We start from the raw sequence: 57,671 nt of genomic DNA, 5'->3' as shown, positions 1-57,671 counted from the left end.
ATCGAGGCGTCACTGGCCCAGGCGGCCAGTCGGCTGGAACTGGCCACCAGCTCCGCCGGCATTGGCGTGTGGGGCTGGAACCCGCGCACCGACACGCTCTGGATCGACCAGCAGATGGGGCGTTTGTTCCAGATCGAGACCGTGGGCTTCAGTGGCCGCTTCCAGGAGCTGGCCGACCGCGTTCACCCCGAAGACCGGGCCCGTGTGGAGATGGATTTCGAGACCGCCCTGCGCGAGGGCATCGACATCCGCACTGAGTTCCGGGTCCGCCTGCCCCAGGGTGAAGAACGCTACATGCGCTGTGCCGCCTCCGCCGTGATGGGCCCGGATGGCCGGGTGGACCACATGATCGGGGTCGACTTCGACATCACCAGCTTGCGCGTCGCCGAGCTCAGCATGCGCCAGGCCAAGGAGGCCGCCGAGGCGGCCAACCGCTCCAAGAGCGAGTTCCTGGCCAACATGAGCCACGAGATCCGCACACCGATGAACGCGGTGTTGGGCATGTCGCACCTGCTGCTGCAAACCCCGCTGGACCGCAAGCAGACCGACTACGTCAACAAGATCCAGCACTCGGGCCAGCACCTGCTGGGCATCATCAACGACATCCTGGACTTCTCCAAGGTGGAGGCGGGCAAGCTCGATGTGGAGCACATCGAGATGGACCTCGAGAAGGTGCTCGAGAACGTGGCCAACCTGGTGGGCGAGAAGGCCCAGGCCAAGGAGCTGGAGCTGCTGTTCGACGTGGCCCCCGACGTGCCCACGCACCTGGTGGGCGACCCGCTGCGGCTGGGCCAGATCCTGATCAACTACGCCAACAACGCGGTCAAGTTCACCGAACGGGGCGAGGTGACGATCGAGGTGCGCAAAGAGCGCGAGAGTGACAACGAGGTGGTGCTGCGCCTGGGGGTGCGCGACACCGGCATCGGGCTGAGCCCGGAGCAGATGGAGCGGTTGTTCGAGAGCTTCCAGCAGGCGGACTCGTCGACCACCCGCAAGTACGGCGGCACGGGGCTGGGGCTGGCGATCAGCAAGCGGCTGGCGGCGCTGATGGGCGGCGAGGTGGGGGTGCAGAGCGAGCTGGGTCAGGGCTCGACCTTCTGGTTCACCGCCACCTTGGGCAAATCCTTGCAGACCCAGGCCCCACGGCCCCAGATTCCCGACCTGCGCGGCACCAAAATGCTGGTGGTGGACGACAACGCGCGGGCGCGCGAAATCCTCGGTCAGCTGTTGGCGCAACTGACCTTCGATGTCGATTTCGTCGACAGCGCCAGCCAGGCCCTCCATGTGCTGCAACAAGCCGAGGCGGCCCAGCAGCCCTATGACCTGGTGTTCCTGGACTGGCGCATGCCCGACACCACGGGCATCGAACTGTCGCAGCGCATCGGCCAACTGGCGCTGCAACGCCTGCCCAAGCGGCTGCTGGTGGCCGGCCACGGCGGGCGCGAGGACACCCGCAGCAGCGCCCGCGAGGCCGGCATCGACGGCCTGATCATCAAGCCCTTCAACCCCTCGGCGCTGTTTGACGCGGTGATCGAGGTGCTGGGCAAGAGCCCCGGCCCGCGCCGCTCGGGCCAGGGCAAGAGTGCCTTCTGGAGCGGTGGCTCGGGCCTGCAGGACCTGACCCAGGTGCGCGGTGCCCGCGTGCTGCTGGTCGAGGACAACGACCTCAACCAGGAGGTGGCCGCCGGCATCCTGCGCCTGTCGGGCCTGCTGGTGGACATCGCGGGCAACGGCCAGATCGCGCTCGACAAGGTGCGCCAGCAAGACTACGACCTGGTGCTGATGGACATGCAGATGCCGGTCATGGATGGCATCACCGCCACCCAGGAGATCCGCAAGCTCGACGACTACGCCCACCTGCCCATCGTTGCCATGACGGCCAACGCCCGCGACACCGACCGCGAGCGCTGCCTGTCCGCGGGCATGGTGGACTTTGTGGCCAAGCCGATCGAGCCTGAAGAATTGGGCCGGGTGCTGCTGCGCTGGATCCCGGCCAAAGCGGCCGAGCCGGTGGCCGAGTCGCCCAGCCAGGAAGACCCGGCGCAGATCCTCAGCCGCTCGGTGCTGCAGATCCCGGGCCTCGACGTGGCCCAAGGCCTGCGCCGTGTGATGGGCAGCATTCCGCTGTACCTGTCGCTGTTGCGCAAGTTCATCACCGGGCAACGCGAGGTGCCCGACCAGATCCTGCAGGCGCTGGCCGAGCCCGACTGGGTGCGCGCCGAGATGCTGGTGCACACCTTGAAGGGCGTCGCTGGCAACATCGGTGCCACCGATTTGCACCAACTGGCGACCCAGCTCAATGACCTGGTCAATGAGCAAAGCGACGCCAACGCCGCCCTGGTGCTGGCGGGCCAGCTCAAACAGGGCTTGGCGGTGGTGGTGGCCGGTATCGAGTCCCAGTTGTCGCCCACGCCCGCCGCGGCTGCGCCGACCGCCGCGGACCCCGCCGAGTCGCAGCAGGCCCGCGAGGTCAGCGCCCGCCTGGCGGTGCTGCTGTCCGACGACGATCCCGACGCGGGCGACTGGCTGGAGCAGCACGCCGCCTTGCTCAAACGCCACCTCGGCCCGAACTACCGGGCCGTGGAGTCCGGCATTCGGGGCTTTGATTTCCCAGCGGCTTTGGCCGCTTTGCGGCAAAGTGCCTGAATGGCCACAACGTTGTATTCACCGACCGCCCGCCGAGCCCCCAGCGTGACCGCCCGCCACGCTGCGCCGGCCTGCGCGGCCTCCTTCCGATTCAGGTAGCCCCATGCAAGCCCCCGCCATACCCCACGATGAAGTCAGCCGAATGGCTGCCTTGCAGATCAGCGGCCTGCTCGACACGCCGCCCGAAGAGCGCTTCGATCGACTCACGCGGCTGACCTGCCGGGCACTGGGGGCCCAGATTGCGCTGGTGTCCCTGGTGGACAGCGAGCGCCAGTGGTTCAAGTCCTGCCAGGGCCTCGATGCCCAGGAGACCCCGCGCGAGCTGTCCTTTTGCGGCCACGCGATCCTGCAGGCAGAGATCTTTGAAGTGCCTGATGCGCTGCTGGACCCGCGTTTTGCCGACAACCCGCTGGTCACCGGCCCGCCGCATGTGCGGTTCTACGCCGGCGCGCCGTTGCGCAGCTCCGACGGCTACCGCCTGGGCACGCTGTGCGTGATCGGCGATCAGCCACGCCAGCTCAGTGACGAGGAGCGCCAAACCCTCAAAGACCTGGCCGCTTGCGTCGAACAGGAGATCGGTCAGCACAAGCTGCAAGAGAAAACCCTGGCGCTGCAGCAGGCGCGTCACCTCGGTGAGGTGCTGGTCGACACCCAGGCGCTGTTCATCCGCGATGCCGACCGGCCCCAGGTGTTCGAGAACCTGCTCAGCGAGCTGTTGGCCCTGACCGGCAGTGACGTGGGCTTTCTGGGCGAAGTGTTCCACCTGGGAGACGACTTTCCGAGCCTGCAGATTCAGGCGATCCACTCGCTGGATGCGCATTCCGCCACCCGCCTGCCGGGCGAGTTGGCTGATGAGGACGAGGACCGCAGCGACGACCTCAAGAGCCTGCAGCGGGTTTTTGCCAGTGTGCTCGAGTCGGGCACGCCGGTGCTGCGCGACAGCCATGGCGACAACCAGGGCGCCTTCGATCTGGTCTGGGGCGAGACCCAGCTCAGTGCCTTCTTGGCGGTGCCGATCCACCATGGGGGCGAACTGGTGGCCCTGCTCGGGGTGGGCAAACTGCGCGGCACCTACGCCCCGGGTTTGACGGACTTTCTGCGCCCCCTGCTGGTGACCATCGGCCAGCTGATCGAGGCGGCCCGCATCCAGGCCGAAAACACCCGCATCCAGCGCGAGCTGACCCGCCTGTCGCGCGTGGCCAGCGAGACCACCAACGCGGTGATCATCACCAACGCGCGTGGCGAAATCGACTGGGTCAACGACGGCTTCACCCGCATCTCGGGTTACCGGCTGGAGGAGGTGCGCGGCCTGCGCCCCGGGCATTTTCTGCAAGGCCCCGACACCGATCCGGCCACGGTGGCGCACATCAAGCGTTCGCTGCGTGCCGGGCAGGGCTTCCGTGTCGACCTGCTGAACTACGGCAAGAGCGGCGCCCCGTACTGGGTGGACATCAGCTGCAACGACCTGCGCGACGGCGACGGCGTGCTGCAGGGCTTCATGGCCATCGAGACCGACATCACCGAGAGCAAGCGCGACGAGCAGGCACTGCGCCAGGCGCGCACCGAGGCCGAGGCGGCCAACCGCTCCAAGAGCGAGTTCTTGGCCAACATGAGCCACGAGATCCGCACACCGATGAACGCGGTGCTGGGCATGTCGCACCTGCTGCTGCAAACCCCGCTGGACCGCAAGCAGACCGACTACGTCAACAAGATCCAGCACTCGGGCCAGCACCTGCTGGGCATCATCAACGACATCCTGGACTTCTCCAAGGTGGAGGCGGGCAAGCTCGATGTGGAGCACATCGAGATGGACCTCGAGAAGGTGCTCGAGAACGTGGCCAACCTGGTGGGCGAGAAGGCCCAGGCCAAGGAGCTGGAGCTGCTGTTCGACGTGGCCCCCGACGTGCCCACGCACCTGGTGGGCGACCCGCTGCGGCTGGGCCAGATCCTGATCAACTACGCCAACAACGCGGTCAAGTTCACCGAACGGGGTGAGGTGACGATCGAGGTGCGCAAAGAGCGCGAGAGCGACAACGAGGTGGTGTTGCGGCTGGGGGTGCGCGACACCGGCATCGGGCTGAGCCCGGAGCAGATGGAGCGGTTGTTCGAGAGCTTCCAGCAGGCGGACTCGTCGACCACCCGCAAGTACGGCGGCACGGGGCTGGGGCTGGCGATCAGCAAGCGGCTGGCGGCGCTGATGGGCGGCGAGGTGGGGGTGCAGAGCGAGCTGGGTCAGGGCTCGACCTTCTGGTTCACTGCCACCTTGGGCAAGAGTTCACTGCAGCGTGTGCCGCCGCGGCCCGAGCCCGACCTGCGCGGCAAGCGCATGCTGGTGGTGGACGACAACGCGCGGGCCCGCGAGATCCTGGGCCAGTTGCTGACCCACCTGACCTTCCGGGTCAGCTTTGCCGAAGGGGGGGACCAGGCCATCGAGATGATCCAGGCCGCCGACGACGCGCAGCAGCCCTTTGAAGTGGTGTTCCTCGACTGGAAGATGCCTGGCCTCAGTGGCCTCGCAGTGGCCGACCAACTGCGCCGCCGCGTCCTGCAACGCACGCCGCGCACCGTGCTGGTGGCGGCCGACAACAGCGATGCCGTGCGCATGGAGGCCTTCGCCGCGGGCATCGACAACCTGGTGGTCAAGCCGGTCAACCCCTCGCTGCTGTTTGACAGCGTGATGCAGGTGCTGGGTGGTCGCATGCTGCGCAAGTCGGCCGTCACGCTGGCCGAGGCCCCGGGCCAGAGCCTGGGGGCCGTGGCCCCGGCCACCGCCGATGTGCTGCGCGGTGCCCGCGTGCTGCTGGTCGAAGACAACGAGATCAACCAGGAAGTGGCTGCCGGCATGCTGACGCTGTCCGGACTGCTGGTGGATGTGGCCGAAAACGGCCAGGTGGCGCTCGACAAGATCCGTGAGCGCGACTACGACCTGGTGCTGATGGACATGCAGATGCCGGTCATGGACGGGGTGACGTGCACGCGGGCGATCCGCCAGATCGACGAGTTGCAGCACATCCCCATCGTTGCCATGACGGCCAATGCGCGCCAGTCGGACCGCGATCTGTGTCTGGAGGCCGGCATGGTGGACTTTGTCACCAAGCCCATCGAGCCCGAGGAACTGTGGCGCGCCTTGCTGCGCTGGGTGCCGGCGCGCCGGGCCAGCCGCGCGGCCCAGAGCGCCTTGGGGGGCCTGGGGGCGGCGGCCGCTGCGGGCCTCAGTGGTGCCGAGGCCAGTGCCAGCCTGGGCGGCGCCGTGATCCAGATTCCGGGGCTGGACGTGGGCCAGGGCCTGCGGCGAGCGATTGGCAACATCCCCCTGTACCTGTCGCTGCTGCGCAAGTTCGTGGCCGGGCAGCGCCATGTGGTGGGTGAGATCCAGTCCGCCCTCCAGGCGCAGGACTGGGGCACGGCCGAGTTGCTGGCCCACACGCTCAAGAGCGTGGCGGGCAACATCGGTGCCCACAGCCTGCAGTACGCGGCGGCTGACCTGGAAGACGTGTTGCACGCCCCCGAGCGCCGCCCCGAGGTGCCCGCGATGCTGCCGCGGGTGGACGCCCAGTTGCAGGCCCTGGTGGCCAGCATCGAACAGCAGTTGTCACCCGGTGCGGCGCCGGCCGCTCCGGCGCCTGCCGCGAAGGAGGCCGCACCCGCCACAGCCGCCGTCAAGGTGGTGGAAGCCGCCACCGACAAGCCCCTGGTGCTGGTCGTGGACGACACGCCTGAAAACCTGTCGCTGATGAGTGCCGTGCTCAAGGACCGCTACAAGGTCAAGGTCGCCAGCAAGGGCGAACGCGCCTTGCAGATTGCCACCACCAGCCCGGCGCCGGACATCATCCTGCTCGACGTGATGATGCCCGAGATGGATGGCTACGAAGTCTGTCGCCGCCTCAAGGCCGACCCGCGCAGCGCCCACATCCCGGTGCTGTTCCTGACCGCCAAGACCGATTCGGACTCCGAGGCCACGGGCTTCCAGGTCGGTGGTGTGGACTACATCGGCAAGCCGATCAGCCCGCCGGTTGTGCTGGCCCGGGTGGCCGCTCAGTTGCAGCTCAAGCGCATGGCGGATTTCCTGCGTGACAAGAACGAGTTCTTGGAGCAGGCCGTGTCCGAGCGCACCCGCGAGCTATCGGCGATCCAGGACGTGACCATCCTGGCCATGTCCTCGATGGCCGAAACCCGCGACAACGAGACTGGTAACCACATCCTGCGCACCCAGCGCTACGTGCAGTGCCTGGCGCAAAAGCTCCAGGCCCTGCCGCAGTTCGCCAACGTGCTGACCGATGCCTACATCCACCTGCTGTACAAGTCCGCCCCGCTGCACGACATCGGCAAGGTGGGCATCCCGGACCACATCCTGCTCAAGCCGGGCAAGCTGACGCCGGAAGAGTTCGAGATCATGAAGACCCACACCACGCTGGGTTACCTGGCCATCGACCGGGCCGAGAAATCGCTGGGAATGAACCTGCCTTTCTTGGCCCCGGCCAAGGAGATCGCGCTCTACCACCAGGAGAAGTGGGACGGCTCTGGCTACCCCGAAGGCCTGGTCGGCGAGGCCATCCCGCTGTCGGCCCGCCTGATGGCGGTGGCCGATGTGTACGACGCGCTGATCAGCCGCCGCGTCTACAAGGGCGCCATGAGCCACGACGAGGCCATGGCCATCCTGCGCCAGGGCCGCGGCACGCACTTCGACCCGGTGGTGTTCGACGCCTTCCTGGAGGTCGAGGACGAGTTCCGCCGCATCGCGATCAACTTGTCCGACCCAGACCACTGAACCCCGAGGCCGCCCCTGCGCCCCGAGCTTTTGGGGCCGCCGTGCGGGCGCCGGCCCGACGGACTGTTCGGGGTGGCTCGGGAGGTGGGGAGGCGGGTGGTGCTGGGCGCTTGGGGCGCACCGACGCCGTGGGCGCAGGCGCCGGACAGCGCCTGCCCAGGGCCCGATGACCCGCGCCCCCGGGCCCCATGGTGGGGCCCCGGCGGGGCTGGGGTGAGGCGCGGCCTCAGCCTGGGTGGCGGCGCACGCGGTTCAAGGCCAGGCGCGCGATCTGGGGGGCGGCGGCACTGGTGCCCACCAGCCGCACTGTGGACCCCGCGCGGGTGCCCGCGGCACGCAGGCCATGGAGGACCGGGTTTTCGTCGGACGGGGCCAGGGTGTGGGGGGCCTTCACGATCAGCGGGGAGCGGCTGGCCCGCAGTCGGTCGGGGTCGTCGACCGGCGCGGAGTAGGGCGCCCAGCGCTCGGCGTCGCTGGCCTGGAGCCGGGTGCCACCCACGCTGATCACGCGCGCCCCGGTGGCAATGCTGTTGAAGGTGCCACTGCGCCGCAGCCACGGTCGGGCCTGGAACGGGCGCGTGTCCAGCGTTTTTTCCACGTCGTAGTCCGGGTCTTCGAGGCGCGACTGGGTCGGCCCGCCGCGCCGGCCCAGCAGCACGTCATCGCGCTCGACGTAGGCGTCGAAGGTGAAGGCGGCGTCACCCCGGTTGTGCAGGCTCAGCGTCCACAAGCCCGCCGGGCTGGTGGCCACCCCGGGCTGCAGCGAAAAGCACGGTGCCAGCGCCAGCAGGGCACAGCAGTCCGGTTCGCCGCGCGCGTTGCGCTGCGGAAAGCTCAGCATCGCCAGGGCCTGCCCGCTGGCGTTGCGCCACACACCGGCGTCGCCGACCCGCAGCGGCGGCAGGCTCCCCAGGCCGGGCACCTGCAGGGTCAACTCGAGGTGGGGCGCGGCCGCGGCGGGCAACCACAATTCCAGGAAGTTCTGCGTGGGGTCGCCCGGCACGCAACGCCAGCCCAGCGACAAGGTCTGGCCCGGCAGCACCGGGGCGTTGCCGTGGGTGCGGCCCTGGTAGGCGTTGCTGGTGGGCAGCACCAGGGTCAGGGTGCCCGGCCAAAGGGCCACCAGCTGGTCCATGGCGCGTTCCAGCAGGCTGCTGCCGTCGTGCGGACCGGCCAGCGTGCCCCAGCTCAGGTTGACCACCACCTCGGCCTCGGCGTCGCAGCAGGACAGGATGTACATCAGCCCGTCGAGCAGGTGCACCCGCATCGATCCGCCCGAGGTGTCCTGCACGGTGGCGTGGTCCAGCTGCACGGCCACGATGGGGCAGCGGCTGGCTTCGTCATCGGCCAGGCGCCAGCTCGGGGGCGCCAGGGGCTCCCAGGTCTGGCGCTCGTTGAGGCCGGCCACGCTGGCGCTCACGGTGCGCGGGCCCGCCGCGATGTCCAGCACATGGGTGCCGTGGTTGACCCGTTTGTCCATCGCCAGGCCCATGCCGAACTGGCGGTAGACCTGGGCCTCGTCGTCTTGCCCGTGCTGCACGCTGGCTTGCACGGCGGCGTTGATCTCTTCGGCGGTGATCTCGCTGCCATAGTGCAGGCCCGGCGGGGGCGCCTGCTGCGGCAGCGGGTCCTGGCACCAGAAATACGCCACGCGCGTGCCGCCGCCCTGGGCCGCGGGGGCCCTGAAGCGCGGGTGCGCAAAGGCCAGGCCACCGTCGATCACGCCCAGCACCTTGCCACTGAGGCCGGGCGCGCTGTCCGGGCCGCTGGCGCAAGGCGGGCGTTTGGCCACGCGCGCAGCACCGTCGGGCGTGCCCCGCGCCATCGACAGCTCGTAGCGGCGCAGCAGCGGCGCCAGGTCACCCTGGCTGCGGGCAAAAAACGCGGGGCTGGCCTCGGCGGTGCAGTAGCGCAAGGCCGCTTGCAGCGGGCCGGTGGGGCGGGTGTAGAGGTCGGGAATGCGCAGGCATTCACCGGCCGCGGCCTGCAACTGCAAGGGGCTGCAGTCGGGGGCCAGCTCGATCAGCAGGCTCAGCCGTTGCGGGCCTGCGTGGCCAGGGGAGCGGCGTTGCGTGGACAGGCCCACGGTTTCGGCCCAGATCAGGTACGGGTCAGCACCTTCGCGTTGGGCACGGTCGTTCCAGTCAAGGCCCGTGAAGCGGCCACGCGGCAGCGCGGACCACTGCAGTGACGACGGGTCCGGGGGAGGGGTGACGGGCTTCATGGTTCAGGCCCATTCCGCCAGTGCCAGTTGCCACTGGCTGCTGAGCCAGCCCGAGGTGGCCAGCGGCGTGCTGGCCGCGTGGTAGCGGTAGTACGGCGGCGCGTCATCGCCTTGCAGGGGCAGGCGGGGGTCAAAGTCGGCTTCGGGGGGGTAGGCCGGGCCGTCGAAGTGGCGACCATGGAAGGGCGATTGGGCCACGCTGCGGGCCACCACGAACTCGGCCAGGCTGGTGCCCAGCAGGCGACCCGCGGCCGAGTCCACCGGGTAGTGCAGGCCGGCCACCGTGCGGTTCACGGCCACACGAGCGGCCAGCCGGTTCAGCTGCTCGGCGGCGCGCGGGTGGCCGGGTCGCAGGTGCGTCAGCAAGGCGGCCATCAGGTGGGTCTCGGTCGAGTGCCCACTGGGCCAGCTGGCGTGGGCCGGGGTCGGCACCATGGGCTGGATCTGCGCCGACAGTTGCACCGGGCGGGGCACGTCGAAGCCCAACTTGAAGCGCATTTCGACCAACTGGGCCAGCGACAAGGCGGCGCTCAGCCATTCAAGGGTGCGTTTGTGTTTGTCCGGGCTCAGGCCCACGATGGTGGCGACATAGTCGAGCGCGCCCTGGGCCTGGGACAGGATCTCGCCACCGCGGTCGTCGCGCAGCTCGGCGTAGTTGGCCACCAGGTCCAGCTGGCCCCGGAAGGTCTCGGCCGAGGGGCGGGTGAGGCGCACGACCTCGACGGGCGCCGCACCCGGCGCATGGAACACCAGCGCGATGTGCTGGGCATGGTGCTCAAACGCCAGGCCCGAGAGCATCTCGAAGGTCACGGTGGCCACGCGCGCGGGGGGCAGGCTGCGCGTCAAGGCGTGGGCCCCGTCCACCGGCGGCAGGGTGGGGGGCGCGTCGAGCGGCACATAGCTGCCCACCAGCGCGGCCCGGCTGTTGGTCAGCGAGGCCGACAACAACTCGGTGGGCACCCCGGGCTGGCCTGAAAACCCACCCGAGAACCCGCCGGAAAAGCCCCCTGAGAAGCCGCCCGAAAACCCACCTGAAAACCCGCCCGAGAAACCCCCGGAAAATCCCCCTGAAAAACCTCCAGACATGGCATCCACTCCTTGTAGTTAAGTGATCGACTTGCACTCAATTCGGTGTTGATCCTTCGGGCGGTCTGGGCGCTCAGGTGTCGGGGACACCTAAAGCGCGCAGGGCGGCGATGCAGCGCTGGCGGGTCACGCTTTGCCCGCTGCCCATCGCCATGTACCTCTGGATCGTGAGCCCGGGCTGCTCCTGCAGCAGCCGGGCCAGGGTTTTCTGTCCTTCTTCGGCGTGCCCCAACTCGACTTGGGCGGTCAGCAGCACGCGGTAGGCCGGCGCATGGTGGGCATTGGCCCGGATCGACCGGCGGGCGTAATCGATCGCGCCCTGGTGTTCGTGGTTGGCCAGCAGGGCCGACGCGGTGATCAGGTCGTAGTAGTACTTGATCGGGTCGAGTGGCGACAGCGCCTCGGCGTATAAGGCCTCGGACACCGACTCGGGGGCCGAGCCCCACATGGTCGACAGCACGCTCTTGAACAGCCAGGCCAGCGACTCGTTGGGGTTGGCCTTGACGGCCGCGTCCAGGCGCTGCTCGGCCAGGCCGAACTCGCCCAGCAACTGGGTGTAGATGTGGCCCTCCACCGACAGGGTGAGGGCGTTTTCGGGGTCGAGGTCGAGCGCGCGCTGGGTCTGGCTGAGGGCAATCTTGACCTCGCGCTGCGGGTCGGTGCTGAGGCCGCGCACGATGTTCAGCACATGCCACTTGGCGAGCCAGGCGCGCAGCGTGGCCACGCGCCCATGGCGCTCGATCAGCACCGACAAGATCTCGCGGCTGCGTTGAAAGTCGGCCAGTGAGCTGCGGTGCATGAGGCCGATGCCCCCCACCATCAGGGCGTTGCTGTCCAGCCGGGGCAGGGGCTGCGACAGGGTCTTGCTGACCTCGGTGTTGACGATCTGGCGGTTCACCAGCTGGCTCAGGCGACCGATCAGCTGGCTGTCGGCCTGCAGCAGGTCCAGCGTGGGTTCGCTGAGGCGTTCGGCCCAGATCACCTGGTTCTGCCGGGTGTCGACCAGCTCGGCCATCAGCAGCGTGGTCTCGCCCATCACCGCGTAGCTGCCCGACAGCAAGTAGTTGGCCCCGAGGTGGGCGTCGGCGATCTCACGGCCGTTCTGGCGCTCGCGCAGGCCCTGGGTCGACATGCGCGAAATGACCCGCACGTCCGGGTGGCGAGACAGGCTGGCAATCACGCCATCGGCGATCAGCTCGCCAATCACCCATTCCTCGGCCACTGCGCTGCGCGAGCGGAACGGCACCACCGCGACGGTGGGGCGCAGCGATTGCTGCTCCTCGCTCACATCGCGCAGCACCGGGTTGATGCCCACGGGCCCGAGGCGGAAGGCACGCACCGGCGTGTCGACGTGCTTGAGGTAGCACTCGCCCAGGTCGGTCAGCTCGGCATCGAGGCCGGAGGTCAGCAGGTCGCGCACGCTGATGCTGGCCACCGTCTCGCCCGGGCCGGCCAGGCCGCACAGGCGCGCCGCCAGGTTGACCCCGTGGCCGTAGATGTCGGCCCGGTCCTGGTAGACCGGGGCGGCGTTCAAGCCCACTCGCAGCGCCAGCGGGCTGCGACCCGGCTCGCCGTCCGCCGTGCCCGGGGTGCCTGACGCCTGCATTTGGGCGTGCAGTTGCAAGGCCACCGACGCCGCGTGCTGGGCCTGGTCGAACTCGGCCATCAGGCCATCGCCCAGGCTCTTGACGACGCGGCCTCCACCGGCTTCGATCAGGCGACGCGCCTCCAGCGTGAAGGCGTGCCAACGCAGCACGGTGTGGTGTTCGTCCTCCTGCATCAGGCGCACCGACTCGACCAGATCGACCACCAGGATGACCTTCAGCGCGCTGGGCAGCAGCAGGCCGTCGGGGCCAGAGGCTGGGTCGTGGTCGATGAAATGCAGGAGACTCAAGTGGGCGCTCGCGGTTTCAGGGGCTGGGCAGGGGCGGTGGGGTGAAACGGCAATGGGAGACGGTTCAGTGTAGCAACTGTAACTTTACTGGGTCACGGTCGATGCCGGCGCATGTCGGCCTCATGACCGACCCTCGCCAGAGGGGACTTGGCCGGGCCCGATCAGGGCCTGGCAGAGCTGCGGCCGGGCAAAGTGAAAGCCTTGCGCATAGGTGCAGCCGAGGCTGCGCAGCAGGTCGGCGGTGGCGGCGTCTTCGATGCCTTCAGCCACCGTGCTCAAACCCAGCAGATCGGACAAGGCCAGCGCGGACTTGACGATCTGCACACTGCGCTCGCCGTTGGGCAGGCGCTCGACAAAACTGCGGTCGATCTTGAGGCACGAGAACGGCAGCGTTTGCAGGTAGTCCAGTCCCGCGTAGCCGGTGCCAAAGTCGTCCAGCGCGACGCCCACGCCCATGTTGCGCAGGCCCTGCACCACATGGGTGACCACTTCCACGCTGCTGATGATGATGGTCTCGGTGAGCTCGATGTGCAGCTCCTCGGGCGCCATCTGGTGGGCCTCCAGGCAGGCCTGGATGCGCTGCACCACGCCGGGGGCGCACAGCTCGGGCGCCGACAGGTTTACACTCATGAACGGGATGTGGCCCGTGCCCGCCTGGCACAGCGGTCGCAGCTGGGCCCAGTCGGCCACGGCCTGGCGCAGCACGAACTCGCCCACGCGGTGGATCAGGCCGGTTTTCTCGGCCAGCGGGATGAATTCGTCGGGGCTGATCAGCCCCAGCACCGGGTGGCGCCAGCGCACCAGGGCCTCAAAGCCGGCCACCGCGTGGTCGCTGAGCAACACGATGGCCTGGTAATGCACCTCCAACTGCCCCAGGCGGATGCCGTCCGACAGGCTCTGGGCCAGCGACAGGGTGCGCACCGCGGCGTTGTGCAGTTGCTCGCTGGGGTCGAGTTCGGACAAAGCATCCTGGCCTTGGGGGATCAGGCCCAGCAGCGGCGGGCCATCGGTGCGGGCGCTGCGCACCCGGCCCAGCAGCAGCTTGACCAGGTACTGCACCACCGGGTCGGCCTGGCGCAGCAGGCCCTCGACATGGCCGCGTTCGATGCGGATCAGGCTGGTGGGCACCAGGGTGCGCACGGTGGCCGAGCGGGGCAGGCCGTCGAGCAGGGCGATTTCGCCAAACATGGCGCCAGTGGCCAGCACATCGACGCGGCGTTGGTCACCTTCGGGGCCCAGCAGGATTTCGACACAGCCTTGGTCAATGACATAAGCCGCCTCTCCAGCCTCACCGGCGCGAAAGACAATTGCATTGGCGGCATAGGTTTCCCGCTGGAAACCCGTGGAGACATCAACCATCGTGTGATCCCTTAGCTGCGGGCAGCATAGCAGGATGTTTCAAGGCGTAACAGTCGTGATCCAATCAGCGTGTGCCCTTGATCAGACACTGACCCGGCGCGGTCACGACCTGCTGTCACCACCGACTGCCACCCGCTGCGTCCACCAGCCGCGTCCTGCCACCGCGCTCACGGCCCCGGGCTTGCGGGGGCCTTCTCCGGGCCGTGGGCCTGGGGGGGCTGCAGAAAGTCGCGCGCCTCGGCCTGGGTCGAGGCCCAGGGGCCTGGGGGCACGACCTGGGGCGCGGGCGGGTCACCCCGGTAGTGCGGCGACATGATCTGCACCCCCATTTCGTTGAACACGTCCTGGATGTGGGCGTACAACTGGCTCATGGCCTCGATGCGGCGCTGGGGCGCCGCCTGGTTGCTCTGGCCACACAGCAGGTAGTCCACGTAGTAGTCGGACAAGCCCGTCTGCACCACATAGGGCGGCGGGCTGCTGGCCACGCCCTCGGCCCGGCGTGCGGCCTCGATCAGCATCGCGTGCACTTGGCGCCACGGCGTGGCATAACCGATCGTGACGCTGGCGTGCAGGACAAAGCGCCCATGGGCCACCAGGCGCGAATAGTTGCAGATCGGCTGGCTGAACACCACGCTGTTGGGCAGGCAGACTTCCTCGCCCATGCCGGTGTGCACGCGGGTGGTGAACAGGCTCAAGCCCACCACGGTGCCTTCGGTTTGTCCCAGTTTCACGTACTCGCCCACCCGCAGCGAGCGTGAATACAACAGCGACAGCCCCGACAGGGCCTGGCCGACCAGGCCCGAGGCGCCCAGCGACAGCATCAGGCCGGCCAGCACGGTCAGGCCCTTAAAGGCCTCACTGCCCGAGCCCGGCAGGTAGGGGTAGGCCATGGCCAGCGCGAACAGGCAGATCAGCAGGTTGCCGATGCGTCGGGTCGGCACGGCGATCTCGGCGTCCACCGCGCCCAGGCTGAGTTCGCCTTGCTCAACCCGCTCCATCACGGCCGAGAACAGCTGGACCGCCAGCCGGGCCAGCCAAGCGATCAACAGCGCAATCAACAAATTGGGCAAGGCGTCCACCACGGCCGAGGCAAACTGGCTGAACAGGCCCAGCAGCCGCTCGCTGCTGCGTTCCCCCCAGGCCCGGGTGTAGGCGAACTGGCGCAACACAAAGGTGACCCAGGTGTCCAGCACCAGGAGCGCCAACGCCAGCGCCAGTGCCCGGCTCAGCCACTGCACCGCGGTCTGGGTGTGGGTCAGGTATTCGCGCATGAACAGGGCCAGCGAGCTGTGCACCGCGGTGTGGCTCAGGGCCTCGTGCCATTGGCGGGTCCAGCGTCGGCGCAGCACCAGCAACAGATAGAGCAACCCCAGACTCACCGCGCTGGCCAGCACGCTGTACAGGCTGGCCAGCGCTAGGGCCCGCGGGTCACGCGCTTCGCGGTACTCGTCGACCGCCTGCTGCAGGCGCGCCTGCACTTCGCGCGCTGCCACGTCCAGGTGGCGCGTGGGCCGCCCGCCGCCCAGGTCGGCCGGCAGAACCCACAGCACGGCTTGGCCATTGACGTCAAAGCGCAGTTGCTCTTTGACCGCCTGGTAGGTCACCGACACGGGGCCGCCGGTGGCCAGCGCTTCGATCAGGGCCTCGTGGGCCAGTGCGGCGCGGTCCGCGGGCGTCTCGGTGGCTGTGTAAGCCCGGAAGGTGACGATGGTGCGGTGGTTCAACCGCAAGGTGGCGCCAGCGGTGCCGGTGGTGACCGCGCTGACGGCGCTGGTGGTGTTGCCCGGGGGCAGGGCTTGGACCGGGGTGGCGGGCGGCGCCGCCGCCTGGGTGGCGGACGGTGGGGTGGCCTGGGCGGCGGGCAGCTTGGCCGACTCGGCCAAGCCCCACATCCCCACCAGACCCAGGCACAGTGCCAGTTGGCTCAGATGGGCCGGGCGGAAAAGGAGGAACAGACCCAACAAATGGTCAAGCCAGGGGGCCCGCGCGTGGCTGCCCGGTCTGGCTTGGGCCCGCGCCCGCTCGCCAGGGCTGGGGCCTGCCGACAGCGCGATGGGGGCATTGATTGGGTGGCGTCCGGGGGCGCAAAGGGTCAGCTTCATCGGTGCCAATGCCTTGGGAGGCCGTCATGGGGGCCCCGATGATAGGTTCAGCCCAGGCCGATGGACGCCCGCTCGGGGGGCCGAATTTGTAAGGGCTCCGAACCAATTGATGCGGGGTGTTGGCCAGGCCGTCCGGGGCGCCAGACGAGCGGGTTGTCCGCCCGCCGGGCCCGTGGGTGGGGGACTGTCGCAGTCGCAGTCGCATTCGCCGTGGCGGTCGCGGTGGCGGTGGCGATGACTTGGGCGCGGGGCCCGCGCGGCGGCTGTGCGCCAGGGGGATGAAGGCGCTGGGCGGGGGCCCGCGCTTCGGACGGCCCCAAGGGCGTGGCGAGTGGCGCCGCCCCCGCCCTTGGGGGCGCCGGCGGGGCCCGGGCCCACTGGGGGCCAGCGCTCGCGTTGAGCGCCTGGGTAACGCGCCTGAAAGCGCCTGAAAGCGCCTGGGTCGGGGCCTCAGCCCGCGAGGGCCAGGCGACCGGGGCTTGTCGGCCCTGACAGGTGGGCCGAGCGGCCGGTGCCCCGGGCCGTTTCGACCTGGAAAAAGGCCACCGACTCCACCAGGGCATGGGCCTGCCGGTTCAGGCTGCTGGCGGCGGCGGCCATTTGTTCGACCAGGGCGGCGTTCTGCTGCGTGGCGTCGTCGACCTGGCCCACGGCTTGACCGATCTGCCCGATGCCGTGCGCCTGTTCGCGGCTGGCCGAGCTGATCTCGCCGATCAGGTCGGCCACGCTCTTGACCTCGCCGAGGATCTCCGACATCGCCGAGCCCGCGGTGTTGACCAGTTCGGCACCGGCTTCGACCTTCTCCACACTGGTGGAGATCAGGGTCTTGATCTCCTTGGCGGCTTGCGCGCTGCGCTGGGCCAAGGTGCGCACCTCCCCGGCAACCACTGCAAAGCCCCGCCCTTGCTCACCCGCGCGGGCGGCCTCCACGGCCGCATTCAAGGCCAGGATGTTGGTCTGGAAGGCGATGCCATCGATCACGCTGATGATGTCGGCAATCTTGCGCGAGTTGGCGGTGATGTCCTCCATGGTGTCCACGACCTGGCCCACCACCGCACCACCGCGCTCGGCGGCGGTTTTGGCCGTGGCTGCCAGATCGCTGGCCTGCACGGCGGTGTCGGAGTTTTGCTTCACCGACGCGGTCATGCGGCCCATGGACGACGTGCATTGCTGCAGGTCGGCCGCTTGTCGTTCGGTGCGTTGAGACAAATCGGTGTTGCCGGCGGCGATCTCGCGCGCTCCGTTCTCGATGGACAGCGCCGATTCACGCACGCGGGTCACGATGCCAGCGAGCCCTGCCTGCATTTCACCGAGCGAGGCCAGCACGCTGTTGGCCGGGGCGGTGGCGCTGCCCGCCACCGGCCCCAGATGACCTGAGGCCACCTGTTTGGCGGCCGCGCGCAGGACCAACGGGTCGGCCCCCAGCGAGCGCATCAGGCTGCGGTTGATCAAGGTGGCCAGCCCGATCGCGGCCAGCACCGCGCCCAGCGAGCTCAGCAGCAACACCAGGCGTTTGCTGCGAAAGCGCTCGGCCGACTGCTTGATCTCCTGAGCACCGGCGCTGGCAATCATCCTCGAGTACTCGGTGGTGGTGGCGATGAGTTGCTTCAGCAGGGGCTGGCATTCCTCGTTCATTTTGGTGATCGCCTCCTCTTTGCGTCCGGCCAGGGCCTTGGCAACGATGTCCATCGCCACTGGTCCGTACCGGGCCTCGAGTTTCTCGAGCTTGTCGAGGATTTCGCGCTCTTCCGCTGTCACGCCCTGGGTGTTGGCGACCGCGGTCTTGAGCTTGGCCAGGCTGCCTTGCACCCGCTCGTGCGCCGCCCTCACAGCCTCGTTTTCGGCCCGCACGTCCTCGGGTCCTGTCAGCACAATCAGGTTGCGCGCTGCAATGGCGCGGGCGCTCGCCGCGGCCCGCACGTCGCGGGCCAGGCCACCCCGGCTGAACTCATCGGTGACAAAGTTGTCGAAATCGCGCTGAGACTCCGCCAGACTGCTCAAGGACAGGGCTGAAACGGCCAGCAGGATGGCCACCAGCACCGAGAACGACAGCGTGAGCTTGCGCGAGAGCGAGAGTTGTTGAAACGCCATGAGGTTCATATTCAGCATTTGATGGCCGCATTTTAGCGATGAAAGGCGAAAAATAACGCTTCAAATGTGACAATATACTCCGATTGGTATTTTAATATCATATTCTGGGTGGTGGCCCGCCACGATTCGGGCTGCCGATGTCATCGGCCGAATCCACCCCCACCGTCCGCCAGATCCGCGTCCCGCCCGGGGGCGGGCACCGTCTGGTTCGCTGAGGCCCGGCCTCTGCCTGGGCCCGCGGTGACGTCAGGCGCTCAGGCCGGGTCTTGGGGCTTGGTGCGGGTCTGAGGGGGATGGGGCGCTTCGGGCGGCTGGGGCACGGCGCCCCCGGGCGGGGAGGCCCAGGGCCCGGGCGGCACCACCTGCGCCTCGGGTGGGTCGGCCAGGTAATGCGGCGACATGATCTGCACCCCCATTTCGTTGAACACGTCCTGGATGTGGGTGTGCAACTGGCTCATGGCCTCGGCACGCCGATGCGGCGCCTGCTTGTTGCTCTGCGCGCACAGGCGGTATTCGACGTAAAAGTCGGACAGCGCGGTTTGCACCACATAGGGCGCGGGCTCGGTGGCCACCCCGGGCGTGCGGCGAGCGGCTTCGAGCAGCATGGCGTGCACCTGCCGCCACGGCGTGGCGTAGCCGATGGTGACGGCGGTGTGCATGACAAACTGCCCGTCGGCCACCAAGCGTGAGAAGTTGCGGATCGGCTGGTTGAACACCACCGTGTTGGGCACGCTGACCTCCTCACCCATGCCGGTGTGCACCTTGGTCGTGAACAGGCCCAAGGCCACCACGGTGCCCTCGGTGTCGCCCATCTTCACGTACTCACCCACCCGCAGTGAGCGCGAATACAGCAAGGTCAGTCCCGACAGGGCCTGGCCCACCACACTCGAGGCGCCCAGCGACAGCATCAGGCCCGCCAGCACCGTGACGCCCTTGAAGGCCTCGCTGTTGGCCCCGGGCAAGTACGGGTAGGCCATGGCCAGCGCAAACAGCCAGATCACCAGGTTGCCCAGGCGGCGGGTGGGCATGGCGCTGTCGGCGTCGAGCCAGGGCAGGTGAACTTCGTCGCGCTCCACCCGGGCCAAGAAGCCCGACAGCAGGCGCGTGCCCAGGCGGGCCAGCCAAAAGATCAGCACCGCCACCACCAGGCTGGGCACGGCCTGCGCCACGGCGTTCAGCAGTTGCTGGCCCAGGTCCATCAGCCAGGCTGTGGAGCGCTCGCCCCAGGGCCGGGTGTAGGCGAACTGGCGCACCACAAAGGTGGCCCAGGCGTCCAGCAGCAGCAACAGCGCCAGGCCCGTCAGGGCGCCCGCCAGCCAGTGGGTGGCCGTGCGGGCGTGCGCCATGTAGTCCTGCATCACCAGGCCCAGGGCACCTTGGCCACTGCCCTTTTTGAGGGCTTTTTGCAGCCGCAGCGTCAGGCGCCGGCGCAGGGCCAGCAGCAGGCGCAGCAGGGCAAAGGCCAGGCCGGTGGCCAGCGCCGAATACAGCGCCCCGCGCGCCAGGCTGCGCGGGTCGGTCGCTTCACGGTGTTCATCGATGGCGGTTTGCAGGCGCCGGCTCACTTCGCGGGCCGCAGGGGCCAGCAGGCTGGCCGGACGCGGGCCCCCCAGGTCACTGGGCAGCAGAAAGAACACCGCTTGCCCATCGACCTCCAGCCGCACGGCGCCGTCGAGCAGGCTGTGCGTGACCCGCCCCGGGCCGCCGGCGGCCAGGGCCTGGTTCAGGGCTTCGCGGGCCAACTCGGTGCGGTCGGCCGGCGAATCGCCGAGCAGGCTGGCGCGGAAGGTGACGATGCGTCGCTGGTTCAGGCTCAGGGTGCTCAGCTCGGCAGGCCCGGGGGCCGGTGCAGCCGCGCTTGCCGCGGCAGTGGCCGCCAGGGCGGGCAGGGGGCTGCTGGCGGCGGGGAGCGCCGCTGGCGCGGCCGCCGACGGCGGCGGTGACAAAGACGGTGACAAAGGGGCGGGGGGCGGTGCCAGCGCCAGGTCACCGGCGTGCAAGGCCAGGGGGCTGATGCTGCCCGCGATGAGCAGGCCCAGGGCCATCAGGTGGCGCCGCACCGATGGCCCCCACCAGGCCTTGAAGTCCGCTGAATGCCGTGAAAAGTCCATCCCACCCGCCGCCTTGTTCGTAGAGCTTGCCTCGTGGGCCCATGATAAAGCGCAGACGGTGCGTTTCATCGACTCATCGGTCAAGGCGTGGTGCTCGGCGCCCGTGGGCGGCGCGCCAGGGGCGCAGGTCAGCCCAGTTCGGGGGCGCGGTACACCAGCACCTTGAGCGAGCGCTCGGGTGACACGTCGGCAAAAGCCGCCGGGTTGGCCACCCGCTCGACCCATTGCAGTTCGGGGGCCAGGGCCTGCATCTGGTCCTGCAAAAAGGCCAGCCCAAGTTCGGGGGCGTTGAGGCACAGCAGCACATGGCCGCCCGGTGTCAGCAGGTCGGGCAGTCGCCGCATCAGGCGCGCGTAGTCCTTGGTGGCCACAAAGCTGCCTTTTTGGTAGCTGGGGGGGTCGACGATGATCAGCTCGTAGGGGCCAGCGCGGTTGATCTTGCCCCAGGTGCTGAAGAGGTCATGGGCCAGAAAACTCACGCCGTCGGTGATGCCGTTGAGCTGGTGGTTCTGTTGCCCGATGGCCAGGGCGCCGTGGCTCATGTCGAGGTTGAGCACCTGGCGCGCGCCGGCCTGCCTTGCCACCACCGAGAAGGCGCAGGTGTAGGCGAACAGGTTCAGCACCTTGAGCCGTGGGTGCCGGGCCACCTGGGCCTGCACGTGTTCGCGCACCCAGCGCCGCCCCTCGGCCATGTCCAGGAACAAGCCGTGGTTTTGGCCTTTGAGCACATGGACCCGGTACTGCAGCCCGTTTTCGCTGACGTGGTGGGGCTCGGGCACCTGACCGGCCATCAGCCGCGTCTCGCTGCGGCCCTCATGGCGGCATTGGTAGACCCAGTTCAAGGGCCGATCGGCGGGCTGCGCGGACCAGCGCTGGGTCAGGGCCTCGTGCACGGCGCTCAGCTCGGCCTCGGTGGCGGGCTGAAAACTGGTCAGCACCCAGACGGGCGGGAAGGCGTCGAGCACCCAGTGCTCGCAGCCTGGGTACAGGCCTCCCCGGCCGTGGAACACGCGCTGGGCATCGGTGGGGTTGAGGTCCATCGTCGCGATGGCGTCGAGCAAGGCTTGCATGGCAGTCGGCAGGTATCCAAAAAGAAAAGCCCGGCATCAGCGGCCCGCAGGCCGGCTGAACCGGGCTCGGGGCGGTCAGCCCTGGTCGGCTTGGGGCGCGCGCGGTCGGCGTGGGCGCGCCGGGGTCTTGCGGGCCGGTTTGGCCGCTGCGTCGGCCACGGGCGCGGCCGGCTCGCTGGCCTCCAGGCTGGCTGCCGAGGCGGTGGCGGGCTGCTGAGCTGCAGCCGGTTCGCTGGCCGGCGCGGCGTCAGCGGCCGGGGTGCGCGCGGTGCTGCCCCGGGTGCGCCCGCCACGGGGGCGGCGCTTGGAGGGGGCCTGGCCCTCATCCGCGGCCGCCTGGGGGGCGTCGCTGGCGTCGCTGCCTTCGGCGGGGTTGGCCGCTGGCGAGGGCGCGACGGGGGCCGCCGCTGCGGCGGCCGAGGGGGGCGCAGAGGCCTCGTCGTCGAGATCCTGGGGCAGGCCCTCAAACGGCGTGGCGCCACGGACCCGGCCCTCGGCACGGCCGCGTCCGCCGCGACGGCGGCCGGTCAGCGGGCTCTCATGCGCATCGGGGGCCAGCGGCTGAGCCTCGTCGTCCTCATGCAGGCGGGCGACGTCGGCTGGGGCGCTGTTCAGGGCGTCATCGTCCACCGGGGGGGCCTCGGCTCGCAGCGACTGGGGCGCCGGTGCCGGGGCAAAGGCCTCGGGCGGGAAGTAGCGCGACACGGGGCGTTCAGGGGCCTCGTGCACGGGCGAGAAGTCATGGCGCTCATGGCGCTCACCGCGCTCGGTGCGATCACCCCGTTCGCCTCGGTCACCCCGTTCGGCGCGGTCCGGTCGGTCCGGTCGGTCCTGGCGGGCCGGGCGCTCAGCGCGGTCACTCCGCTCGGGCCGTTCGCTGCGCTCGCCACGGTCCGGGCGTTCGCTGCGGTCAGCACGGTCATGGCGCTCGGGCGCACCGTCGGCACGTGGGCTGGCCTGGCTGGGCAGGGGGGCGGCACCGGTCCCGCTGCTGCGGTACACATAGGCGCCTGATTTCTCGTCGCGGCCAAATTCCATCAGGCCACGCGCCTGGGCTTCCTCGAGCAGGTTGCCGAAGGCACGGAAGCCAAAGTAGTTCTCATTGAAGTCAGGGCGGCGGCGCTTGATGGCCTCCTTGAGCACCGAGGCCCAGATCTTGCCGCTGTCGCCGCGCTCCGCCATCAGGGCATCAAAGGTCTCGGCGGCCATTTCCACGGCTTGGGTGCGGCGGGCTTCGAGGGCTTCCTTGCGGTGGCGCTCTTCCTCGGGCGTGCGGCGGGCCGCCGGGGCGGCATCGGCCGCGGGTTGGCGGCGGGCCAGGGCGCGCTGCTTTTCGCGCACCAGGTCGTCGTAGAAGATGAATTCGTCGCAGTTGGCGATCAGCAGGTCCGAGGTGGACTGTTTGACGCCCACGCCAATCACCTGCTTGTTGTTCTCGCGCAGCTTGGACACCAGCGGCGAAAAATCAGAGTCGCCACTGATGATCACAAAGGTGTTGACGTGCGACTTGGTGTAGCAGAGGTCCAGCGCGTCGACCACCAGGCGGATGTCGGCCGAGTTCTTGCCAGATTGGCGCACATGGGGGATTTCGATCAGCTCGAAATTGGCCTCGTGCATGGTGGCTTTGAAGCCTTTGTAGCGTTCCCAGTCGCAATAGGCCTTCTTGACCACGATGCTGCCCTTGAGCAGCAGGCGCTCAAGAATGGGTTTGATGTCGAACTTTTCGTAGTTGGCGTCGCGCACGCCAAGGGCCACGTTTTCAAAGTCGCAGAACAGCGCCATGCTGACGTTGTCGGGAGGGGTCGCCATGGGGTTCTCCGGTGGATAGCAGCCCGGATCATCACACGGTTTCAGGTGTGCGCGGTCCGGGCAAGGGGATGGATGGGTCAACTCGCCTTGCGGCGCGGCGTTTTGACCGCCGCTGCCGGGGCTTTGCCGGTGGCTTTGGTCGGGGTTTTGGGGGCCTTGCTGCTGCGCGGCGCCTTGATCTGCGCCTGTTCCAGCCACAAAAGGCTGTCGACCTGGGCCACCAGGTGTTCGAGGTAGGCTGGCGAGAGCTTGCGCAGCAACTCCAGCGAGCGCAGCAACAGCATCTGGGAGTTGAAGGGCCCGGCCTGGTCGGGCGCCTGGGTCAGTGCCTGGCGCACGCGCTGTTCGGCGCGCAGGCGGGTCCAGCCCGGCCGGAAGCGGGCCGCGCTCTTGAGTTCGGGCACGCCACCGCGCAGCCGCACCTCCCCTTCGGTGGGCACGCGGGCACTGGCCTGTTCGAGGTAGGCCGTCAGCTCGGCCAGCACGCCCGGCTGGGGGGGGGGCGGAGGCGCCCCGCCTGCGGCGCGGCGCAGGCCGGCCCAGTCGTGCGCGGCCAGCCGTCGCGCCAGCTCACCCGCCGCCTCCGGGGCCTGGGGGGCGAGGGCGTCGATGCGGCGTCGTGCCTCGGCTTCGCGCTCGTTCAGCGCCGTGTGCAGGGCTTGCAGACCTTGCTCCAGGCGCGCCTGCAGGCCTTGTGCGCGGTGCGCCGGCACGCAGGCAAGCCGCTCGGCCAGCAGCTGCAGGGCCTTGAAGGGCAGCGGCTGCAGCCGATCGGCGCCCCGGGCCTGCAAGGCCGCCAGGGCCAGAAGCGCGGCGTCCGCGCCCCGCGCCCCGGGTCGGGCTTCGGCGGGGGCAGGCGTCGCGGCGGGGGCCGGCGTGTCAGGCATTTCAGGTGCTGGTGTCCCGTCTGGCCCGGTCCCGGTCGGCGGCCGTGGGGCGGCGCTGGTCGGCTCCCCATCGGGCGAAGCTAGCGAAGTGGGCTCAGTGCGCTCAGTGGGCACGCGGGCCTCGGAGGGCGAGGGCGCATCGACGCCCCCAGCGGAGGGCTCGGGCTCGGACGAGGGCCAGGCGGGCGTGGTCAGGGTGGGGGGCACGGTCACGGGCGCGGTCTCAGGCACGGTCATGGGCGTGGGCTCGGCGGGGGGCTGGCCTTGGGCACCGGGGCCATTTCGACGCGGCGGTTCAGGCTGCGGCCGCGCTCGTCGGTGTTGGCGGCCACGGGCTGTTCGGCCCCGAAAGCGGCCGCGAACAGCAGCGACGAGGGCATGCCTTCGTCGATCAGCGCGCGCGTGACGGTCAGCGCGCGCTGGGCGGACAGCTCGAGGTTGTCGCTGAAGCGGCGGTTGCCGTCCTGGATCGGGCTGTCATCGGTGAAGCCGCTGACCATCAGCATCTCATCGCGCTCACCGAGGTACACGCGCAGCGGCTGCACCAGGGTCTTGAGCAGTTGGCGGCCTTCGGGGCGCAGCTGGTCCGAGTTGAGGGGGAACAGCACGCTGCCACTGATGCCGATGCGCCCGTTGTTGAGGGTCACACGGCCGCTTTGCAGCGGGATGGCCAACGCTTTCTCGAGCGCCATGCGGCGGGTCTCTTCGACCTTGCGCTTTTCCACCTCGGCTTGCAGGCTGGTGGTCAGGTCGATCTGCACCAGCAGCACGCCCATCAGGATCAGCACAAAGGCGCCCAGCAAGCCGGACATCAGGTCGCCAAACACGGCCCAGACCGGGGCGCCGGGCTCCGGGCTGTCATCGCGTTCTTCGAGCTGGCTCATCCGGCGCTTCCTTCGGTCAGCGCCTGGCGGGCCGGCAACTGACGCAGGTCTTCCACAATGCCACGCTGCGCCGCGATGCTGAGGTCGATCACCTCACGCGCCTGGGCCACGTAGTAGGCCAGCTGCTCGTCGCTGCGGCTGCTGGACTGGGCCAGCGTGGTTTCGATGCGCTGCAGCGTGTCGATCAGTTGCGTGTTGCTCTCGCTGAACAGCTGCACCCCGTGCTGGAAGGCGCCCCCCAGCGTGGCGAGTTCGATCGCGCTGCTGCTGAGGTCGGCGGACAACATCTCGGCGCGCTGGGCTTGCACACCCAGGCTGTCGGCGACGCGGGCGCTGGCCTGTTCCAGCAAGGCCAGGGCCTGGCTGCCCAGGGCCCCGACGGCTTGGCTGTGCTCGCCGGCGCTCTGCTCCAGGGCCTGCAGCAGGGCGCCCAGGCGGTCCATCAGGGCCACCCGTTCGCTGAGGGTCTGCTGGTCGCGCTGGCTCAGCTGGCTGACCTGCTCGCGCAGCTGCATCAGCAGCTCGGCGGCGGCTTGCGGCACCTCGGCAGCGGTCTGCATCAGGCGGCTCATGGGGGTTTCCAGGGCCTGACCCAGGGTGCCGAGCTGCTGGGCCACCGCGGCTTCAAGCGCGCCCAGGCGGGCCACTGCGGCCTGGCCCCGTTGGTCTTCGTCGCGGCGCAACTGCGCCATCTCGGTGCGCCAGAGGTCGGCCATCTCACCGAGGTGTTGGCGGTGCTGCTCGGCCCATTGGGCTTCGGCGCCCTGGCGGGCGGTGCTCAGGGCTTCGGACTGCTGCAGGAGCTGCTGCCACGCGGTCAGGGTGCGCTCGGCCTGGGCCACGCTGTGCTGGCTGATCTCGCGCGCGGTGAGCTGCAGCTGGTGGCTGACCGCGCGTTGCAGCTGGCTGAGCTCGGCCACGGCCTGTTGGTGGCGGCCGGCTTCTTCGGCGCGCAGGGTGCTGAATTCTTGGCGCCACAGCTGGACCATCTGCTCGAGGTGGGCGCCTTGCTGTTGCGCCCATTGCGCCTCGGCCTCGCGGCGGCTCAGGGCCTGAGCCTCGGCTTCGCGGCGCAGTTGTTGCAGCGCGGCCAGGGTGTGCTCGGCGTCCTGGCGGCTTTGGGCACTGACCTCGGCGGCGCTGCTTTGCAGCTGCTCGCTGACCGCCTGCTGGACGGCCCCCAGCTGGGCCAGCGCTGCCTGTTGGCGCTCGGCTTCTTCGGCGCGCAGCGCACTGAACTCCTGGCGCCACAGCTGGGCCATCTGCTCGAGGTGGGCCGCTTGTTGCTGGGCCCACTGGGCCTCGGCTTCGAGGCGGCTGCGGGCCTGGGTGTCGGCCTGGCTGCTGAGCTGCTGCAGCGCCGCCAGGGTTTTGGCGGCCTCGGTCTGGCTTTGGCGGCTGACCTGGTCGACCGTCGCCTGCAGCTGGGCACTGACGCTGTGCTGCAAGGCGCCCAGTTGGGCCAGAGCGGCCTGTTGGCGCTCGGCTTCTTCGGCACGCAGCGCGCTGAACTCCTGGCGCCACAACTGGGCCATCTGCTCCAGGTGGGCCGCCTGCTGCTGGGCCCACTGGGCCTCGGCTTCGCGGCGGCCCTGGGCCTGGGCCTCGGCCTGTTGGCTCAGCTGTTGCAGGGCCGCCAGGGTTTGGCTGGCCTGCTCGCGGCTTTGTTGACTGACCTCGGCCACGGTCTGCTGCAGGCCTTGGCGCAGGGTCTCGGTGGTCGCCTGCAAGCCCTGGTGCAGCGCCTGGTGCTGGGCCTCGACCTGGGCGTCGCGCGCCTGCTGGGTGGCCTGGGCTTCGCGGGCCTGGCCTTGCAGCACACCGGTCCATTCGGCCAGGCGGGCCTGGTCGCGCTCGGCCCAGTCGGCCTGGGCTTGACGGGCCTGCTCTTGCACGTCGCGCAGCAGTTGCTCGGCGCGCTGGGCCAGGGCGTGGCTGAACTGGTTCATCTGCTGCTCCCACTGGCCCAGCAGGCGTTCGCCGTGCGTGCTTTGCTGGCTCAGGGCCTGGGTGAAGCCTTGCTGGAGTTGCTCGGCGCTCTGGCCCAGGGTCTGGCGCAGGCCGTCGAGTTGGGCCTGGGCGGTGTCACCGAGGCGGGTTTGCAGTTCACGCGAGGAGTTGACGACCTCGGCCATGGCCGCCGTGACCACGGGCTGGAGGCTGTCGCCGGCCAGGCGGGCGCTTTCCGACAGGCTGTCCTTGAGCGCCACGCCCACGCTGCGGGCCAGCTCGGTGTAGGCCTCGCTGGCTTGCCGGTGGAAGGCGCTCTGTTGGTCCAGCAGGCGCTGGCTCAGGGCTTCGCTGCTGCTTTGCACCTGGGCCATCAGCGCCTGCAGGCCGTCCACCGCGGCCGGCAGCACGGTGGCCTGCACCTGCAGCACGCGCAGGGTTTCCTGGCGTTGGTGGGCCAGGCTCAGGGGGCGGAAGCTCTGGCTGATCTGGGCGTCCAGGGGGCGCAGCACGGCCTGGCGCTCGCGCCGGCTCAGGGCCGACAGCAAGCCCAGCACCGCCGAACTGGCCACCCCGGCGATCGAGGTGCCAAACGACAGGCCCAGGCCCTGGATGGGGGCGGCCAGGGCGTCGCGCATGGCCAGCAGGTCGGTCGAGCCCTGCAGGGCGAACAAGGCGCCCTTGAAGGTCACCACCATGCCCAAAAAGGTGCCCAGCATGCCCAACATGACCAGCAGGCCCACCAGGTAGGGGGTGAGCGCCGGGCCGGGCAGGGCGGCCCGTTCGCCCTCCACGCGCTGGCGCAGGGTCGGGCGCAGGGGCGCGGGCAGGCGGTTCAGCCAGTCGTCCAGCGCGGGGGACGTGTCCCCGGCTGCTGGCAGCAGGGCCTGCAGGCCCGCGCGCAGAGCCTCGGTGCCCTGGTTGTAGCGGTGCAGCTCCAGCGCCCCGAAGCCGTACACCAGGGTGATCAGGGCGGTGATGGCCAGGGCCAGGGTGTTGGAATCCCAAAAGCCAGCGCCCACCCAGGCCAGGGTCAGCAGACCGGTGGCAAACAGCACGGCGAAAACAATCCTGTGGTTCATGGCGTCGACTTGACCTCGTTCTTGAATGCTTCAATCAGGCCCTGCAGGGGCTGGAGGCGCACCTCCAACTCGGCCAGCAGCAGGTCCTGCATGTCTTGGCGAAAGCCGGCCTGCCAGGGCGGGGCCGGGGCGGCCAGCAGGGCCGACACCGCGTCGGGCCCGTCAGCCGGGGTGTCGGGGGCGCTGGCCTGGGCCAGCCGCAGTTGCTCAAAGCGCTTTTCCAGCAGCGACGGCACCTTGGGCAGCAGCTTTTCGGCCCGCGCGTCCAGCGTGGCCCCCAGCGCCACGTCCAGGGTGGCGAGCTGGCGCAACACCGGGGTGGCGGCGAACAGGCTTTGGCGCACCTGGCCCCGCAAGGCCCCGATGCGGGTGTCCATCAGGTGCTGCAAGGCCTGGTAGCGTTGCTTGAACACGGGCCAGCTGAGTTCGGGCTCCTCGGCCTGAGGCCGGGCCGTGCTTTGGAACCGGCTCAGCCGCGCGGGCTTGGGCGCGGGGGCCGGGCTGGTGCGCTCGTGGATGGCCTGCACCAGGGTTTGCTGCAGGCGGTCCAGCGCCTGGGCCAGGGCCGCGGCGCTGGCCTCGGTGGGCGCGGTGCCGGGGTCCTGGCTGCTCGCCTTCAGGGTCTGGTGGGCGGCGTGCAGGTTGACCGCGTCAAACACCCCCAGCCAAGGGCTCAGGCGCTGCACCAGGTCGTGCTCGGCGGGACCCACCGCTTGGTGGGCCCAACTGCTGAGCAGGCGAACCAGGCGCGAACTGCTGAAACTGCTTGGCAAAACCATTCCTTCGCCTGCCCCGGGGGCAGGCCCATGTTTGTCGTCTCGGAGGCCGGGGCCCACGGTGCTTGAGGTTGACCGGTGCGGCCCGCCTCGGGATCCGGCCATTTGGCGGTGCCTCGGGGCCGTGATCCGGTCTTGCCGGGCAGAGGGGGGCACGGGGCCCCCGTGCTGGCGGGGCGCCGTTAGAAGGGCTGACCGCTGCCGGCGGGCCCGCGGCCTCCCCGCGGGTGAGCTCCCTTCCATTCGGGGGCTGACCTGCTGGCGGTGGGCCGCCCATGCCCCTCAAAACCCGGGGGGCTGGGCGCTATTTGGTGGCGCCTTGCGCTGGGTCAAGCCCCTGGTCGGCCGGTGTGGGCCCGCTTCCTCCCTGCCAGATGGCAAGCCTTCTATTATCGCCCGGGTGCCTGGGCTGCCAGCCGTTGCCGCCAGCGGGCCCGCCGGCGCGAGGTCGGCAGCGGTGTTTTCTCACTGTTTGAGCGCTTTTTTCTGTTTTCTTTTCTCGTCCATGATCAATTCCCCGCGTTGCACCCCCCGACTGAGCCTGGCCCTGTGCATGGTCTTGCCCCCGGCGGCCTTGATGCCGCTGCTGTGTGCGCTGAGCGGTGTGGGCTACCCCGATCTGGGGCGGTCCAGCGACGCGCTGTGGCAGGTGGTGGTGCCACTGGAGGCACTGACCTTGTTGTGGCTGCTGGGGGTCACGCGCTGGGCGGGTTGGTGGCCGGGCCTGGCGCAGGTCGGACCGGCGCCGGCGCTGCCCAGGGTGTTCTGGCTGCTGCCCGGGGTGTGGGGGGCGGTGTGTGGCCAGCGCCTGCTGTCGGTGGCGTGGTCGGCGCTGCCGGCCAGCGAGGTGGCCACCTTGTTGCTGGCCACGGCCCTGGTCGGGCTCAGCGAAGAGCTCCTGTTCCGGGGCCTGGTGGTGTGGGGCGCGCTGGGCGGGCGGGCCTGGCGCCCCTGGCTCGAAACCCGCGCCCTCTGGGTCAGCGCCATCGCCTTTGGTCTGTACCACCTGCCCAATGCCGCCTCGGGTCAGGACCTGGCGCTGACCGGCGTGCAGGTGGCGGTGGCGACCCTGATGGGCGCGGTCTTCTACCTGGCCCGGCGTTTGTCCGGGGGGCTGGCGCTGCCGGTGCTGATGCACTGGGGCTGGGATTTTTCCACCTTCGCGCTGCTGCGCACCGGGGCCGCCACGCCCCCAGCGGGCCCCTGGGCCTGGGCCGGTGCCACACTCAGTGGCGTGCTGGCCACGGGGGCCTTGGCGACCTTGCTGTGGTTCAGCCTGCGCGCGCGCCGCAGCGGGGTGTGATCCGGGGGCGCCCCGGCGTCCCTGATGTCAGAGTTTCTTGAAGGTGTGCAGCTGGTCCTTGGGCAGCACATGCACACCAAAGAACAGGCCACCGGCACTGGTGGCCTGGGTCATGTCGCCTGCGATGCGCACCAGCACCTGCTGCCCGTTCTCCTCGATCAGATCGGCGTGGTGGACGTAGACCAGGCTGGCCGGCACCAGGCCGGAAGGCTTGCCGCCCACCAGGTGCAGGCTGCCGATCTGCACGTCCTGGCCACGGGACCTGAGTTCGCCCCGGCTGCCGCGCTCGATCAGCTGGGTCAGGGTGGCCGCGCCCGTCAGCAGGTCGGCCCGCACCGCCTGCAGCACCCCCGGGCTCGGCGCCTTGACCTGCTCCGGCGCATACGGCTGGGGGACGTGGTACAGGTAACGGCCCACCCAGCCGGGGCCACTGAGGTGGTAGATCAGGGTCAGGCGGTACTGGCCGTCGCTGCATTCTTGCAGCGTGACAAAGGGCTGCAGGCTCAGGTAGCCGCCCTGGGCCCGCCAGTAGGGCCGGTCCTGCAGGGTCTGCAGTGTGATGCGGTAGGGGTCCACGGCCGCCAGGCGCTCTTCCAGGGCCTCGGCAGCGTAGCGGTTGACGGCCGAGGTGATGGCCTCCGCGACAAACGGCACGGGCATCAACAGCCCCACGGCGCTGTCCTCGGGCAGCAGGACAAATTGGGTGTGCGGCACCGGCTTGGCTTTGTCGGGCAGGGCCTCCGGCAGGGAGCGGCTGACACTCAGGCCCTGCGCCAGGTCATGACCCGACAGCGGCACGCTGGGCTGCAGTGACGTGCAGGCGCTCAGCACGAGCGAACAGAGGAAGGTGGCCGTGGCCAGGCGCAAGTAGGCAATCGACATGGGGCAGCATTGAATGTGTGACCGGCGCACTTTACCGCGCCGCGCGCGGTGAAAGGGCTGACCAAACCCTGCGCCAAACGCTCTGCCAATCGCTCTGCCATTTGCTGCGCCATTTGCTGCGCCATTTGCTCCGCTTTTCCCCTCGTCATTCGTCTGCTCATTCATCTGCTCATTCGTCCGGTCCTCCGCCTGCGTCGGGGCCCTCGCCGGGCCCAGGGCGGCGGGCACTGCGCGGCGGGACGGTGCTGGGTTAGAGTCCAGCGCTGAGCCGGGCCGGCCCGGGGCTGTGAGGGCGCCCGGACCGGACCGCGCTGATTTGTTTTGAGACCGACCTGCCAAGCCATGAACCGACTGCAAACCGAACTGCAACGCCTCTACGCGATCCCGCCGCAGCCCGCTGTGCCCGACCCGAACGAGCCGCCACGGGCCCTGGTGCTTGAACTGGCGCGTCCGGCCGATTGGAGCGCGCTGTCGGCGGTCTGGCTGGGTGTGCAAGCCGATCTGGCGCTGCCGGCGCCCGCGATCGCTGTCAATGGCGTCGACGCCTACCAGCTGTGGTTTGCGCTGGCTGAGCCGGTGACACCGGCCCAGGCCCAGGCCTTCCTCGACGCCCTGTGCCACCGGTACCTGAGCGACATCGTGCAACGGCGCCCGCAGCGCCTGACCCGCTGGCCGCGCCCCGCGGGCCAGGCCCCGGAGCCGCTGCCCGAACTGCCGCGCGAACAGGCGGCTGGCGGGCTCTGGTCGGCCTTTGTGGCGCCCGACCTGGCAGCCGTGTTTGGCGACGAACCGTGGTTGGACCTGCCACCCGGCATCGAGGCCCAGGCCGACCAGCTGGCCCGCCTGGCGCTGATCAAACCGGCCGATTTCGAGCGCGCGCTGGCCGAGTTGCAGGCCGATGTGCGGCGCGCGGCCGAGTTTGCCACACCTGCTTCGGGCTCGCCAGCGGGCGATGCCGGCGCGGCGGGGGCCTCGGGCGCTTCTGCTGCTGGGGGGGCCGGGCCCCGCGCGGGGGCGGCGCCGCCAGCGCACCCGGCGCCGACCGAGTCTGCACCGCCGCTGCGGGTCGATCTGCCGCCCACCGACGATCCGCGGGCCTTTTTGCGGTCGGTCATGAACCACCCCGAGCTGGACCTGGCCTGGCGCCTCGAGGCGGCCAAGGCCCTGCTGCGCCAGGTTTGACCAGCCCGCTGCACGGTTGGGAGCACGGTGCTAAAGTGCCGCGCAGCGGCTCGCACTGCGGCACCGGTGCAGGGCCGGCGCGTGGCGGGTCGCGCCCACGGAGACACCATGAGCGACACGCCTGAATCAGACCGTCCAGAGCAGACGGCGCCCCCAGCCCCCCTTAAACACCGTTCGGCCACGCTGTACGAAGGCACCATCCGGGCCACCACGCGCAGTTTTCTGTACGCGCTGGGCCAGGATGACGAGGACATTGAACGCCCGCACATCGGGGTGTTCCACACCGGCGGGGAGATGAGCCCCTGCAACCTCAACCTGCGCGAACAGGCCCAGCATGCCAAGACCGGCATTTATGCGGCCGGTGGCACGCCCCATGAATGCCCGGTGGTGTCGGTCAGCGACGGTTTGACCATGGCGCATTCGGGCATGCGCTTTTCCCTGGTGTCGCGCGAGCTGATTGCCGACAGCGTCGAGGCCTCGGTGCGGGGCCACCAATGGGACGGCATCTTTGGCCTGGGCGCCTGCGACAAGAACCTGCCGGGCCTGATGATGGGCATGGTGCGCTGCAATGTGCCCAGTGTGTTTGTGCACGGTGGCTCGGCGCTGCCCGGGCAGATGCCTGGGCCCGACGGGCGCGACCTCAATGTGGTCGACACCTACGAAACCATTGGCCAGGTGCTGGCCGGCCAGGCCACGCCCGAGCAACTGGCCGAGGTCAGCCAGGCCTGCCTGCCGTCGGCGGGCGCCTGTGCCGGGCAGTTCACCGCCAACACCATGGGCATGGTCAGCGAGGCCCTGGGGCTGGCCCCCATTGGTTCCAGCATGGTGCCGGCGGTGTTCAGCGAACGCGCGCCGCTGATGCGCCGCGCCGCGCGCCAACTGATGGCGGCCGTGCACGCCACGCTGACGGGTGGGGCGCCGCTGCCGCGCGACATCGTGACGCGCCAGGCCCTGGAGAACGCTTGCGCCGTGGTCTCGGCCACGGGGGGCTCGACCAACGCCGCGCTGCACATCCCCGCCATCGCCCACGAGGCCGGCATCCGCTTTCACCTCGACGACGTGGCCGAGGTGTTTGCCCGCACCCCCTTGATCGGTGACTTGCGCCCCGGCGGCCGCTACCTGGCGCGCGACGTGCACTACATCGGTGGCGCCGGGGTGATCCTGCGCGAACTGTTGGCCGGGGGCTTTCTGCACGGCGATGTGCTGACCTTCACCGGCCGCACCTTGGCGGAAGAATTGGCCGACGCCAACGCCCCCGATGGCCGCGTGGTGCGCCGCCTGGCCGATGCGTTGAGCCGCGATGGGGGCTTGGCCGTGCTCAAGGGCAATTTGTGCCCGGACGGCGCGCTGCTCAAGACCGCCGGCCTCAAGACCCTGGTGCACAGCGGCCCGGCGCGGGTGTTTGAGAACGAAGAAGAAGCCCAGGCCGCCGTCCAGGCCATGCGCTACGAGCGCGGCGACGTGATCGTGATCCGCAACGAAGGCCCCAAGGGCAGCCCCGGCATGCGCGAGATGCTGGGCATCACCGCCTTGCTTTACGGCCAGGGCATGGGCGACCAGGTGGCCCTGCTCACCGATGGGCGTTTTTCGGGCGCCACGCGGGGCCTGTGCATCGGCTATGCGGGGCCCGAGGCCGCCGACGGCGGGCCGATTGCGCTGCTGCGCAACGGTGACCGCGTGCACATCGACGCCCGTGCCGGGGTGCGCAGCATCACCGTGGACCTCAGTGACGAAGTCCTGGCCCAGCGCGCCGCCGAGCGGGCCCAGGCCGGTCTGCGTGGGCGCCGCCCCCTGGGCGGCGTGCTCGAAAAGTACGCCGCCACCGTGCGCCCCAGCCACCAGGGCGCGGTCACCCACTCGGGGGGCGTGGTCTGGCTGCGCGACGAAAGCTGACCCGCACCGATTGAGCGGCCCCGGCAGCGTCTGGCCTGTGCCGCGGGGCCGCGGCTTCGGTCGTCCCGTGGGCTTTGAACTTTGTGAACCTTGTGACCCTTGCTGAAGCCATGAACACTGACAGCCAACCCCTGCCTCATCCCACGCCCCTGCGCCTCGGCGTGTTGGGCTGCGCCAGCATCGCCCACAAGTTCTGCCGTGACGTGGCCCCCAGCCCCTTGGTGCGTGTGGTCGCAGTGGCCAGCCGCCGGGCCGACAAAGCCGCCGACTTTGCCCGTCACCACGGCATCGGGCGCTGGCACGCGGCTTACGAGGCCTTGCTGGCCGACCCCGAGGTGGACGCCATCTACCTGCCACTGCCCAACAGCCTGCACGCGGCCTGGGCCATCCGCGCCGCCGAGGCGGGCAAGCATGTGCTGTGCGAGAAGCCATTGGCCCTGAACCTGGCCGAGGCCCAGGCGATGTTTGCCGCAGCCCAGGCCCACGGCGTGCAATTGGTCGAGGCCTATCCCTACGCCTTTCAGCCGCAGCACCAGCACCTGATGGCCTTGCTGGCCGAGGGCGCCATCGGCGAAGTGCGCTCCGTTCAGGCCTGTTTCGGGTTCATGCTGCCGCCGGTGCCGGGCAACATTCGCCTGCAAGCCGGGCTGGGCGGTGGCGCCTTGCTGGATGCGGGCAGCTACGCGCTGAGCCTCATCCGGGCGGTCATGGGCCAGGCCCCCGTGCGGGTGCTGGCCGATGCCAGCTGGACCCGCAGCGGGGTGGACATCAGCCTCATGGCGACCCTGCATTACGCCGACGGGCGCCGGGCCCAGTTGTCCTGTGCCATGGACACCGCCAACCACCGCCGTGCCACTTTGGTGGGCAGCGCGGGCACGCTGGAGACCGAGTTCCTCAACCACACCGCGCCAGCACCCGATCCCCAGACCGGCTTCTTGCCCAGCCAGATGCGGCTGCGTCGGGGGACGGCGAACACCATCGCTTTTGAGGAGCTGCACGACGCCACAGGCAGTGGCTTCCGCTTCGCGGCCGAGGCCTTTGCGCGCGGCGTGGCCCAAACCGACCCGGTGGCCCTGGCTCGCCTGACCCAGGCCAGCCTGGACAACGCCGCCACGCTGGAGGCGCTGGGCCAAAGCGCCCGCCTTGGGCAAGCGGTGGCCGTGGCCACCGTCGCTGAGGTGGCGCGGGCCTGATCCAGCCCGGCCCAGGCGCAGGCAGGCGCCGCCCCAGGCCAGCGGCGGGGTGGGGGCAGCGCGCCGCCGGGGTCAGCGCACGTCGATGCTGGTGGGCCCCAGGCCCCCGCTGCTGACGCTGCCCAGCGCCGTCAGGCCGCAGCCCGCCTGGATCGCGTACTGGCTCAGGCTGGCCGAGCCGGTGTTGGTCACGTACAGGTACAGGCTGTCCGGGCTGATCGCCAGACCGGTCGGCAGGCTGCCCGCGCTCACGGGGCCGCTGGCGGCGGCGGTCAAGCCGCTGCTGGTCACCACATAGGCCGACACCGTGCCGTCACCGCGGTTGCTGACATAGGCACATTGGCCGTTGGGGCTGACCCGGATGCCGCGCGGCGTGTTGCCGGTGGCCACGCTCGCGGGGCTCATGGCGCTCAGTGCCCCCGTGCTGCCGATGTTGAATTGCGCCACCTTGGCGCTGTCGGCCAGCACCACATAAAGCGTGTTGCTGCCGGGTCCGATGTCCATGGCCAGGGGGTTGCTGCCCACCGCGGTGGTGCTGACGCTGCCGCTGCTCAACGCGGTGAGGGCGCCGCCACTGCCCACGGTGTAGGGGGTCAGCGTGTTGCTGCCCGCGTTGGCGACATAGGCGAATTGGCCGTTCGGGCTCAGCGCCACCGCGTAGGGCGTGCTTTGGGTGTCCACCGTGGCAGGCGACAGTGCCGACAGGCTGCCGCTGCTGGCCACCGCGAACTGCGACAGGGTCTTGTCGGTGTAGTTGGCCACGTACAAGGCACTGCCGCTGCTGCCCACCGCCAGGCCCCGGCTTTCGCTGACCGCCGCGGTGCGCGCCGACAGGGTGGGGGCGCCGGTGCTGGACAACGTGAAGGTGGAGATGTTCTTGTCGTCCTGGTGCACCGTGAAGGCCCGGCTGCCATCGGGGCTCAGCGCCAGCGCGGTGGGCGGGTAGCTGGTGCTCAGCACACCGCCGCTCAGGGCGCTGAGCGCACCCTCCCGGCCCACGCTGAAGCTCGCCAGTTGGCTGCTGCCGGTGTTGGTGACATAGGCCACATAGCCGCGGCAACTCACCAGCACGCTGGTGACGTCCGCGCTGGCCGTGCCGCTGCCCTGGCTGACCACGCAGGTCTGGCCGTTGGGGTGGCTTTTGACGGTGACGGCATAGCTGCTGGCCGGAGTGTCGAAGGCAAAACGGGTGGCGTCAGAGGCCACGCTTTTGGTGTCGGTGCCGTTGGCCAGCACCAACCCTGCGGTGTTCAGGCCGCTGATGGTGCCGCCAATGGTGTAACTGCCACTGCTGCCCCCACCGCCGCAGGCGCTCAGCAGGCTCAAAAGCAGCACGCCTGGTACAAAGCGTTTACCGGGGCTTGACAAGTCTGAAATATTCATTTTTAAATTGTTTTAAAGGGCTTGGCGCGAGTATAGAGACGGCGTCCTGAGCCGCTTTGGGACGGGTTGTATCGAGGGCTGGATCAGGGGTTTGAGCAATGGTTTGAACAATGGTTTGGGGGGGCTTGAAGGTGGACCGGGCCGCCCCGGCCTGGCGCGCCGACGACCCGCGGTTGTCCCTCCGGCGCTGCCCGTCGCGCGGCCCTGGTGGGCCAGGTCGGCGGTGTTGGGCCCCCGGGGGGCGGACGCGGCAAAGCGGTCTGACCGCCCGCTTTATGGCGCCACAATAGGGTTTTGTTTGCCCGCGTCTGGCCCTGCCAGCGGGGCACCTGACCCGACGTTCTGGCCGATGCGCATCCTTCACACCTCCGACTGGCACCTGGGCCAGCATTTCATGGGCAAGAGCCGGCAGGCCGAGCACCAGGCCTTGATCGACTGGCTGCTGCAGCAGGTGCAAGCCCACGCGGTGGACGCGGTGCTGGTGGCCGGCGACTTGTTCGACACTGGCACGCCCCCCAGCTACGCGCGGGAGCTGTACAGCCAGTGCGTGGTCCGCCTGCACGAGGCGGGCGTGCCGCTGCTGCTGCTGGGCGGCAACCACGATTCGGTCGCCATGCTGCGCGAGAACCAGTCCCTGCTGGCCTGCCTGGGCGCCACCGTGGTGCCTTCGGTGCTGGGCGAGGGGGCCGAGGCCTTGGTCGAATTGCCGCAACGCGCGTCGGCGGCACCGGCCGTCAGCGACGACCCCACGCCCGACCTGTTCGCTGTGCCGCAGGGGACGGGCGCGCCGGGCTGCCTGGTGTGCGCCATCCCTTACCTGCGCGCGCGGGACCTGCTGCAAAGTCAGGCCGGGCAGAGCGCCGAGGACAAACAGGCCGACCTGCAGCAGGCCATCCAGGCCTATTACGAGCGCGTCTATCAGGCGGCCCTGCAGCGGCAGGCCGACTGGTTGGCGCGTACCGGTCAGCGCGTGCCCATCATCGCCACCGGGCACCTGACCACCGTGGGGGCCAGCGCCAGTGAGTCGGTGCGCGAGATCTACGTCGGGGCGCTGGAGGCGTTTCCGACCCGCGCGTTCCCGCCCGCCGACTACATCGCGCTGGGCCACATCCACCGGCCGCAAAAGGTCGGGGGCCTGGACCACATCCGCTACAGCGGCTCGCCGTTGGCGCTGAGCTTTGACGAAGCGCGCCAACGCAAGGAGGTGCTGCTGGTCGATCTGGACGCCCGCGGCCTGCGCGCCGTCACCGCCTTGCCGGTGCCGGTGTTCCAGCCCTTGATGGCGCTGCGTGGTTCGCTGAGCGAGTTGCCGGCCGCGCTGGCCGAAGCCGCCCAGGCGGGGCGACCAGACAGCCCCGTGTGGCTCGAAGTCACGGTGACCGAGGACGACTACCTCAGCGACCTGCCGCAGCGCCTGCAGGCCCTGACCGAGGGGTTGCCGGTCGAACTGCTGCGCCTGCGCCGTGAACGTGGTACCGCCAGCGCCCGGCTCAGCGCCCAGGCGCGCGAAACCCTGGACGAACTCAGCCCACAGGAGGTGTTTGCGCGGCGCCTTCAACAAGAAACCCAGAGCCCGGAGTGGCAGCAGGCCCTGAGCCAGCGCTACCAGCAGGTGCTGAGCCAGTTGCAGGAGGGGGCCGCATGAGGATCCTCAGCCTGCGCCTGAAAAACCTCAACTCGCTCAAGGGCGAATGGCGGGTCGACTTCACCCAGCCGCCGTTCCGCGACAACGGCTTGTTCGCCATCACCGGGCCGACCGGGGCCGGCAAGTCGACCTTGCTGGACGCGATCTGCCTGGCCCTCTACCACGAGACGCCCCGGCTCAAGACCATCTCGGCCTCGGCCAACGACATCATGACCCGCCACACCGCGGACTGCCTGGCCGAGGTCGAGTTCGAGGTGCAGGGCCAGGTCTACCGCGCCTTCTGGAGCCAACGCCGCGCGCGTGACAAGGTGGACGGCGCGCTGCAGGCGGCCAAGGTGGAGCTGGCACACGGCGACGGCCGCATCCTCAGCACCCAGACCCAGGACAAGCTGCGCCAGGTCGAGGCCATCACGGGCTTGGACTTTGCGCGCTTCACCAAGTCCATGCTGCTGGCCCAGGGCGGCTTTGCGGCATTTCTCAACGCCAGTGCCAATGAGCGGGCCGAGCTGCTGGAGGAGCTGACCGGCACCGACATCTACGGTCAGATCTCGCAGGCGGTGTTCGAGCAGGCGCGCCTGGCCCGTGAGCGGCTCGACCAGCTGCGGGCCCGGGCCGAAGGCATGGAGCTGCTGAGCCCCGAGCAGCAAGCCCAGCTGCAGCAGGACATCGAGCACCTGGCCGCGCAACTGGCCCAGTTGCAGACCGAGTCGCAAAGCACCGAACAGGCCCGCCAGTGGGGCCTGGCGCTGGTGCGCAGCGAGGCCGCGGTGGCGTCGGCCCAGGCCCAGCACGACCAGGCCCAGCAGGCTTGGCAGGCGCTGGCCCCGTGGCGCGAGCGCCTGGCGCTGGACGCCCCGGCGCAGGCCCTGCAGCCCTTGTACCGCGAACGCCAGCAAGCGCAGCAAGCGCAGGCCGAGGCGCAGGCGGCGCTGGCGCAGCAGCAGGCCGACCTGCAAGCCTTGCAAGTCCGACAGCACGCCGGGCACCGGCGCGCCGTGCGCTGGGCCGAGGCCCAACAACAACAGGCCCAGCACGGGCTGGACACGCTGCAACAGGCCCTGCAGGCACTGGACGATTGGCGTCAGCAACACGCGCGCCAGGCGCAGTGGGGCGAGCACCTGTTGGCCTGGCGCCAGCAACTGGCCCAGCGCGAGGCCCGTGCCAGCGCCCTGGCGCAGCAGGCGCTGCAGCGCGAACAGGCGCACGAGGCCTGGCTGGCGGCGCAGCAACAGGTTCAGGCGCTGAGCGTGCAGCGCCAGCAAGCCGAACAGGCCCAGGCCCAGGCCGGGGCCCAACTGCAAACCCTGCAGCAGGCCCAGGCCCAGCGCTTGGGGGGCCAGACCGGGGGGCAATGGCGTCAGCGCGCCCAGGCCAGTCTGGCCCGCGGTCACCGCTGGCAGGCCCTGGCGAGCCAGGCCCAGGCCTTGCGGCAGGGGCAGGCCCAACAGCACACCCTGCATGCCCAGCTGGCCCAGGGGCAGTCCGAGCTTGGCCCGCTGCAACAGGCGCTGGACGCGCTGCGCCAACAGTACGCCCAGACCAAGGCCCGGGTCGCCGACAAGGAGCAACTGTTGGCGCTGGAGCGCCGCATCCACAGCCTCGAAGCCCACCGCCTGCAATTGCAGCCGGGGCAGGCCTGCCCGCTGTGTGGCGCCCTGGAGCACCCGGCCGTGGCCGCCTACCAGGCCCTTGACGTCAGCGCCACCGAGACCGCGTTGCAGGCCCTGCAACAGGCCTTGGAGCATTGCCAGCAGCAAGGGCAGGCCGCCGCCGCCGCGCTGGCCGCCCACCAGGCCCGCCTGGCCCAGTGGCAGACCCAACACGACCAGGGGGCCGAGGCCTGGGCGCAGGCCCTCGCGGCCTGGCCCGAGGGGCCTGAACTGCAGGCCTTGGCCGACGCCTCCGGCACCGCCTGCCCCGACTGGTCCGACGCCCTGGTCTGGCCCGCGCTGCTGGCTCAGGTGGCACAGCAGGCACAGCAGGACCAGGCGGCCCTGCAGGCCCTGGAGGAGGGCGAGCAAGCCCTGCAGGTCGCCCAACAGGCGCAGCACACGGCGCAGCAGGCGGTGCAGCAGCTGATCAGCCAGTGCGAGCTGGCCGAGCAGCGTGCCCAAGGGCTGCAAACCCGATTCAGCGAACTGGCACACGCCGCCCAAGCCCAGCAGCGCGACGCCGAGGCCGACGATCAGCGCTGGCGCGAGGCCTTGCAGGCCCTGGGCCTGGACTGGCCGGCCGACCCCGCCGCCTGGCTGGCGGCCCGCGAGCGCGACTGGCAGGACTGGCAAGCGGCCGAGCAGCGGCGCCAGGCCCTGGCGGTCGAGCAGCAGCGTCAACAGCAGGTGCTGGACGCGGCCCGCCAGACCCTGGCCCATTGGCAGGCTGCCCTGCAGGCGCTGGGCCCCGCCGAGGAGGGCGGTGGTGCCGGGCGGGAGGCCGATTTACCCGCCGACGAGCCCGCCGACCTACCTCCCGATCTGGGCGCAGCCCTCGCCGAGGCGGGCGTGTCCCTGGCCGCGCTGGCCCAGCGACGGGCCCGCCTGGAGGGGCAGAGCACCCAACTGGCGCAAGCCCTGTCCCAGGCCCTGGCGCGGGGCCAGCAACTGGCGCAGGACTGGCAGGCGGCCTTGCAGGCCAGCCCCTGGGCCGATGACGCAGCGTTCGAGGCCGCTCTCCTGACGCCGGAGCAGCGCAGCGCTTGGCAGGCCCAACTGGCCCAGGCCGAGCGCCAGGTCCATGAGGCCCAGGCCCTGTGGGCGCAGGCACAAAGCCAGCAGGCGCAGGTGCAGGCGCAAGGCCCCCAACTGAACCCCGACGCCTTGGACCTGGCCACCCTGGAGGCCCGGGTGGCCCAACAAGCGGCCCAGCGCCAGGCGTGGACCGAGTCCTGGGCGGCGCAACGCGCGCTGCTGCAGAACGACGAACAACGGCGCCAGAACCAGCAGGCCCTGTGGGCGCAACTGGCCGAGCAGGCGGCGGACGTCGACGTCTGGCAGCGTCTGGACAGCCTGATCGGCTCGGCGCGCGGTGACAAGTTCCGCCGCTTTGCCCAGGGCCTCACGCTGGACCACCTGCTGCACCTGGCCAACCGCCACCTGGAGCGGCTGCACGGCCGCTACCTGCTGCGGCGCAAGGGCTCAGGCGAACTGGAGCTGGACATCGTGGACGCCTGGCAGGGCGAGGTCACCCGCGACACCCGCACGCTGTCGGGCGGTGAGAGCTTCTTGGTCAGCCTGGCGCTGGCGCTGGCCTTGTCGGACTTGGTCAGCCACAAGACCTCGATCGATTCGCTGTTCCTCGACGAAGGCTTTGGCACCCTGGACGGCGACACGCTGGACATCGCCTTGAACGCCCTCGACACCTTGAACGCCAGCGGCAAGATGATCGGCGTGATCAGCCACGTGGAAGGCCTCAAGGAGCGCATTCCGGCCCAGATCCGGGTGGAAAAGGGCAGTGGCATCGGGCACTCGCGGCTGCGCATCTGAGGGCGGCGGTGCCGGGTCAGCGCGTGGGCGGGGCACGCGCTTTGGCGGGGCCCTGCCGTGGGCGCCCCGATGTAGTGGCTCCGGGGTGGGCTTGGGCTGGGCCTGGTGTGGGCCTGGGGTGGGTGGTCAGCGTAGCGGGGGGGCCGCCCCCAGGGCGTTGAGTTGGGCTTGCAGCGGGGCGACAGCGTGATCGACGACCGCGTCCTCGGCCCTCAGGAGGCCATTGATGTTGCCGCTCGGGCTGGTCAGGCGCTTGACGTACAGCGCGTACCCGGTGCCGCCATTGGCCGGCCACCAGTCGCCTTCGCCTTCATTGACGCTGTTGCGGTAGGCGTAGATTTTCTCGAGGCTGTAGCTGGCGTTGAGCTTGATGCACAGGATTTGTCCCACGTAGCTGCCGGAGGTCTGGTTCTCGCAGCCGTAGCGACCGTCTGCGCTGGCCACCAGGCCGTTGCCGTAGGTGCCTGAGGACAGCGTGGTCTGCAGCAGCGGCGCCTCCGCCACCCAGCCCGACGGGGTGTAGCTGGTCAAGACCCAGACGCCCTTGAGGTTGGCGGCGTTGGCCGCATAACCGAAGTTCAGCCGGGAGATGGCCTTTTCGGTCTCGCCCGGGAAGGTCACAAAGCCATTCAGCCCATCGGTGAAGCGCAAGGACACGGTGCCGACCGAGCCGACGGTCACGGCCTGGCGTGGCCCGCTGCCAAACGACGGCCCCCCCTGGTGCCGCAGCATCTGGGTGCTGACCCGTTGGTCGGCCAGGGTGCCGACGGCGGTGAAGAAGGCCGGTCGACCATCCGCGTCATAGGCAAAGACCTGCATGGCAAAGATGTTGTTTTGGACATCGATGCCCAAACCTCGGCCGGGCAGCCCGTTGTTTTCGGCATTGACCACCCAGACCCCGGCTTGGGGCACAAAGGCGTGGGCGCTGACACAGAGGGCAGCAGACAAAACCAGAAGGCGAGCGTGGTTCATGTTGGCTTTCGGTTGGGGCCGCTGGCGGCCGGGGGGGCGGTGACGGGCAAGCAGTCGGGCCTGATGGACCTGATGGATCTGATCGGCCGGTTGAGCCGCTGACGGTCAGGCGGACAGGGTGATGGGAGGGCGGTGCTGGCAGGACGCTGGAGGCCACAACAAAGGCCTTCCGTCGGTCGGAAAGTGCCGTCGAATGTCTTAAATGGCATATCCATACCGATCTATTCAAATGTATCATTCGACCTGTCGCGGGGCGCTGCTTCTGCGCCGCCAACTCCACCTTCCATCCCGATCGACCCATGTCCAGTCCCTCTCTGGTCTTGTTGAACCGCTGTGCAGACCGCGCGGCGTCCCTGCCTTGGCCGCTGGGGGTGTTGCTGGCCCTGCTGTCGCTGGCCTGCTGGCAGATGGCCAGTCTGGCGCCGATGGGGCCGGCCACACGCTGGTTGACCGCGCACGCCGCGGGCTGGGTGGGGGCCTTTGTGGAGGCCTTGCCCCTGTTGGGCCTGTCTTTGGCGGCCCTGTCCTTTTGGGGCCGGCAGCGCCACCAGCGCCGCCTGGCGGCCCTGGTGCGCGATCCCGACACCGAGGCCCTGGTGCGCTTGCGGCCCCGCGAGGTCGAGCAACTGCTGCTGCGCCTCTACACCGTGCAAGGCTATGAGCACAACGCCCACCTCGACGAGCCCAACCAGTGGGTGATGTGGTTTGAAGGCGAAAAACAGGTGTTTCATGCCCAGCATTGGCGCGCCTTGCGCGTGGGGGTCGAGGTGGTGCGCGAGCTGCGCTCGGTGATCGAGGGCATCGGCGCCGAGGGTGGGGTGGTGTTCAGCACCGGCACCTTCAGTGCGGCGGCGCAGTCCTACGCGAACGGCCGTTCGATCACCCTGGTCGACGGCCCGACGCTGCTGCAACTGCTGCGCGACTACGACGCCAACCGCTTGGGGCCGGCCGTCAGCGTGCCGCCGCCCAGCCAGGACATCCGCCGCCTGCCGCCCACCCAGGTGCTGCCCGGCGTGCGGCGCATGACCCCGTCACCGCGCCCGCAGTGTCCCCATTGCAGCCGCCCGATGCTGCGCCGCCATGAGCTGGACGGGCCCCGCGCAGGCGAGCCCTATTGGGGCTGTGCGGGCTTTCCGGTGTGCTCCGGTCGCCGGCCGCTGGCCTGATTCGGCGGCGGGCGCGCTGCAGCGCCTGGGGGGGGGCGGGCGCTCGGGCCGGCCCAACTTTACAAAGGGGCGACCAAACTGCCGCACGGCGGTCAAAGGCCAGTGCCACACTGGCCTTTGCCTTTTTTGTTGGGAAGTCATGTCCATAGAAGCCAAGCGCTGGCTGCGCCCCGTGTTGGGGTTGGCCTTGCTGGGGGCCGTGCTGTTCGGTGCCCAAAGACTGTTGTTTGCCCCCCCGCCCGAACCCGCCTACATCACCGCCCCGGTGCGGCGCGCCGACATCGAAGACACGGTGTTGGCCAATGGCACCCTGAAGGCGTTTCGCCAGGTCAGCGTCGGGGCCCAGGTCTCGGGCCAGGTGCGCTCACTCAAGGTCAAGCTGGGGGACACGGTGAGCAAGGGGCAGCTGGTGGCCGAAATTGATTCGCTGACCCAGCAGAACACGCTGCGCAACGCCGAGGCTGCCCTGGCCAGCGCGGCGGCCCAGATGCGCTCGGCCGAAGCCACCCTGAACCAGGCCGATCTGGCCCTGAAACGGCAGCAGCAGATGCGCGCCTCCGAGGCCAGCTCGCAGGCCGACCTGGAGGCTGCTGCGGCCACCTACAAAACCAGCCTGGCCAGCGTCGAGGCCCTGCGCGCCCAGGTCGAGCAGGCCAAGGTGGTGGTTGACACCGCCCGGGTCAACCTGGGCTACACCCGCATCGCCTCGCCGATCGACGGCCAGGTGGTCGCCGTGGTGACCGAAGAAGGCACCACCGTCAACGCCAACCAGTCGACCCCGACCATCATCATCGTGGCCAAGGTCGACACCATGACGGTCAAGGCGTCGATCTCCGAGGCCGACGTCACCAGCGTCAAGCCCGGGCAAAGCGTGTACTTCACCATCCTCGGCGAGCCCGAGCGGCGCTACGAGGCCACGCTGCGCACCATCGAGCCGGCCACCGACAGCATCACCAGCAGCACCACGTCCAGCGCAAGCAGTTCGTCCAGCAGCAGCTCGACCACCAGCGCCACCGCCATCTACTACAACGGCTTGTTCGATGTGCCCAACCCGGACAACAAGCTGCGCATCTCGATGACCGCCATGGTCAGCATCGTGCGTGGCCAGGCCCAGGGGGCGCTGACCGTGCCGGTGGGCGCCCTCAGCGCGCGGCAAGCCGACGGGCGCTACCAGGTCAAGGTGCTGGACGCCGAGGGCCGGGTGGTGCCGCGGCCCATCCGCGTCGGCATCAACAACAACGTGATGGTCCAAGTGCTGGAGGGCCTGAACGAGGGCGACCGCGTGGTGCTGGGCCAGGCCTTGGCCAACGCCGACGCCCCCAAGGCCGGTCCGGGCGGCGGCATGCGCCCGCCGCCGGGCCTGTGACGGGATCGGTGCGCCATGCGTGATCTCCACCCAGCCCCGCGACCCAGCGGAACGGCCCCGCCAGCCTCGCCCTCGGCCCACGCCCTGAACGGGGTGGCCTCGGAACCGCCGTCGGCGGCGGCCACCCCCTTGTTGTCGCTGCAAGGCGTCTGGCGCGAGTTCCCGGTCGGTGACGGGGTGCTGGCCGTCTTGAAAGATGTGCACTTGGACATCGCGGCCGGCGAGATGATCGCCATCGTCGGCCAATCGGGGTCCGGCAAGTCCACGCTGATGAACCTGATTGGCTGCCTGGACCAGCCCAGCCGCGGCAGCTACCGCATCGCCGGGCGCGAGGTGGGCAGCCTGCTGCCCGACGAGCTGGCGGCGCTGCGGCGCGGGCATTTCGGCTTCATCTTTCAGCGCTACCACCTGCTGGGTGACCTGTCCGCCGCGGCCAATGTCGAGGTACCGGCCATTTACGCGGGGCGCGGGCGGCCGCAGCGCAAGGCGCGGGCCCAGGCCCTGCTGGAGCGCCTGGGCCTGGGCGGCCGCACCGACCACGTGCCGGGCAAGTTGTCGGGCGGCCAGCAGCAGCGGGTGTCGATTGCACGCGCCTTGATGAATGGCGGCAGCGTCATCCTGGCCGATGAACCCACCGGCGCGCTGGACACCCAGGCGGGCGCCGAGGTCATGAAGATCCTGGGGGAGCTCAATGCCCTGGGCCACACCATCATCCTGGTCACCCACGACCTGCAGGTGGCGCGGCACGCCCGCCGCATTGTGACCTTGCGCGATGGGGTGGTGGTGTCGGACGACGCCAACACCCCGGTGGTGGGCGAGGGCGCCGCACCCGGGGCCCCGGCCACGGCCCCGGTGGGGGCGACCCAGGCCCAGGCCGACCCGGCCCAGGCGGAACCCCCAGCGGAGGACCCCAAGGCGGTGGCCTCTTCGGAAGAGACCGAGGCGGTGCCCCCTTCGGAGGCGCCTGGGCCCGCGGGGGGCCGCCTGGCGGCGGTCGGGCGCTGGTTCGACCGCTTCGGCGAGGCTTTCCGGATGGCCTTGCTGGCCATGAACGCGCACCGGCTGCGCACCTTGTTGACGATGCTGGGCATCATCATCGGCATCGCCTCGGTGGTGTCGGTGGTAGCGCTGGGCGAGGGCTCGCGCCGCAAGGTGCTGGCCAACATCAGCTCGATTGGCACCAACACCATCGATGTCTATTCGGGCACCAGCTTTGGCGACCCGCGCTCGGCACGCATCCAGACCCTGCGGCCTTCGGACGCCGACGCGCTGAGCGAGCAAAGCTACGTGGACAGCGTGACGCCCAATGTGCAGAGCGCCTTGACAGCGCGCTTTGCCAATGTCGACGCCTCGGTGCAGGTCAGTGGCGTGGGCGAACAGTACTTCCGCGTCAAGGGCCTGAGCCTGGCGCAAGGGACGGCCTTCAGCCCGGCCGCGGTGCAGGCGATTGCACAGGTGGCGGTGATCGATGACAACGCGCGCAAGAAGTTGTTTCCCACCACCGATCCGGTCGGCCAGGTGCTGTTGCTGGGCAGCATGCCGGTCACGGTGATCGGTGTGACCGCCAAGCGAGACAGCTTCGGGCCCAACGCCGAAAGCCTCAATGTCTACGTGCCCTACACCACCGCCATGCGGCGCCTGATCGGGCAGGGCTACCTGCGCAGCATCACGGTGCGGGTGGACGACGGCACGCCGATGGCAGCGGCCGAGCAGGGCATTCAGCAGTTGATGGAGCGGCGCCATGGGCGGGTGGACTTTTACGTGCTCAACACCGACAGCATCCGCCAGACCATCGAGAACACCACCCGCACCATGACCTTGCTGGTGTCGTCGATCGCGGTGATCTCGCTCATCGTGGGGGGCATTGGGGTCATGAACATCATGCTGGTCAGCGTCACCGAGCGCACCGGCGAGATCGGGGTGCGCATGGCGGTGGGCGCGCGACAGAGCGACATCCAGCAGCAGTTTCTGATCGAGGCGGTGCTGGTCTGCCTGCTGGGCGGGGTGCTGGGCATCCTGGCGGCGCTGGGCTTTGGCGCGGTGTTCTCGCGCCTCAGCAGCAGTTTCACGATCGCTTTCTCGCCCCTGGCGATGGCCGCGGCCTTTGTGTGTTCCACCCTGATCGGGGTGGTGTTTGGGTACTTGCCGGCGCGCGCGGCAGCCCGCCTCAACCCGATCGAGGCCCTGGCCCGCGATTGAAAGCGGCCTGCTGCAGCCCGCCCCCCTTGCTTGGATGTCGATGACTCAATTGTTTCCCTTCTCCTTCGCACCCAGCCCGCACCCGGCACACCGATGGCCCCTGGTGTTGGCCCTCAGCCTGGGCCTGGGCGCCTGCAGCACGGTGTCCCTGCCCGAGCAGGCACTCGCGCTGTCGCTGCCGGCCCAGTGGGGGCAGGGCGCGCCCTTGGGGACGCCGGCTGCGGTCTTGCGTGCACCGGCCAGCCCCCCCAGCGACGCCGGGCAGGCCAGTGTGGCCGCGCCGGCCCCAGCCGCCCCAGCGGGGGCCCCCTCGGCGGTGGTGAGCGCCCCCCCCGCGGCCACGGTCGACGCGTGGTGGACCGCTTTTGGCGACGCCCGGCTCGACGCCCTGGTCAGCAGCGCGCTGGCCCGCAACACCGACCTGGCCGTGGCCGCGCTCAAACTGCGCAGCGCGCAACTGCAGTCGCAGCTGACCCAGCGCAACCAGGTGCCCGGCGTCAGTGCCGGCCTCAGCAGCCAAAGCCAGCGCTCGCTGGACGGCGCGGGCAGCAGCGGCAGCGCGCTCACGCGCAGCCAAAGCGCCAACCTGAGCGCCAGCTACGAGGTCGACCTGTGGGGCCGACTGGCCCGCCTGCGCGAGGCCTCGGCGTGGGAAGCCCAGGCCACCGAACAGGACCGCCAAAGCACCCTGCTCAGCCTCACGGGCACGGTGGTGCGCCAGTACTGGCAGATCGCCTACCTCAACCAGCGCATCCGCAGCGCGGCGCAAAGCGTGGCGTACGCCGAGCGCACGCGGGAACTGGTGGCGGCGCAGTACCGGGCCGGTGCGGTGTCGGCGCTGGAGACCAGCGAGGCCGAGCGCAGCGTGCTGACCCAGCGCGCCACCTTGAGCGACCTCGAACAACAGCGCCTGGAGGCCCGAACCACGCTGGCCTTGCTGTTTGACGCCGCCCCCGGTGACGCCACGTTGGCCCAGTTGCTGCCGCAGGAGCCGGCCCAGTTGCCCAACCAGGCCATGCCCGCCGTGGCCCCCGAGCTGCCCGCCCAGGTGTTGGCGCGCCGCCCCGACCTGCGGGCCGCCGAAATGCGCCTGCGCGAGACCCTGGCCAGCGCCAACGCCACCGCGGCCAGCTACTACCCACCCTTGACCTTGACGGGCGCGCTGGGCAGCAGCAGTGCCGCCCTGGGCAGCGTGCTGGCCAATCCCTACGCCTTGCTGGGCGCGGGGATCACCCTGCCATTTCTGCAGTTCAACACCCAGCGCCTGAACAACGCCATCGCCCGCACCCAGTACGAAAGCGCGGTGCTGAGTTACCGCCAGACGCTCTACACCGCGCTCGGCGAGGTCGAAAACGTACTCAGCGCGCGCCAAAGCCTGGCGCGTCAGGGGGAGTCCCTGGCCGGGGCCCTGCTGGCCAGCCAGCGCAGCGAGCAGCTGTACGAGGTGCGCTACCGCCAGGGGGCCGTGGCCCTGAGCCTGTGGCTCGATGCCCAAGAGGCGCGCCGCGCGGCCGAAGTGGCCTGGGCCCAGAACCAGTGGCTGCAATTGCGCAACCAGGTCAGCCTGTGCCTGGCGCTCGGGGGCTCCGCATCCTGAGGCGCGCCAGGGTGGGGGCCCCTGGGCCTCCATGGGGCAGGGCCTTCGAACGGGCCACCGCGTGGCGGGTCGCCCCACTCGGCACGACTCGGCACCACCCGATCCCACCCAGCTCCGCGCGCCCCACTTGGCCTGACTGGGCCCAGACCTGGCCCCGCAGCCCGTCGCGGCGGGCAAAATACCGGTCAAACCGTTCTTGAACCGAGCCCATGCCCCCCGCCGACCTGATGCCCTGCTGCGCCGCTGCCGCCTTCCGGTACCCGCTGGACCGACGGGTGTCGACCCGTACCGTGGGCGGGGGGGCTTGAGATGCGCGCTGGACTGAGCTTGATCGCGCTGTTGCTGGCCCTGGGCCTGGTCGCGCTGGTGGCCAAAAAGGCCCTCACGGTGGCGGCGCCCCCCGCCGCCCCCAAGGCCCCGGTGGCCGAGGTGCCCCTGTCGGCCGGGGCGCCCAACGCCTCTGGGCAGGCGGTGCAACAGTACCGTCAAGCCCTTGAATCGGCTCTGCAAGCCCCCCGACCTGTGAGCGACGAACCATGATGGCCAGCGACAGCCCCAAAGACACCACCGCCGCCGCACAGTCGCAGGACCTGGCTTTCATGCAGGAAGCGCTGGCCCTGGCCCGCGAGGCCGCCCAGGCCGGCGAGGTGCCGGTGGGGGCGGTGCTGGTCAAGGACGGGCAGGTGATTGGCCGGGGCCGCAACCAGCCCATTGCCACACACGACCCCACGGCCCATGCCGAGGTGCAAGCCCTGCGCGCCGGGGCCGCGGCGCTGGGCAACTACCGGCTGGAAGGCTGCACCCTGTATGTGACGCTGGAGCCCTGCGCCATGTGCAGCGGCGCCTTGCTGAACGCCCGCCTGGACCGGGTGGTGTTTGGCGCCCGCGAGGCCCGCACCGGCGCGGCCGGCTCGGTGTTGGACCTGTTTGCCGAGCCACGCCTGAACCACCACACCCGCCTGGAGGGGGGCGTCGCCGAGGCCGACTGCGCGGCCTTGATGCAGGCCTTTTTCCGCCAGCGCCGGGCCGACCAGCGCGAGCGGGCACGTGCGGCCCACCCGCTGCGCGACGACGCGGTGCGGCCCCCCGAGTCGCTGGCGGCGCCGCTGCCCGACTACCCCTGGGCGCCGCACTATGTCAGCGACCTGCCGGCCCTGGCCGGCCTGCGCCTGCATTACCTGGACGAGGGCCCGCGCGAGGCCCCCATCACCTGGCTGTGCCTGCACGGCAACCCCGCCTGGAGTTACCTGTACCGCAAGCTGTTGCCCACCTGGCTGGAGGCCGGTCACCGCGTGGTGGCGCCCGACCTGCCGGGCTTTGGCCGCAGCGACAAGCCCAAAAAGGCCGCCGCCCACACCTTTGGCTGGCACCGCCAGGTGCTGCTTGAGTTGATCGAGCGTCTGGACCTGCAGCGGGTGGTGCTGGTGGTGCAGGACTGGGGCGGCATCCTGGGCTTGACCCTGCCCATGGTGGCGCCCGCGCGCTACCACGGCCTGTTGGTGATGAACACCTTGCTGGCCACGGGCGACGTGCCGCTGTCCAAGGGCTTTCTGGCCTGGCGCGACTGGTGCCAGAAGCAACCCCAGTACGACGTTGGCCGGCTGCTGGCCCGGGGCCGTCCCCAGATGACGGCCGATGAATGCGCGGCCTACCAGGCCCCTTTCCCGGACCGTGGGCACCGCGCTGCCTTGCAGGCTTTTCCGCAGCGCGTGCCCGAGGCCCCCGACGCCGACGGCGCAGCCGTGTCGCGCGAAGCGCGCGAGTTTTGGCGCCATCACTGGCAGGGCCGCAGCCTGATGGTGGTGGGGCAGGCCGACCCGGTGCTGGGCTGGCCTGTCATGCAGGCCTTGCGGGCGCAGATCCGCGGTTGCCCTGAGCCCTGGGTGCTGCCCGAGGTGGGGCACTTCGTTCCCGAGCACGGTGAGCCCATTGCACGCCGCGCTGTGGAATACTTCAGGGATTGAGCCGCCAGCCGGGTCTTTGTTCGTAGACGGACGGGGCCCCTGCCAGCCACCTTCTTTTTGTCCTTTATCCGGAGCCAGCCGTCACAAGACCGGTTGGACACGACCTTGTCAGACCAGCACAACCACGATCCCGCCTCGTGCGGCCACCACCACGGCCCGCGGCACATCTATGTTTTCTCGCCCTCCAGCGCGGTGCGCGACAAGGCCGCCTTCAAGCGTGGCATTGCGCGCCTGAAGGCGCTGGGTCACCAGGTCGAGGTCGATACCGCGGCCCTGGCCAGCCACATGCGCTTTGCCGGTGACGACGACACCCGCCTGGCCGCCATCACCCGCGCGGCGGCCAGTGGTGCCGATGTGGCCTTGATCTCGCGCGGCGGCTACGGCCTGACCCGCCTGCTGCCGCGCCTGCCTTACAAGGCCGTGGCCAAGTCGATCGAGCGGGGCACCGAGTACGTGGGCCTCAGCGACTTCACCGCGTTCCAGAACGCGCTGTTGGCCAAGACCGGGGCCATCAGCTGGTCCGGTCCGGCCCTGGGCGCTGACCTGGGCACCGAAGAAGAACCCGACGACATCATGCTGGCCTGCCTGGACGACCTGTTCACGGGCCATGGCGAAGGCGCTGGCTGGGAACTGCCGCGCCCGCGCAAGGGCAGCGCGGCGGCGGCGCTGCCGGGCATCGAGCCTTTCACGCTCAAGAAGGCGCCACTCTGGGGCGGCAACCTCGCGGTGTTGGCCTCGCTGGTGGGCACGCCTTACCTGCCCAACCCCAAGGGGGGGGTGTTGTTCCTTGAGGACGTCAACGAGCACCCCTACCGCATCGAGCGCCTGCTGACGCAACTGCTGCATGCCGGTGTGCTGGACCGCCAAAAGGCGATCGTGCTGGGCCAGTTCACCGACTACCGCCTGACGCCCCACGACAAGGGCTTCAAGTTCGACACGGTGGTGCAATGGCTGCGCAGCCAGACCCGGGTGCCGGTGTTGACGGGCCTGCCGTTCGGCCATGTGGCGACCAAGGTGCTGCTGCCGGTGGGCGCTTCGGTGACGCTGTCGGTGGATGAGCGCGACGCGCTGTTGTTCTGGGGCCACCTGCGCTGAGCGGTGGTCTGAAGCGGCTGCGGCCTCCGCGGGAGGCCGCGATCTCAGTGACGGGCCTCGCGCCCGTTTTTTTGAGCCCGCGTCAGGGCCTTCGGCAGCAGTCCTTCAAACAAGGGGGTCAGGCGGTCCAGCTGGGCGCGGGCGGCCATCTCACCCTGGCGGGCGGCCAGCACATGGAGCAGGTCACCCCGCAGGTACCATAGGCTGTCCGGGTCGGCCGAGAAACGGATGCGTTGCTGGACTTGCACGGCCATGCTGTCGAGTGGCGGCACCAGGCAGGCGAGCATGGCTTCGCGCAGGGTTGCCACACGGGCTTCGCGGCGGGGCTGGGCGGCGCCCGAGAGATTGGGCCGCAGGGCTTGAAAACCACTTCTGACTGCAGATCGGAACCAATTCATGGGGACAGGGCACACCGGACGTAGGAGAACTTCGAAAGGTAATGTGAAATTCTTCACACTGCAATGGGGCTGGATCAACTGTCGGTTGAAAAAGACATTAGGCAGGGTTTGTGTGAATAGCCTGTGAAAGCATTCGTTGACGTGAACGTCACAGTTCAGCCCCAGGACGCTTGAGCTGCGTGGCGGGGGATTGCCCAGGTGACACACCGGCCTGCGGCCCTTCGGTTAGGGTGTGGCCCTGTTGTGATGGAGCCTGTCTTGTCCGAAAACACCCACTTCTACGAACCCCGCCTGGGCCACGGTCTGCCCCACGACCCGTTCAACGCCATCGTGGGGCCCCGCCCGATTGGCTGGATCTCCAGCCGCTCGGCCGAGGGCCTGCTGAACCTGGCGCCTTACAGCTTTTTCAACGCCTTCAACTACGTGCCGCCGATCGTGGGTTTTTCGAGCATCGGCTACAAGGACACGGTGCGCAACATCGAGCAAACCGGTGAGTTCGCCTGGAACCTGGTCACCCACCCGCTGGTGGAGGCCATGAACCAAAGCTGCGCAGCGGTGGCGCCAGAAGTCAATGAGTTTGAACTCGCGGGTGTCACACCGGTGGCCTCGCGCCTGATCCAGGTGCCCCGGGTGGCCGAGAGCCCGGTCAGTTTCGAGTGCAAGCTGACCCAGCTGACGCAGCTGAAAACCGCGGCCGGCGAAGACGTGCCGAGCTGGCTGGTGCTGGGCGAGGTGGTGGCCGTGCACCTGGACCGCCGCTTGCTCAAGGACGGTATTTTTGACACCGCCGCCGCCGACATCGTGCTGCGGGCCGGTGGGCCGGGCGACTACTTCCGCATCGGTCCCGAACAGTTGTTCAAGCTGTACCGCCCCCGGTGAGTTGACGGCCCGCCCTTCGCCCGGTGGGGCGCTGGCAGCTCCAAGGGGCGACCTATGGGGCGCCTGGCGGCCTGTCAAGGCACAATGCGCGCATGAGTGCGTCGGTGCCCCCTTTGTTTGCCGTCCTCGAAGACGAGGTCGAGTTCAGTGCCATCCGGGCCCAGGGCGCGGGCGGGCAGAACGTGAACAAGGTGTCCAGCGCCGTGCACCTGCGCTACTCGATCCCCGCCTCGTCGCTGCCCGACGACATCAAGGCCCGCCTGTTGGCGCTCAGCGATCAGCGCATCAACAGCGACGGGGTGGTGGTCATCAAGGCCCAGACCAGCCGCAGCCAGGACTTCAACCGCAGCGACGCCCTGCAGCGCCTGCAGGCCCTGGTGGACAGCGTGTCGCGCCTGCCCAAGCGGCGCAAAGCGACCCGTCCGACGCGGGGTTCGCAACTGCGCCGCCTTGACGGCAAGGCCTCGCGGGCCCAGGTCAAACAGCAGCGCGCGCGAATCAGTCACGCCGATTGAGCCCCCCGCCGTGGAAAATCACGGTTTACCTTGTCCGTCACCCGCAGCCCCCGTTGCCCATGATCCCGATCCAAACCGAATCCGCCTGGCGCGGGACCTCCGATTGCCGTGGTTGCGGCATCCGCGACATGGCCTTGTTTGCGGCACTGGATGAGCGCGACTTCGCGCTCATCCACGCCCCGATCGACGACCTGCTGTACCAGGCGGGCCAGGTGCTTTACTCGGAGGGGCAGGCCGCGCCGGGCTTGTTCACGGTGCGCCGGGGCACGCTCAAGCTGGTGCGCGCCACCCCCGATGGCCGTGAGCGCATCGTGCGCCTGCTGCAGGCGGGCGACGTGGCCGGCCTGGAGGCCCTGGCCACCTCGCGCTTTGACAGCGAGGCCGTGGCCTTGACCGAGGTCGCGGTGTGCCGCATCCCGCTCGACGTGCTGCACACGCTGGCCGCGCAGTCGCCCCGCCTGCATGGGCAACTGATGGCCAAATGGCAAGGGGCCTTGAAGGCCGCCGATGACTGGCTGGCTGAGCTCAACTTTGGCACCGCCCGCCAGCGGGTGGCCCACTTGGTGAGCAAAATGGCGCAGCCGCAGGCGGGCACGGAGCTGACCCTGTTCCGGCGCGAGGACATGGGGGCCATGCTGGACCTCAAGCTCGAAACCGTGAGCCGCGAAGTCAGCGCCTTGGTGCGCGACGGCATCCTGGCGTCACTGGACCGACAAGGGCGCCATTACCGGCTGCTGGACCCGCAGCGCTTGCAGGCCGTCTGCCAGGGCGACTGAAGCCCCTGGTGGCCCGGGCCGTTGGGGGGCCGGGCAGGGCGGCGTGGTGGGCCGTGTGGTGGGCGGCGGGGGGCACCGTGGCCCGTGGCCTCAGTCCAGCAGCGTGTCCGCGTCCGCATCGGGTTCTGGCGGCTTCACGATCAGCACGGGCACCGGCGAGGCTTGCAGCAGCTCGTGCGAGACCGACCCCTCCAGCACCGTGCGCAGCAGGCTTTTGCCGTGCCCCGCCATGATGACCAGGCTGCAGCGCTTGAGCTCGATCAGATCGAGCAAGGCCAGCACCGGTTCGCCGGTCACCACCTCGCAATGGTGGGGCACGCCGGCCGCGTGCAGCAGGGCTTGCGCCTTCTCCAGGGCATGCTGACCGGCCGCGCGGGCGATCTCATCGATCACTTGGGGGTCTGGGGCCTGCACCAGCTCATAAAGGCTGGCGGGCGACTGCACATTGGCGAGCAGCAAATGGGCATGCAGGCCCTCGTGGGACAGGCGGATCGCAAAGCGAACCGCTTCGAGGGACAGGTCGGAACCGTCGAGGGGCAAGAGGATGTGCATGACAGGCCTTTCTGGATCCATCAGGCCACCGCCAACCGGTGGCCTGTGGGGTTCAATATACGCCTGGGGCGGGCCCCTGACACGGCACCCTGGCCCCCCTCTGAGCCGCTTGTTGATCCAGCGCAGACGCCCTCAAGGACGCGCTGGACCGGGGCAGCACCGACTCAGAACTCCACCTTCTGGCCAGGTTCGACCGCCAGCATCTGCGCGCCGCCTTGGCCCAGGGCTTCTTTGAACTCGGCTGGCGTGCCGCGCAGCACCGGGGTGGTGCCGTAGTGGATGGGCAGCGCAAAACGTGGTTTGATCATGTCGCGCACCGCCATCGCAGCGTCGGCAGGGTTCATCACAAAGTGGCCACCGATCGGGATCATCACCAGGTCCGGCTTGTACATGCGACCAATCAAGGTCATGTCGCCGAACACCGCGGTGTCCCCCATGTGCCAGACCTTGAAGCCGTTTTCCATCTCGAGGATGAAGCCCACGGGCTCACCGCCGACGTGGACTTCGTCCTTGCTGGTGGCCGGGTTCTTCCAGACCACCTCCGAGGAGTGCTCGGCGTGCACCGCGGTGATCTTCACGCCATTGGGGCCGAACGGGGCGATGGTGCCGCCCTTGCCGAAGCGCGGCGCCAGCTCTACGGGCAGGATGCCCAGCGCCGTGATGCTCTGGTTCATGCCAGCCGGGCCGTACATCGGGGCCTTGTGCATCTGCGACAGGGCGGGGGCGTCGGCGAAGTGGTCAAAGTGTCCGTGGGTGACCAGGATCAGGTCCACCTTGCCCAGGGCCTCAAGCTTCTTGAACTCGGCGGGGGTCTTGGGGTTGGAGGTCAGCCAGGGGTCGATCACGATGACCTTGCCCCCCGGGGAGGTGATGCGCGCCGCGGCCTGGCCCAGCCACAGCACCTCGGTTTTGCCCGTGCCTTGGGCGGCGGCCAGGCCCGCAGCCCCCAACAAGGCGGCGCCCAGCAGCCAGCGGCGGGTCAGGGCTCGGGTGGGGGCAAGGCAGTCAAAAAGGCGCATGGTGGGCTTTCTTTGGTGGGTGGATGGGCTTGATTGAAACGGGCCTGTATGGGGTCGTCAATTGGGGGGCGCCATGCCCCTACACTTCGCCCATGAAATCAAGCCCGCGTTTCCAGTTGATCGATGCCTTGCGCGGCGTGGCCCTGGTGTGGATGACGGCCTACCACTTCGCCTTCGACCTCAACCACCTGGGCTGGATCCGGCAGGACTTCCTCAACCATCCGTTCTGGACCGTGCAACGCACGCTGATCGTGAGCCTGTTCCTGCTGTGTGCCGGCTTGGGCCAATCGGTGGCCGTGGCGCAGGGCCAGGGTTGGGGGCGTTTCTGGCGCCGTTGGGCGCAAGTGGCCGCGTGTGCGGCCCTGGTCAGCCTGGGCTCGTGGTGGATGTTCCCGCGCAGCTACATCTTTTTCGGGGTGCTGCACGGCTTGGCCGTGATGTTGATCGTGACACGCCTGAGTGCGCGTGGCGGCGCCGGCTTGTGGCCGCTCGGGGCGCTCGCGCTGGGCCTGGGGCTGGGCGCCGAGCGCTTGCATGCGGCCTGGCCCGCCCTGGCCTGGTTGGATGCCAAGCCGTTCAATGTGCTGGGCCTGATTGCCCACAAGCCCGTGACCGAAGACTACGTGCCCGTGCTGCCCTGGCTGGGGCTGATGCTGTGGGGCCTGGCCTTGGGGCAATGGGCGCAACGGCGTGACTGGCCCGGCCTGGCCTGGCAGGGGGGGGCGCTGGCCCGCGCACTGGCCTGGGCAGGCCGGCACAGCCTGAGCTGGTACATGCTGCACCAGCCCCTGCTGTTGGGCGCGCTGATGGGCTGGCGCGCGGTGACGGGCTGAGTCCCCCCAAAAAAAAAGCGGTCCGAAGACCGCTGGGCTCTGCGTGCCGCCCGCTTGGGCGGTCACGGCTGAGTCGTGTCGGGGCCGATCACTCGACCTTGGCCTTGGCGCGCAGGTCCTCTTGGAACTTCGCCAGCTTTTGCTGTTGCAGTTGCTGGGCGATTTGCGGCTTGACTTCCTCGTACTTCGGCAGCTGAGCCTGGCGCACATCGTCCAGGCGGATGATGTGCCAGCCGAATTGGCTTTGCACCGGGGCTTCGGTGGTTTGGCCCTTGTTGAGCTTCAGCAGGGCTTCGGTGAATTCCTTCACGTAGTTGCCCGGGTTGGCCCAGTCCAGGTCACCGCCCTTGGCGCCCGAACCCGGGTCCTTGGATTGCTTCTTGGCGATGTCTTCGAACTTGGCACCCTTCTTCAGGCGGGCGATGATGTCCTTGGCTTCGCTTTCCTTCTCGACAAGGATGTGGCGGGCCTTGTATTCCTTGCCACCGTTGGCGGCGACGAACTTGTCGTATTCAGCCTTGGTTTCTTCGTCGGTGACCGGGTTCTTCTTCTGGTACTCGGAGAACAGTTCGCGGATCAGGATGGTCTGACGGGCCAGTTCGAGTTGGGTCTTGTACTCGTCGCTGGTGTCCAGGCTC

The 57,671-nt window shown here is 69.6% G+C and carries 39 protein-coding genes and 1 pseudogene (2 of these 40 cut by a window edge); 20 read left to right on the top strand and 20 right to left on the bottom strand.

The window, feature by feature from the left end:
* The 3 genes and pseudogenes from PSQ40_RS03350 to PSQ40_RS03340 form a co-directional block, all read left to right on the top strand.
* A protein-coding gene (locus tag PSQ40_RS03350; protein WP_273948802.1) for a hybrid sensor histidine kinase/response regulator crosses the window boundary here: on the top strand, positions 1-2,646 show its 3' portion. The gene continues 771 nt to the left of window position 1, outside the view; the window shows 2,646 of its 3,417 coding nt (coding positions 772-3,417); the start codon falls outside the window, past its left edge; it ends in the stop codon at positions 2,644-2,646.
* A 103-nt stretch (positions 2,647-2,749) separates the two neighbouring features.
* Positions 2,750-6,211, top strand: a pseudogene (locus tag PSQ40_RS03345) (response regulator); the annotation flags it as partial.
* A gap of 99 nt (positions 6,212-6,310) precedes the next feature.
* The gene (locus PSQ40_RS03340) at positions 6,311-7,414 is read left to right on the top strand and encodes a two-component system response regulator (RefSeq protein WP_273948842.1); all 1,104 of its coding nucleotides are present in this window, start codon (positions 6,311-6,313) and stop codon (positions 7,412-7,414) included.
* A 226-nt stretch (positions 7,415-7,640) separates the two neighbouring features.
* Here PSQ40_RS03340 and PSQ40_RS03335 read toward each other — a convergent pair whose 3' ends face one another.
* The 13 genes from PSQ40_RS03335 to PSQ40_RS03275 all read right to left on the bottom strand — a co-directional run bounded on the left by PSQ40_RS03335 (position 7,641) and on the right by PSQ40_RS03275 (position 28,736).
* Positions 7,641-9,638, bottom strand: a complete 1,998-nt coding sequence (locus tag PSQ40_RS03335; protein WP_273948801.1) for a S8/S53 family peptidase — start codon at positions 9,636-9,638, stop codon at positions 7,641-7,643.
* Between the two features lie 3 nt (positions 9,639-9,641).
* Entirely contained in the window at positions 9,642-10,598 is a 957-nt protein-coding gene (locus tag PSQ40_RS03330; RefSeq protein ID WP_273948800.1) for a phosphatase PAP2 family protein, read from the bottom strand.
* 199 nt (positions 10,599-10,797) lie between these two features.
* Positions 10,798-12,618: an adenylate/guanylate cyclase domain-containing protein gene (locus tag PSQ40_RS03325; protein WP_273948799.1), complete on the bottom strand. Its 1,821-nt coding sequence runs from the start codon at positions 12,616-12,618 to the stop codon at positions 10,798-10,800.
* Positions 12,619-12,738: 120 nt separating this feature from the next.
* A complete protein-coding gene (locus tag PSQ40_RS03320) occupies positions 12,739-13,977 on the bottom strand; it encodes an EAL domain-containing protein (protein WP_273948798.1) in 1,239 nt (412 codons plus the stop codon).
* A gap of 167 nt (positions 13,978-14,144) precedes the next feature.
* A complete protein-coding gene (locus PSQ40_RS03315) occupies positions 14,145-15,938 on the bottom strand; it encodes a mechanosensitive ion channel family protein (protein ID WP_273948796.1) in 1,794 nt (597 codons plus the stop codon).
* A 591-nt stretch (positions 15,939-16,529) separates the two neighbouring features.
* Positions 16,530-18,170, bottom strand: coding sequence for a methyl-accepting chemotaxis protein (locus PSQ40_RS03310; protein ID WP_273948794.1), 1,641 nt, complete (start codon positions 18,168-18,170; stop codon positions 16,530-16,532).
* 254 nt (positions 18,171-18,424) lie between these two features.
* Positions 18,425-20,281: a mechanosensitive ion channel family protein gene (locus tag PSQ40_RS03305; protein ID WP_273948792.1), complete on the bottom strand. Its 1,857-nt coding sequence runs from the start codon at positions 20,279-20,281 to the stop codon at positions 18,425-18,427.
* A 128-nt stretch (positions 20,282-20,409) separates the two neighbouring features.
* Positions 20,410-21,351, bottom strand: coding sequence for a class I SAM-dependent methyltransferase (locus PSQ40_RS03300; RefSeq protein WP_273948790.1), 942 nt, complete (start codon positions 21,349-21,351; stop codon positions 20,410-20,412).
* 75 nt (positions 21,352-21,426) lie between these two features.
* Complete coding sequence (locus PSQ40_RS03295; protein WP_273948788.1) at positions 21,427-23,160, bottom strand: NYN domain-containing protein; 1,734 nt, start codon at positions 23,158-23,160, stop codon at positions 21,427-21,429.
* A 77-nt stretch (positions 23,161-23,237) separates the two neighbouring features.
* Entirely contained in the window at positions 23,238-24,284 is a 1,047-nt protein-coding gene (locus PSQ40_RS03290; RefSeq protein WP_273948785.1) for a DUF2894 domain-containing protein, read from the bottom strand.
* The gene (locus PSQ40_RS03285; RefSeq protein WP_273948783.1) at positions 24,281-24,931 is read right to left on the bottom strand and encodes an OmpA family protein; all 651 of its coding nucleotides are present in this window, start codon (positions 24,929-24,931) and stop codon (positions 24,281-24,283) included. Before PSQ40_RS03285 ends, PSQ40_RS03290 begins: the two co-directional genes overlap by 4 nt.
* Positions 24,928-27,963 carry a hypothetical protein gene (locus PSQ40_RS03280; RefSeq protein ID WP_273948781.1) on the bottom strand — a complete coding sequence of 1,012 codons (3,036 nt, stop codon included), beginning with the start codon at positions 27,961-27,963 and terminating at the stop codon, positions 24,928-24,930. The genes PSQ40_RS03285 and PSQ40_RS03280 overlap by 4 nt, the downstream gene beginning before the upstream one ends.
* Positions 27,960-28,736, bottom strand: coding sequence for a DUF3348 family protein (locus PSQ40_RS03275; RefSeq protein ID WP_273948779.1), 777 nt, complete (start codon positions 28,734-28,736; stop codon positions 27,960-27,962). Before PSQ40_RS03275 ends, PSQ40_RS03280 begins: the two co-directional genes overlap by 4 nt.
* A 508-nt stretch (positions 28,737-29,244) precedes the next feature.
* On the opposite strand from PSQ40_RS03275, the gene PSQ40_RS03270 reads away from it, so the two are divergent.
* Positions 29,245-30,042, top strand: a complete 798-nt coding sequence (locus PSQ40_RS03270) for a CPBP family intramembrane glutamic endopeptidase (RefSeq protein ID WP_273948776.1) — start codon at positions 29,245-29,247, stop codon at positions 30,040-30,042.
* Positions 30,043-30,069: 27 nt separating this feature from the next.
* Here PSQ40_RS03270 and PSQ40_RS03265 read toward each other — a convergent pair whose 3' ends face one another.
* On the bottom strand, positions 30,070-30,924 hold the full coding sequence (locus tag PSQ40_RS03265) for a hypothetical protein (protein ID WP_273948774.1): 855 nt from the start codon (positions 30,922-30,924) through the stop codon (positions 30,070-30,072).
* A gap of 342 nt (positions 30,925-31,266) precedes the next feature.
* On the opposite strand from PSQ40_RS03265, the gene PSQ40_RS03260 reads away from it, so the two are divergent.
* From PSQ40_RS03260 to PSQ40_RS03250, 3 genes are all read left to right on the top strand, one after another.
* A complete protein-coding gene (locus PSQ40_RS03260) occupies positions 31,267-32,106 on the top strand; it encodes a hypothetical protein (RefSeq protein WP_273948771.1) in 840 nt (279 codons plus the stop codon).
* Between the two features lie 108 nt (positions 32,107-32,214).
* A complete protein-coding gene (gene ilvD, locus PSQ40_RS03255) occupies positions 32,215-33,999 on the top strand; it encodes a dihydroxy-acid dehydratase (protein ID WP_273948770.1) in 1,785 nt (594 codons plus the stop codon).
* A gap of 110 nt (positions 34,000-34,109) precedes the next feature.
* Positions 34,110-35,192 carry a Gfo/Idh/MocA family protein gene (locus PSQ40_RS03250; RefSeq protein ID WP_273948767.1) on the top strand — a complete coding sequence of 361 codons (1,083 nt, stop codon included), beginning with the start codon at positions 34,110-34,112 and terminating at the stop codon, positions 35,190-35,192.
* Between the two features lie 72 nt (positions 35,193-35,264).
* On the opposite strand, the gene PSQ40_RS03245 is transcribed toward PSQ40_RS03250, so the two are convergent.
* Positions 35,265-36,575, bottom strand: coding sequence for a lactonase family protein (locus tag PSQ40_RS03245; protein WP_273948765.1), 1,311 nt, complete (start codon positions 36,573-36,575; stop codon positions 35,265-35,267).
* Between the two features lie 349 nt (positions 36,576-36,924).
* On the opposite strand from PSQ40_RS03245, the gene sbcD reads away from it, so the two are divergent.
* Together sbcD and PSQ40_RS03235 are read left to right on the top strand one after the other, a co-directional pair.
* Positions 36,925-38,220 carry an exonuclease subunit SbcD gene (gene sbcD, locus PSQ40_RS03240; RefSeq protein ID WP_273948763.1) on the top strand — a complete coding sequence of 432 codons (1,296 nt, stop codon included), beginning with the start codon at positions 36,925-36,927 and terminating at the stop codon, positions 38,218-38,220.
* Positions 38,217-41,702, top strand: a complete 3,486-nt coding sequence (locus PSQ40_RS03235) for an AAA family ATPase (RefSeq protein ID WP_273948761.1) — start codon at positions 38,217-38,219, stop codon at positions 41,700-41,702. Before sbcD ends, PSQ40_RS03235 begins: the two co-directional genes overlap by 4 nt.
* 126 nt (positions 41,703-41,828) lie before the next feature.
* On the opposite strand, the gene PSQ40_RS03230 is transcribed toward PSQ40_RS03235, so the two are convergent.
* Positions 41,829-42,674 (bottom strand): hypothetical protein, encoded by an 846-nt coding sequence (locus tag PSQ40_RS03230; protein ID WP_273948760.1) that lies wholly within the window; start codon positions 42,672-42,674, stop codon positions 41,829-41,831.
* Positions 42,675-42,973: 299 nt separating this feature from the next.
* Here PSQ40_RS03230 and PSQ40_RS03225 point away from each other — a divergent pair, with 299 nt between their 5' ends.
* The 7 genes from PSQ40_RS03225 to PSQ40_RS03195 all read left to right on the top strand — a co-directional run bounded on the left by PSQ40_RS03225 (position 42,974) and on the right by PSQ40_RS03195 (position 52,061).
* On the top strand, positions 42,974-43,840 hold the full coding sequence (locus tag PSQ40_RS03225) for a restriction endonuclease (RefSeq protein WP_273948758.1): 867 nt from the start codon (positions 42,974-42,976) through the stop codon (positions 43,838-43,840).
* A 139-nt stretch (positions 43,841-43,979) separates the two neighbouring features.
* Complete coding sequence (locus PSQ40_RS03220; protein ID WP_273948756.1) at positions 43,980-45,206, top strand: efflux RND transporter periplasmic adaptor subunit; 1,227 nt, start codon at positions 43,980-43,982, stop codon at positions 45,204-45,206.
* A gap of 15 nt (positions 45,207-45,221) precedes the next feature.
* Positions 45,222-47,405, top strand: coding sequence for a MacB family efflux pump subunit (locus PSQ40_RS03215; RefSeq protein ID WP_273948753.1), 2,184 nt, complete (start codon positions 45,222-45,224; stop codon positions 47,403-47,405).
* A gap of 34 nt (positions 47,406-47,439) precedes the next feature.
* Entirely contained in the window at positions 47,440-49,002 is a 1,563-nt protein-coding gene (locus PSQ40_RS03210; RefSeq protein WP_273948749.1) for an efflux transporter outer membrane subunit, read from the top strand.
* 309 nt (positions 49,003-49,311) lie between these two features.
* Complete coding sequence (locus PSQ40_RS03205; RefSeq protein ID WP_273948747.1) at positions 49,312-49,542, top strand: hypothetical protein; 231 nt, start codon at positions 49,312-49,314, stop codon at positions 49,540-49,542.
* Positions 49,542-50,966 carry a tRNA adenosine(34) deaminase TadA gene (tadA, locus tag PSQ40_RS03200; protein WP_273948840.1) on the top strand — a complete coding sequence of 475 codons (1,425 nt, stop codon included), beginning with the start codon at positions 49,542-49,544 and terminating at the stop codon, positions 50,964-50,966. Before PSQ40_RS03205 ends, tadA begins: the two co-directional genes overlap by 1 nt.
* 105 nt (positions 50,967-51,071) lie before the next feature.
* Complete coding sequence (locus PSQ40_RS03195; RefSeq protein WP_273948745.1) at positions 51,072-52,061, top strand: LD-carboxypeptidase; 990 nt, start codon at positions 51,072-51,074, stop codon at positions 52,059-52,061.
* 44 nt (positions 52,062-52,105) lie between these two features.
* On the opposite strand, the gene PSQ40_RS03190 is transcribed toward PSQ40_RS03195, so the two are convergent.
* Positions 52,106-52,369 (bottom strand): hypothetical protein, encoded by a 264-nt coding sequence (locus PSQ40_RS03190; RefSeq protein ID WP_273948742.1) that lies wholly within the window; start codon positions 52,367-52,369, stop codon positions 52,106-52,108.
* A gap of 348 nt (positions 52,370-52,717) precedes the next feature.
* On the opposite strand from PSQ40_RS03190, the gene PSQ40_RS03185 reads away from it, so the two are divergent.
* From PSQ40_RS03185 to PSQ40_RS03175, 3 genes are all read left to right on the top strand, one after another.
* Positions 52,718-53,338 (top strand): flavin reductase family protein, encoded by a 621-nt coding sequence (locus PSQ40_RS03185; protein ID WP_409338537.1) that lies wholly within the window; start codon positions 52,718-52,720, stop codon positions 53,336-53,338.
* Between the two features lie 92 nt (positions 53,339-53,430).
* On the top strand, positions 53,431-53,853 hold the full coding sequence (gene arfB, locus PSQ40_RS03180; protein ID WP_273948737.1) for an alternative ribosome rescue aminoacyl-tRNA hydrolase ArfB: 423 nt from the start codon (positions 53,431-53,433) through the stop codon (positions 53,851-53,853).
* Between the two features lie 59 nt (positions 53,854-53,912).
* On the top strand, positions 53,913-54,629 hold the full coding sequence (locus PSQ40_RS03175; protein ID WP_273948736.1) for a Crp/Fnr family transcriptional regulator: 717 nt from the start codon (positions 53,913-53,915) through the stop codon (positions 54,627-54,629).
* Positions 54,630-54,719: 90 nt separating this feature from the next.
* Here PSQ40_RS03175 and PSQ40_RS03170 read toward each other — a convergent pair whose 3' ends face one another.
* Positions 54,720-55,181 carry a universal stress protein gene (locus tag PSQ40_RS03170; RefSeq protein ID WP_273948734.1) on the bottom strand — a complete coding sequence of 154 codons (462 nt, stop codon included), beginning with the start codon at positions 55,179-55,181 and terminating at the stop codon, positions 54,720-54,722.
* A 164-nt stretch (positions 55,182-55,345) separates the two neighbouring features.
* Complete coding sequence (locus tag PSQ40_RS03165) at positions 55,346-56,200, bottom strand: metal-dependent hydrolase (RefSeq protein WP_273948731.1); 855 nt, start codon at positions 56,198-56,200, stop codon at positions 55,346-55,348.
* 92 nt (positions 56,201-56,292) lie between these two features.
* Here PSQ40_RS03165 and PSQ40_RS03160 point away from each other — a divergent pair, with 92 nt between their 5' ends.
* Positions 56,293-57,033 carry a heparan-alpha-glucosaminide N-acetyltransferase gene (locus PSQ40_RS03160; protein WP_273948728.1) on the top strand — a complete coding sequence of 247 codons (741 nt, stop codon included), beginning with the start codon at positions 56,293-56,295 and terminating at the stop codon, positions 57,031-57,033.
* Between the two features lie 88 nt (positions 57,034-57,121).
* On the opposite strand, the gene PSQ40_RS03155 is transcribed toward PSQ40_RS03160, so the two are convergent.
* Positions 57,122-57,671: the 3' portion of a foldase protein PrsA gene (locus PSQ40_RS03155; RefSeq protein WP_273948726.1), read on the bottom strand. 236 nt of this gene lie beyond the right edge of the window; 550 of the gene's 786 nt are visible here — the last part of the coding sequence; its start codon lies beyond the right edge, outside the window; its stop codon occupies positions 57,122-57,124.

The organism is Curvibacter cyanobacteriorum (genome assembly GCF_028649475.1).
GTDB classification, from domain to species: Bacteria; Pseudomonadota; Gammaproteobacteria; order Burkholderiales; family Burkholderiaceae_C; genus Curvibacter; species Curvibacter cyanobacteriorum.
Note: the sequence above shows the minus strand (reverse complement) of the source record. Positions and strands in the feature narration are given on the sequence as shown.

What these genes read in the sequence shown, in the direction of transcription:
- tadA (WP_273948840.1), top strand. Translation starts at nt 49,542, where the DNA reads ATGGCCAGCGACAGCCCCAAAGACACCACCGCCGCCGCACAGTCGCAG.
- PSQ40_RS03285 (WP_273948783.1), bottom strand. Translation starts at nt 24,931, where the DNA reads ATGAGCCAGCTCGAAGAACGCGATGACAGCCCGGAGCCCGGCGCCCCG.
- PSQ40_RS03305 (WP_273948792.1), bottom strand. Translation starts at nt 20,281, where the DNA reads ATGGACTTTTCACGGCATTCAGCGGACTTCAAGGCCTGGTGGGGGCCA.
- PSQ40_RS03265 (WP_273948774.1), bottom strand. Translation starts at nt 30,924, where the DNA reads ATGTCGATTGCCTACTTGCGCCTGGCCACGGCCACCTTCCTCTGTTCG.
- PSQ40_RS03170 (WP_273948734.1), bottom strand. Translation starts at nt 55,181, where the DNA reads ATGCACATCCTCTTGCCCCTCGACGGTTCCGACCTGTCCCTCGAAGCG.
- PSQ40_RS03215 (WP_273948753.1), top strand. Translation starts at nt 45,222, where the DNA reads ATGCGTGATCTCCACCCAGCCCCGCGACCCAGCGGAACGGCCCCGCCA.
- PSQ40_RS03290 (WP_273948785.1), bottom strand. Translation starts at nt 24,284, where the DNA reads ATGACCGTGCCTGAGACCGCGCCCGTGACCGTGCCCCCCACCCTGACC.
- PSQ40_RS03250 (WP_273948767.1), top strand. Translation starts at nt 34,110, where the DNA reads ATGAACACTGACAGCCAACCCCTGCCTCATCCCACGCCCCTGCGCCTC.
- arfB (WP_273948737.1), top strand. Translation starts at nt 53,431, where the DNA reads ATGAGTGCGTCGGTGCCCCCTTTGTTTGCCGTCCTCGAAGACGAGGTC.
- PSQ40_RS03280 (WP_273948781.1), bottom strand. Translation starts at nt 27,963, where the DNA reads ATGAACCACAGGATTGTTTTCGCCGTGCTGTTTGCCACCGGTCTGCTG.
- PSQ40_RS03230 (WP_273948760.1), bottom strand. Translation starts at nt 42,674, where the DNA reads ATGAACCACGCTCGCCTTCTGGTTTTGTCTGCTGCCCTCTGTGTCAGC.
- PSQ40_RS03160 (WP_273948728.1), top strand. Translation starts at nt 56,293, where the DNA reads ATGAAATCAAGCCCGCGTTTCCAGTTGATCGATGCCTTGCGCGGCGTG.
- PSQ40_RS03175 (WP_273948736.1), top strand. Translation starts at nt 53,913, where the DNA reads ATGATCCCGATCCAAACCGAATCCGCCTGGCGCGGGACCTCCGATTGC.
- PSQ40_RS03205 (WP_273948747.1), top strand. Translation starts at nt 49,312, where the DNA reads ATGCGCGCTGGACTGAGCTTGATCGCGCTGTTGCTGGCCCTGGGCCTG.
- PSQ40_RS03270 (WP_273948776.1), top strand. Translation starts at nt 29,245, where the DNA reads ATGATCAATTCCCCGCGTTGCACCCCCCGACTGAGCCTGGCCCTGTGC.
- sbcD (WP_273948763.1), top strand. Translation starts at nt 36,925, where the DNA reads ATGCGCATCCTTCACACCTCCGACTGGCACCTGGGCCAGCATTTCATG.
- PSQ40_RS03220 (WP_273948756.1), top strand. Translation starts at nt 43,980, where the DNA reads ATGTCCATAGAAGCCAAGCGCTGGCTGCGCCCCGTGTTGGGGTTGGCC.
- PSQ40_RS03295 (WP_273948788.1), bottom strand. Translation starts at nt 23,160, where the DNA reads ATGGCGACCCCTCCCGACAACGTCAGCATGGCGCTGTTCTGCGACTTT.
- PSQ40_RS03225 (WP_273948758.1), top strand. Translation starts at nt 42,974, where the DNA reads ATGTCCAGTCCCTCTCTGGTCTTGTTGAACCGCTGTGCAGACCGCGCG.
- PSQ40_RS03235 (WP_273948761.1), top strand. Translation starts at nt 38,217, where the DNA reads ATGAGGATCCTCAGCCTGCGCCTGAAAAACCTCAACTCGCTCAAGGGC.
- PSQ40_RS03335 (WP_273948801.1), bottom strand. Translation starts at nt 9,638, where the DNA reads ATGAAGCCCGTCACCCCTCCCCCGGACCCGTCGTCACTGCAGTGGTCC.
- PSQ40_RS03300 (WP_273948790.1), bottom strand. Translation starts at nt 21,351, where the DNA reads ATGCAAGCCTTGCTCGACGCCATCGCGACGATGGACCTCAACCCCACC.
- PSQ40_RS03165 (WP_273948731.1), bottom strand. Translation starts at nt 56,200, where the DNA reads ATGCGCCTTTTTGACTGCCTTGCCCCCACCCGAGCCCTGACCCGCCGC.
- PSQ40_RS03310 (WP_273948794.1), bottom strand. Translation starts at nt 18,170, where the DNA reads ATGGCGTTTCAACAACTCTCGCTCTCGCGCAAGCTCACGCTGTCGTTC.
- PSQ40_RS03320 (WP_273948798.1), bottom strand. Translation starts at nt 13,977, where the DNA reads ATGGTTGATGTCTCCACGGGTTTCCAGCGGGAAACCTATGCCGCCAAT.
- PSQ40_RS03245 (WP_273948765.1), bottom strand. Translation starts at nt 36,575, where the DNA reads ATGAATATTTCAGACTTGTCAAGCCCCGGTAAACGCTTTGTACCAGGC.
- ilvD (WP_273948770.1), top strand. Translation starts at nt 32,215, where the DNA reads ATGAGCGACACGCCTGAATCAGACCGTCCAGAGCAGACGGCGCCCCCA.
- PSQ40_RS03210 (WP_273948749.1), top strand. Translation starts at nt 47,440, where the DNA reads ATGTCGATGACTCAATTGTTTCCCTTCTCCTTCGCACCCAGCCCGCAC.
- PSQ40_RS03260 (WP_273948771.1), top strand. Translation starts at nt 31,267, where the DNA reads ATGAACCGACTGCAAACCGAACTGCAACGCCTCTACGCGATCCCGCCG.